The following is a 55,572-nucleotide window of genomic DNA, read 5'->3' as shown; positions in this document are numbered from 1 at the left end:
CGCTGGACGACAGAAGCCAGCGAGGTCGACGCCGGAGACTTTGGGACAAGTCTGCGGAAAGAGGCGCTCCTGAACCTCACGGGCGATCTCGAGCTCGCGGGAGATGCGTTCGCGATGAGTGACCTCTGTGGTGAGGTTTTCAAATAGCTCGGCGTTTTCAAGAGCGAGGCCGGTTTGGGAGGCGATGGTCTGGAGGAGCTGGCGGTCGGTTTTGCTGTACGGCTCCTGGGAGCTCTTGGGGCCGAGAGCGATGACTCCGGCGAGACGGGTGCGGCCGGGCAGAGGGACGAGAAGTTCGGTGGAGAGATCGTTGAGGGCGTTACGTTCGGCGTCGGTGGCGTCGATGAGCCAGCTGGAGGGATCGTCGCGATAGACATTGGCAGGGGCTTTGGCGCGGCTGAGTGTGGTGATGGTGGTTGAGGCCGCCGGAAGTGAGAAGATCTGGGCTGCGCCGGCGACCATGGGCATTCCGGTGGCTAGCTCGAGATGATAGGTATCACCGGAGCGAAGGAAGACGGCGATGCGGTCGATGTGGAGGGTGGAGCCGAGGCGGCGTGTGATGGTTTCGAGGAGCGGGGTGACTTCAGTGAAGTTGCGGGCTTCGTCGGAGAGCTCGGAGAGGAGCTGCTCGGTGGAGTAGGCCTCGCGGAAGAAGCGCTGGTCAATCATCTTTTGCAGGCGATTCGAGAGGAGAAAGCGGAAGGCGAAGAAGACTCCGATGATGAGGAAGATGCGGATGATGTCGTTGCGCTGATGATCCGGGTGTCTGAAGAAGTCGTTGAGGGAGAAGGCCATCCAGATAGCAAGCGCAACTCTTATCATCGTGAGAGATTCGCGGGCGAAGGCGTAGCGGGTTCCCTGGCGGATGATGATGCGAAGGTCCATTGCACGCTGTACGACGACAACGTAAGCAAGAGAGAGCGGGAACAGAAGAAGAATGAAGAATACAGCGATATTGACCCACTCAGGTATGCCCTGACCGAAGTCGGTTCGTTTGTAGAGGGAGTACAGGAGAACGAGAAAGAACGGCGTGAGACCGATAGAAGCCCCAAAGTAGAGGATGCGGAGGCGGCGGCGGGCATCTCCGGTGGCCTGCCCGATCTTTGGACCCAGATTAAAGAAGAACCAACTGATTGCCAGGGCGCTGAGGATATTTTCAGCTACGTTGATGTCGAAGATATAAGGCGCTATCCACGAGATCGAAGCAAAGCTCCACATGTCGCCGTAGTTGGCGATGAAATCCGTGGAGGTCAGGAGCATGAGCGGAATCGCTATGAACCATTTGACCCAGGGCAGTTTGATATCGAGTTGTGAACGCTCGGGAAAGTAGACCCCGAAGAACATGAGGCAGATTGGCATGGCAGATTGAGCCACGATGTTCCAGATCAAAGCGACGACCAAAAGATAGGGTCCGGTGATCAGGGTCGGGTTGATGATGAGAGCGTTGAAGTAGCCGAGAACGCCCAGAATCAGCCAAGCGTTTAGATTTCTCGGACGAGCAAAGACCACCCACATACCCAGGAGAAGACAGAAGAAGGGCAGTACGGGGACCACCACGTTGATTGCGTTTTCGAGGGGCGACCGCTTCCTGTACTGGACCGCAGCCAGCCGAATGCTCGTCGATCTGATTGCTGCGTCGGCGCCGCGGCGATAGGTAATGGACATTGTGTCGCCCGGCGAAGTGCTACGAATTTGACCGAGAAGCATACTGCGGCTGGTGTACGGCTGGCCGTTGATTGTGAGCACGGTATCGAAGGGTTTGAGGCCGGCGGCAAGAGCCTCTTCGCGGAGGTTGGTCGTTGTGGCCAAACGCATGCCACTTTCGAATGGGGCTTGCACAATGGACTGGCCATGTACCAGGACGTCGAAATCGCGAATTCCAGCACCGTAGGCATGAAGGAGCGCGAACGCGGCTACCAGGGCGAGAAAGAAGTATTGGAGGCGTGCGGATCTCTGGGGCATAGGCCAGTTGGAGAGATGGTAGCAGCGATGTCAAGGGTTGAAGAGGGTTAAAAGAGACAGGCATCCTTGCCTGGATGCCCGTCCGTGTAGCGTTCTACGTGCGCCTATTTCTTGGGGTGGCTGGCGATGATCTGGTCCTTGATCTTGTTGTAGGTGGCCTGCGGGAGGACGCCCTTGGTGACGAGCTGATTCTTTGCGGTGTAGGGGCGGCCGTCGATGATGCGCTTGGAGTAGGCATCGCCAATACCCGGGAAGGCCTTGAGTTGGTCGGCGGTGGCGGTGTTGATGTCCAGCGGTGCCGTGGCTGCGGCTGCGGCGGGTGTGCCTGCTTTGGATCCCTGGGCGACCGAGAAAATCGGGGCGACGGAGAGCAATAGTGCTGCGGCGAGAAGTTTGTGGCGCAGATTGAGCATCTTGGAATCTCCTACTTTGGGCTGAATGCTTTACAGCGGAAGAGTACGAGAGTGTACGGGCTGCGTCAACGGACAAGTTTCGGGAGCTGACTTTAAAGCTACGGTCGGGCTGGTGCGGTTTGACTTCTCCAAGGTTTGACTTCTCTGGGCTTGAACGCTACCCTGAATGGGAGATGAGCAGGTTGCACCTCCATCACGGCCATTCGCATCATCACGCAGAGAGCGTGTTGGCGGCTATGTCCGGAGTGGCGAAGTAACGAACGCTTACTAAGGATTTCGAAAGGCCCGCTGACGCGCATATCGCGAGCGGGCTTTTTTGTTGCGTGGCGCGGCCAGGGAATGCATCAAGGAAGACAGAAAGGATCGATACCGTGAGGATAGATTTTGCAAAGATGGATGGGCTGGTTCCGGGGATTGTTCAGGATGCGAAGACCGGGGAGATGCTAATGCTCGGTTTTTTGAATGAGATGAGCTACGTGAAGACGCTTGAGAGCGGGTTTGTCACATTCTGGAGCCGGACTCGGCAGAAGCTTTGGATGAAGGGCGAGACGAGCGGCAATCGGCTGCGGGTGATTGAAGCCTCGACCGACTGTGACAACGATGCGCTGCTATTCAAGGTGCAAGTGGAAGGGGATGGGCTGGTTTGTCACGAGGGTACGGTGAGCTGCTTTACGAAGAATATTGCAATGGAGGCGAAGTGAGCGAGACGAAGCGACTGAAGCTGGGAATTCCGAAGGGCAGTTTGCAGGATGCGACGATTGCCCTGTTTGAGCGGGCTGGTTGGCGGATCTTCGCGAACGGGAGGAGCTACTTCCCTTCTATCGACGACGCGGAGATTGAGTGCATGCTGGTGCGGGCACAGGAGATGGCGCGGTACGTGGAGCATGGGGCGCTCGATGCTGGACTGACGGGCAACGACTGGGTGCTTGAGAATGAGACCGACGTGAAGTATGTCACGAGTCTGACGTACTCGAAGCAAAGCCGGCAGAAGGTGAAGTGGGTGCTGGCGGTGCCAGAGGATTCGCCGTTCCAGAAGCCGGAGGATCTGGCGGGCAAGATTATTGCTACGGAGCTGGTTGAGTTTACGAAGCGCTACTTTGCCGAAAAGAAGATACCGGTGACGGTGGAGTTTAGCTGGGGGGCGACGGAAGTGAAGCCTCCTACGCTGGCGGATGCAATTGTGGAGGTGACAGAGACGGGTTCGTCGCTGCGGGCGAACCGGCTGAGGATTATCGAGACGCTGATGGAGAGCGAGACGCAGTTGATTGCGAATAAGACGGCGTACAAAGATGCGTGGAAGCGGGAGAAGATTGAGAATATCTCGCTGATGCTGAATGCAGCGATTGCTGCGCAGGGACGGGTCGGTTTGATGCTGAATGCGCGAAAGGCTGATCTGGAGAAGATCGTAGGTGAATTACCTGCGTTGAATTCGCCGACAGTGTCGCAGCTGAGCGATCAGGAGTGGGTTGCGCTGAATACGATTTTGGATGAAGCGTTGGTTCGCGAGGTGATTCCGAAGCTGAAGGCTGCGGGAGCTACTGGAATTGTTGAGTATCCGCTGAGTAAGGTTGTGTTGTAAGAAGATCGTTCCTGGTTTCGGTAGTGATTTGTCTCTGGAGTTGCGTGATGAAGCTGGTAAGGACCTTTGGCCGTGGCAAAGCTGCGGCGGATGCGTTAATTGAGTCGCTGGAACGACGAGGCGCTGTGAATACGGCGCGGGTGGAGCCGGTGGTGCGACGCATTCTCGCAGCGGTGCGTAGGGGGGGCGATCGAGCTTTACTGAAGTACGCTGCGGAGTTTGATGGGCTTGCAAAGGGTCAGTCGCTGCTGGTGTCTCGTGATGAGATGAAGGCTGCATGGGATTCGACTGCGCCAGCGCTGCAAGCGGCGATGATGGTGGCGCGGGGAAATATTCTGGCGTTCGCCGAGGCGCAGTTGCCCCGGGAGTGGACGATCTCTCCAGTAGATGGAGTCAGGACGGGACAGATTGTGCGGCCGCTGGGCAGCGTTGGTTGCTACGTGCCAGGGGGACGCTATCCGCTGCCTTCGACGTTGTTGATGACGGTGATCCCCTCACAGGTCGCGGGGGTGGAACGGATTGTGGTGTGCTCGCCGAAGCCTGCAAAAGAGACGATGGCTGCGGCTTGGCTGGCTGGGGTGACGGAGCTTTATCGAGTTGGCGGGGCGCAGGCGATTGCGGCGATGGCTTATGGCACGGCTGCGATTGAGCGCGTCGACAAGATCGTTGGACCGGGAAATCTGTATGTGACGGCGGCGAAGGTGTTGGTTTCGGATGAGTGCGGGATCGATATGCCGGCGGGCCCAACGGAGATTGTAGTGACGAGTGAATCTGGGGACGCAGAGGGGATCGCGGCAGATCTAGTTGCTCAGGCAGAGCACGACACGGAGACGCTGGCGGTCCTGATCACGAGTAAAGAAGCTTTGGCCAAGAGGGTTGCAGTTGAGGTGAAGCTGCGAGCGCGCAGCAATTCCATCGCAAAGCAGTCCTTGGCGGCGCGGGGATGCATATTTGTAACATCTTCGGTTCGCGATGCGCAAGAGCTGACAAATCGGCTCGCACCGGAACATCTGAGTGTTGACTCGGAGACTGATCTGAAGTGGGTTCGCAACGCTGGGTCCATCTTTGTTGGCGAGTACACGCCGCAATCGATGGGAGATTATGTCTCTGGCCCTAATCATGTGTTACCTACAGGACGCTACGGACGAATCCGGGGAGGCTTGAGTGTGATGGATCTTGTAAAAGTGATTACGGTTCAGCAGTACACGAAAGCGGGGTTAAAGAAGATGGGACCCCATGCAGTTGCGCTAGCTGAAGCTGAGGGACTGAAAGGGCATGCAGAGAGCGTGCTGGTGAGGATGAGATGAGTCTTGCTACCGATATGGTTACAGATAAAAATATTGTTCAGCCGCGTAAAGCAGTATTAGAGATGCCGGAGTATCACCCGCCACTCGCTGGACGGGATGCTTTACGCCTGGACTTTAACGAGAACACATTCGCTCCCTCGCCGCGTGTGATGGAGACGTTGTTGGCGCTGACGGCGGAGGGACTGACGAAATATCCCGAAAGGGAGCCGGTGGAAAGAATTGTCGCGACGCACTTCGGATTGAAAACGGAAGAGGTGCTACTGACGAACGGCGTCGATGAGGCGATTCACCTGATGTGTGTGGCGTTTCTCGAGGCGGATGACGAAGCGCTGATTGCCACTCCAACGTTTTTTATGTATGACGTGAGCATCAAAATGATGACGCCTCATCTGCGAAAGGTGCAGGCAGATGCGACGATGGAGTTTCCATTCCAGCGATTTATATCCGCCATTACGGAGAAGACAAAGCTGATTATCGTTGCTTCTCCGAACAACCCGACGGGTGCTGCAGTGAGCAGGGGGAACCTACTGGCGATCGCCGCTGCGGCGCCTCAGGCTGTAGTGATGGTTGATGAAGCTTACTATCACTTTCACGGCGAATCGACGATGGAAGATCTGGTGACGGTGCCGAATCTGATCGTGGCCAGGACGTTTTCAAAGGCTTATGGACTGGCGAATCTGCGCGTTGGCATGTTGGCTGGGAATGCAGAGCTTCTAAAGAGTGTGCGGAAGGTGTCTTCTCCGTACAACGTGAATGGAGTAGCGCTGGCTTGTCTGCCGGCTGCGATTGCCGACGAGGGATACCTTTCCTGGTATGCCGAGCAAGTTCGTGCCGGCCGAGAGCGCATGATGGAAGGGCTGCGAGAGCTGGGGGTTCCCTTCTTTCCCAGTCATGCGAACTTTGTCTTGATGAATATTGGGCCAAGGCATGCGGTGCTGGTGGACGCGATGAGAAGGCACGGTGTTCTATTGCGCGATCGATCTACTGATCCTGGATGTGTGGGTTTTGTGCGTATCACTATCGGGGTCGAAGACCACGTAACGCTTGGACTGGCGGCGCTGAAGGCCTCGCTGCAGGAGATTGGATGGAAGAAGGAGCAGGCGAGCGAGTCGGCGAGTCAGCAAGTCGGCAGTGAAGATAGGGAGTTTGAGTGATGGCGGAGCGCATTCGGACGGCGACGGTAAAACGAGATACGAACGAGACGCAGATTGCGTTGGAGCTCGTCGTCGATGGACAGGGCGTGTACAAGGTGTCGACAGGGATTCGTTTTTTTGACCACATGCTGGAGTTATTTACACGCCATGGGGGGTTCGACCTGACGCTAAAGTGCACAGGCGATCTCGATGTCGACCAGCATCATACTGTGGAAGATGTGGGGATTGCTTTGGGGGAGGCTTTTGGCAAAGCACTGGGCGATAAGAAAGGCATCATGCGCGCCGGATACTTTGTGATGGCTATGGATGAGACGCTAGCTGTCGCGGCGGTGGATCTTAGTGGACGAGTTGCTTATGTTGTCGACGATAAAGTGAAAGTTCGTTTAGTCGGAGATTTCCAGAGCGAGTTGCTGGCCGATTTCTTTGATGGATTCGCTCGTGGGGCGAAGGCAAACGTTCATGTGAAGACGATGTATGGACGCAGCAATCATCACAAGATCGAGGCGATCTTTAAAGCGTTCGCACGGGCGTTGCGCGGAGCTTGTTCGCGAGATGAGCGGATGAGAGAGATGTTACCGAGTACCAAGGGACTGCTTTGATTTTGTGTTTACCCATGAGAAATGGGCAAGTAAGGCTCTGTCATGATTGCGATTATCGATTACAAAGCGGGAAACCTGGCCAGCGTGGTGAAGACGCTGAACTACCTTGGCGCGCGCGACATGGTGGTGACTCAGGATCCTGCAGTGGTGCGCGGAGCGGCAAAGGTGATACTGCCAGGGGTCGGACACTTTCAGGCTACTTCCCTGTTGCGCGAACTTGGATTGAAAGACGCGGTGCGGGACAGGATTGCTAAAGGTGCGTGGTTCCTGGGGATATGTGTTGGGTTGCAGTGGCTGTTTGAGGGATCAACCGAGGCTCCGGGGGCGGCTGGGTTGGGACACTTTGCGGGGATGTGTGAGCGGTTCCCTCCTCAGTTTGAGGGTGTTGAGTTGAAGTCGCCGCATGTTGGGTGGAACTCGCTGGAGAGGTTGAGCGCTGGTTCAAGATTGCTGCGCGGGGTTGAGCGTGGTGGTTTTGTTTACTACACTCACTCGTGGCGTGCTCCAGTGATTCATGCAACTGCTGCAGTTACAGAATATGGCGGGACGTTTACGGCGGTGGTCGAAAAAGACAATGTGATGGGCGTGCAGTTTCATCCCGAGAAGTCTAGCGCAGTGGGATTACAGGTTTTGAAGAACTTTGTGGAGTTGTGAATTATGCCTTTTTTGTATGAGTTGAAGATTGCGGCGGAAGAACCTTCTTATACGTTTGTGCAGCAGCTGGTGCCGGCGGGATCGCTTGTCGGGACGGGACAGGCGGTTTGTACTCTGACGGATGGGGGTATGGAGTTCCATGTGCCCGCGCCGCGGCAGGGTTTGCTGGTGGAGTGGTTTGTGGAGCATGGTGCGGTGATCGAGAATGGGGACTCATTGGCCAGGATCGTTTGTGAGGGCGAGTTGGTGGCGGTGCCAGCGGCTGCGCCGATGAGGTTGGGATAGACGATGCTGACGAAGCGGATTATTGCTTGTCTCGATGTGCGCGACGGACGCGTAGTGAAGGGTGTGCAGTTTGTGGACATCGTCGATGCGGGGGACCCAGCGGAGCTGGCGCATCGTCATGCTGCGGCGGGAGCGGATGAGATTGTGCTGCTGGATATTACGGCGACGCATGAGGGGCGAGGGACACTGCTCGATACGGTAAAGCGGACGGCTGCGGCGCTGTTTGTGCCGTTTACGGTCGGTGGCGGGATTCGAAGTGCGGAGGATGCTGCGGCGGTGTTCGATGCGGGTGCGGACAAGGTGAGTATCAATTCCAGCGCTATCGCGCGGCCGGAGTTGATTGGGGAGATTGGCGGGAGCTTTGGAGCGCAGGCGGTGATTGTGGCTGTTGACGCTCGTCGCATCGAAGGCGCTGGCATTGAGCAGGCAGAAGTTTTTGTGAGTGGCGGGCGGAAGGCGACGGGGCGGCGGGTCTTGGATTGGGTTCGTGAGGCTGAGTCGCGGGGTGCGGGGGAGATTTTGCTAACTTCGATGAATACCGATGGGATGCGGGGTGGGTTCGATTGTGAGTTGACCGCGATGGTGAGTGGGGCGGTGCAGATTCCGGTGATTGCGAGTGGTGGGGCGGGGACTGCGGGGCACTTTGTTGAGGTGTTCGGGCGAGGGCGGGCAGATGCGGCGCTTGCCGCTAGTATCTTTCATTTCGGGGTGACCGATTCGCGGGAGTTGAAGGCGGAGTTGCAGCGGGCTGGGGTTCCGGTTCGGCTCCCTTGCTAGGGAATACCTCTTCTGTCCTGCCGGACGGCCCACTACGCTCAGTCACCCCACAAACGAAGACCTGTTTGTGGGGACCCCGATTCGGCGCCCACTTCGTGGGATGTGTACCTTGCGTTGCCCGGGTGGTCGCTTGGTCCTCCCGTTGGTCGGATGATGATTGCTATGCTTCCATCGCGCCGGAGTAGACGGCCATTCCGGCTACTGCGTCTACTCCCATGGCGTCTAAGGCTTCGATTTCGCTCTGTTCTTTGATGCCTCCGGCTACGATTAACTGTTTGGCGGTGCACGCTCTGAGGATCGCGGCTACGTCCAGGGGGAAGCCCTGCATGGTGCCTTCGGTGTCTACGTGGGTGTAGAGAAAGGCGGCGCAGTAGTCTTCGAGCCAGGTGATGGCTTCTTCGGGGGTGAGGTCTACCGAGTCTTTCCAGCCTTTGACGGCGACTCTTCCGGCCTTGGTGTCTACGCTGAAGACAAGGGCTTCTTCGCCGAGGGCGGACTTGAGGCCTTCGGCAAACTCGAGATAGATGAGCTTGTGGCGGCGGATGTGGTCGGGTTCAGCCGGGCGGAAGAGGCTGGAGCCGTAGATGACTCGTTTGGCTCCGGCTTCGAGGAGGAGCTTGCCGTCTTCGGCGGTTTTGAGGCCGCCTCCTACCTGACAGGGCAGGCGCTTGGCGATCATCTCGATTAGGGCGCGGTTGTTGCCCAGACGCATGGCGGCGTCTAGGTCGATGAGTTGGACCAGAGGGTACTTTCGGAAGCGCTCGATCCAGTACTCGAAGTCGTCGAAGGCTAGTTTGAGCTTTTCGCCTTGGACTAGCTGGACGATGCGGCCGCCCATGAGGTCGATTGAAGGTATCAGCATTCTTTCTTCTTTCTTTTTCTCTACATGTTCTGCCCGGACGGGCGTACTACTATGTCCTGCCGGACGGGCCCACTGCGCGTGGGGCGGTCACTTCGTGACGTGTGTACCCCTCCCGTTGGTCGGGAGTTTCATGACTAACTGAAGCCTACGACTGGGTGGGGGATGTAGGGTTCTTCGAGGGAGGTAATCTCTTCCGGCGTGAGTTTGACTTCGAGGGCGGCTGCGGCGTCAGTGAGGTGGTTCGGCTTGGTGGCTCCTACGATGGGCGAGGTGATGTAGGGCTTGCTGAGCATCCAGGCGAGGGCCAGGGTGGCGCGGGAGATGCCTCGTTTCTCGGCGAGTTCTCCCAGGCGGTCGATCACCTTTTTGTCGGCTTCTTCGGTTGGGGTGTAGATGGCTTTGGCGAACTGGTCGGTGTCGTTCCGTTTAGTGGTCTCGGCGTTCCAGGCTCGGGCTAGACGGCCTCGTGCCAGCGGGCTCCAGGGGATGACGCCGATGCCTTCGGCCTGGCAGAGGCTCATCATCTCGCGCTCCTCTTCGCGGTAGAGCAGGTTGTAGTGGTTCTGCATGGAGACAAAGCGGGTCCAGCCGTGGAGGTCGGCGATGTAGAGGGCCTTGGCGAACTGCCAGGAGTACATGGAGGAGGCTCCGATGTAGCGGACCTTGCCGGACTTGACGCAATCATGGAGGGCTTCCATGGTCTCTTCGATGGGGGTGTCGTAGTCCCAGCGGTGGATCTGGTAGAGGTCGATGTAGTCGGTGCCGAGGCGCTGGAGACTCTGATCGAGTTCGTAGAAGATCTGCTTGCGGGAGAGGCCGCGGGCGTTGGGGTCGTCGCGCATGGCGTTGAAGAGCTTGGTGGCGATGACGGTGTCTTCGCGTTTGGTGTTGGCCTTGAGGAAGCGGCCGAGAAGCTCTTCGGAGGAGCCTACGGTGTAGATGTTGGCGGTGTCGAAGAAGTTGATGCCGAGGTCTAGGGCCTGCTTGAAGAAGGGCTGGCTTTCGGCTTCATTGAGGGCCCAGGCGTGGCTTCCGGGGCGCAACGGTCCGGCGGGAGGAACTCCGTAGGACATGCAACCGAGGGTGATGCGGGAGACTTTGAGGCCGGTCTTGCCGAGATTTACGTATTCCAAGTTGGCTCCTTGGTTGGGAGGGGTACCCCCTCCCCCTTGTGGGTATTTTGGGCGGAAAATACTTGTATTCAATGATTTACAGAGGGGTGGCGTCTGCAAAGTATTCAATACAAAACGGTTATGCACAAAATACTTGTTATCAATAAGTTAGGAGTTGGCTGTCGCGCTTTGCCTGCTGCTCTTTCTCTCTGTATTCAGTATAGCGGTTGGGAGCCAACGAAATGCCATGCGGATGTCGTTGGTTTGTAAAGAGTTGCGTGGTTATGGGGCTTGACATGCGATTTTTGGGCGGAAAATCGCTAAAAAAAGCAGCGCAAATTAGTTTCGGGTTTTGAGGGGCACCCGAAGTACTTCTATGTGCTCTCCGTTGCGGATGCGTTTGAGTTGGCGGTTGAGCTGGGCGGCGGGGTCGTCTGGGTCGCCGTCCTCGTCATCGGCCTCGGCTTCGGTCTGGCGTTGATCTAAAGCGGTTCACCCACAGCGCGACCGATGTGAAACTGGTCCGGCTTCATCCAAGTTCAGCGACAACGCCGATCCCCTTCGGGGATGACAACCAAAAGGACAGGCAACGACAACAGCAACGACGAAATACGGGGATCCTTCGACTGCGTGGCTCACATGGTGCCGTGAGCCACTTCGCTCAGGATGACGGCGGTGGTGAGGGGTAGGGAGCGTTCAGTAGAAAGCGGAGGGCAAAAAGCAGATCCCTGCGGGATGACAAACAAGATGACAAACAAAAAGGACAACCAAGGGAGCAGCAACGGCAAGGACACAAGAACAAAGATGGGCCGGGAACTTAGTCGTCTTTGCCCAGGGCGTCGGCTATGGCGTAGTAGCCTTTGCGGGCCTGAATCTTTTGGCCGGGCTGGCAGGTGATGTTGAGGGTGCGGAAGGTGCCGTCGATCTTGGTGTTGGTGGGGGTGAAGCTGGCGAGGTACTGGGTACGAAGCTCGTCCTGAATCTGGTCGAAGGCCTCTTCGAGCTTCTTGCCGTTGTTGCCTACGTTGATGACGCGGCCTCCGGTCTCGGTGGCGAGGCGCTCCATGTCGCGTGCGCCGGTGTCGCCGAGGTTGATGCCGAAGCCTCCGCCGTAGAAGCCGCGGTCGGCGATAAGGATGACGTAGATGATGGCGTTGGCCTTCTGGGCAGCCTCGGTTGCGGTCTTTAGAGTCTCCTGCGAGCCCTGGTCGCCTCCGTCGGTGAGAAGGACGAGGATCTTGCGGCCGGCCTCCTGGCGGAGCTTGTCGTGGGCGGCTAGGTAGACCGCATCGAATAGCAACGTTCCGCGGGCGGTGCCGTTGCCTGTAACAGAGCCGGTGCCGGCGCCGGTGTTGATCTCGGCGGAGTCGATCGAGTGTTTAATCTCACGGGGGCTGTTGGTGTAGTCGGAGAGGAGGTTGACGTTAATGTCGAAGGAGATGAGGAAGGCTTCGTCCTTGGGGGTGAGGACGTCTTTGAGGAACTCGGCTCCGGACTGCTGTTCTAGAGGGAGTACGTTCTTCTGGCTGCCGCTGGTGTCGAGCAGGATGCCGATGGTGAGGGGGAGGTTTTTTTCCTGGGTGAAGTTTTTTGTCTTCTGGAGGCCCTTGTCCTCGTAGATGCTGCAGTCGTCTTTGTGGAGGTTGGTGATGAAGCCGCTCTTGTCGCGGACGGAGAAGTAGACGTTGACGAGGTTGACGTTGACTTTGAGGGTCTGGGTGTCGCCGATGTCGACGGGCTGGGCGGCGGCGTCGCTGGCGGGGGGTGGGCCGCCGGGGGAGGGTGCCTCCTGCGCGCGGAGGGCGGGGGTGAGACTGAGAGCGAGGGCGACGGCGGCGAGGCTGAGGGGGCGCATACCGTATTAGACGACGAAGTTGGGGGTGAGTTTGAGGAAAATGTGAGGGCTGACTGACGGATTGGCGCGGATGGTGCGGATTTTTTGATGATTTTAAGAGCGGCGGCGGATAAGGACAAGCAACGGCGAAAAGCAAATGCGGGGGTTCTTCGCTGCGCTCAGAATGACCAGCTTTGTTCGTGGTCGTTTTGACAAGCAATCAGTTCGGTCAAAGCAATCGCTTCAGTCAAGATGATGCTTCTTTAGGCGTTTGGGGAGGGATGGCGACCTGGGCGCAACGTTGTGAGGGGATGAGGCGTCCAAAGGCATGGCGGTGCGACTGGGGTCCTGCGGGATGGGGATGGCGGCGGGGATGTTGCGCTGATAGTCTGTTAGTTCGTGAAGCTTTGGGTTATGAAGGCCCGGCTGGAAGAGATGGGGGATTTTCGCTTGGTTAGGAACGGTATATTGGCGGGAGCTTTGGCGTGCATGATGGCTGGACAGCCGGCACTGACGCAGGCGCAGCAGGATGCAGCACAGCAACAGCCGATCTCACAGGCGATTCCTGATGGGCCGAAGCCACAGGCGATTCCGGATGCTCCGAGGCCGCAGGGGCTGCCGGTTGGGCCGGTGACGCCCGGTGCTGGGACGACGCCAGAGTCGGCTGGAGATAACTCGGCTCCCACGCAGGATGGCGGTGTGCCTAGCAGGCTGCCGGAGACCGCAGCGCAGAAGCAGGATGATGGACCGCCGCCTGAGATTCCTGCTGCGGGGCAGGGGCCGGGGGAGTTTACGCTGCGGGTGCAGACCAACTTTGTGGAAGTGCCGTTTACGGTGAAGGACAACAAGCAGCGGCTGGTGCCGGGGCTGACGTGGCGGGATGTGCGGGTGTATGAGAACAACCTGCGGCAGAAGCTGGATCTGTTTACGGTCGATCCGTTTCCTCTGTCGGTAGCACTGGTGATCGACCAGAGTATGACCTACGACAATATGGCGAAGGTGAATAACTCGCTGTCTGCGCTGCAGGGGGCGTTTACGCCGTATGACGAGGTCTCGGTGTTTACGTATAACAACGGGCCGAAGATGCAGACGGACTTTACCGGGGCGCAGAGTGCGCGTCTGGAGGCGGTGCTGGAGCGGTCGAAGGTGACGGGGCGCGAGCCGATCTACTACGACACGACGGGGCCGCTGGGGCAGAACATCAGCATCAACGGCGGGCAGGATAGCCATACCGATCCGAACACGAATGCAACTCATGGAACGAGCATCCTGGGAATTCAGAACGTTCCGCGGGATGTACATACGCTGAACGATGCGATTCTGGCGGCGGCGACGGCGTTGTCGAAGACCAAGACCGGTCGGCGGCGGATTATTTATGTAATCAGCGATGGACGGGAGTATGGAAGCACGGCGAAGTTTTCGCAGGTGGTGAAGTATCTGAACACGAACAAGATTGCGGTGTATGGAACGCTGGTTGGCGATTCGTCGCTGCCGGTGATTGGATTCCTGGATCGGATCCATCTGCCGTTGACGATGCGGGATAATATTCTGCCGGCGTATGCGAATGCTACGGGCGGAAACTTTGATGGCGAGTTCCGGCAGAAGGGTATCGAGACGAGCTTTGCGAAGATCGCGGAAGAGGTGCGGACGCAATACACGGTCGGCTACTACACGCATGAGCCGTTTATCGATGGCAAGTACCGGACGCTTGAGGTGAAGGTGATGCGGCCGAACCTGACGGTGATCGCGAAGAAGGGCTACTACCCGACGGCGGGCGACTCGCGGCCTGCGGGGATTGTGTCGGTCAAGTAAGACGCGTGGCCTGATCGGAATCTGATGGAGATGATGGTGCATGGAAATGCGCTGCTGGCGCTGGCTGCCGCAGTGCTGTGGGGTGGTGGGGATTTTGCGGGCGGCATGGGCGTGAAGCGGGCCGGCGGCTCGATGGGTGCGGCGTTGCGGGTGATTTTGCTGAGTCACTGCGCGAGCATCAGCTTGCTGGTGCTGGCGGCGTGGGCGCGGGGAGATGCGTTTCCGCATGGAGCTGCGCTGCTGTGGGGAGTGGTGGCAGGCGTGACTGCTGGGGTTGCGTTGGCTTGCTTTTACATTGCGCTGTCGCGCGGGGCGATGGGGGCTTCGGCGGCGTTGAGCGGGTTGCTGGCGGCGACGATTCCGGCGGCGTTTTCTGCGGCGTGGGAGGGGTCGCCGGGGATGTTGCAGCTGGCTGGATTTCTGGTGGCTGGGGTTTCGATCTGGCTGATTGCTGCGGGGGAGAATGCTGAGGCGAAGCCGGCAGACCGGAGTACCTTCTGGCTGGCGGTGATCGGCGGCGTGGGGTTTGGGATTTACTTCACGGCGCTGAAGGTGGCGGCGGCGAAGACGGGTGTGATCTGGCCGCTGGCTACCTCCAGGATGGGGAGTATTGGGGTTTGTGCGCTGATGCTGGCGGGGATGTCGCTTCGGTCGAAGAAAGGCGAGGGGCAGGTGCGGGTGACGCGGCCGGTGGTGTTGTGGGCGATGGCTACGGCGCTGCTGGATACTTCGGGGAATCTGTTTTATGTTGCGGCGACGCGGGCGGGACGGCTGGATGTGGCGGCGGTGTTGGCTTCGCTTTATCCGGCTTCGACGATTTTGCTGGCGGCTTGGACGTTGAGGGAGCGGCCCACGCGGAGGCAGGCTTGGGGGATGGCTGTGGCGGCGGCGGCGGTGGTGATGGTTACGGTTTAGTAGATTTAGCTGGGTGGGGTTAATTAGGCTGATAGGGAGATAAGAACAAGCAACGGCAAAGGCAATATTTTGTCGCTTCGCCCCTTCGGGCTTCGCTCCGGCCTTCGGCAGAGAGGAGGCCGCTTCGCGGCGGGATTAGACGCAGGGCTGAAGCCCTGCTCTACCTCAGAAGCAACAGCAAGTGCAACGGTAACAGCAAGAACAACGGTAACAGCAAGAACATCGGCAACAGCAAGAACATCGGCAACAGCAAGAACAACAGAAAGTGCAGCGGCAACTGCAACTGCAAAAACGAACAGCAGATCCCTACGGGATGACAAACAAGAGGACAGACAACAGCAATAACACCAGCAACAGCAACAACAGCAATGAAAGCCGCGACAGCGACAGCGGTTAGAGCTTGATGGTGGAGGCGTCTATGGTGGGCTCAGGGAATTTGAGTTTCAGGCTTTGCATGACGTCTACGAGGATGGTAGAGATGGCGATGTTGCGATACCACTTGTTATCGGCGGGGATGACGAACCAGGGGGCGTGTTTGGGGCTGGTGGTGGAGAGGATGTGGTCGTAGGCGTCGATGTACTGGGGCCAGAACTTGCGTTCGTGGAGGTCGGCCTCGGAGAGCTTCCACCGCTTTTTTGAGGCGTCGATGCGGGATTGGAGGCGCGCGGTCTGCTCGTCTCGTGAGATGTGGAGATAAAACTTGAGGATGAGGACGTCACTGTCGACGAGCATGCTCTCGAAGGTGTTGATGTTGTCGAGGCGGCGACGAACGGTCTTTTCGGAGATGAGCTTGTGAACCCGTGGGGAGAGGACGTCTTCGTAGTGGGAGCGATTGAAGATGCCGATCATGCCGCGCGGCGGAACCTGGGCGTGGACTCGCCATAGAAAGTCGTGACGGGCTTCAAGCGGGGTGGGGACTTTGAAGGAGGCGACGTCGCAGCCTTGGGGATTGATGCCGGAGAAGATGTGGTTGATGGTGCCGTCTTTGCCGGCGGTGTCCATGCCTTGCAGGACGATGAGGAGGGCTTTGGTCTGGCTGGCGTAGAAGACGTCCTGCAGGGCGGCGAGCTGGGTGCGGTGCTTGACCAGGACGGCTGCAGCGGCTTCCTCGGACTTGTAGTTGCCGGTGTCTAAGGTGGATTTTTTGGTGAGCCGGATGTGCGCGTTTGGCTTGATGAGGTAGGGGGATTTGATCTTCATTCGGATGGTTCCCTCGTTTTGTCCTGCCGGACGGGCGCCCTGCGCGGACGGCGGTCACTTCGTGACTTGTTTACCGCTTCGCTTGGCGCTTCCGTTGGTCGCAAGCTGAATTCTACGCCGACCAACGGGAGGACCTGTGCCGCTCATTCCGCCAAGACCGGTATACAAGTCACGAAGTGACCGCCGTCCGCGCAGGACGCTCGTCCGGCAGGACACAGGACTTAGCTTTTAGCAAGAGGAGTTGTATCGCGGGAGGAGGTTGCGTTATTTGACCGATTCTTCAGGCTTGGGAGTGACGGCGTGGGTTGTCTCGGTCGGCTTGTTGACCTCGTCGTTGACGCCCTTCATCCCGTCCTTGAAGCCGCGGAGACCTTCGCCGAGGCCTTTGCCGAGCTCAGGCAGCTTCTTGCCACCGAAGAGGACCAGGACAACTACGGCGATAACGATGAGATGTGTTGGTGTAAATAGTTCGCCCATACTGTTTCTCCCTGCAGCCTGGCACATGCACCGACTGCCACCCACTATTGTCGCACAGGTGCGCGCTATGGATAGATACGCCGCAGCGGCCGAAGCAGATGTTGGCTGAACGTTATATCTTGGTATGTGTACACAGGGTAAGTGCACGAAGAAAACTGAAAGAAGTGCAGTTGCAGATGCTGGAAGAGATGCGGAGACGGATGTTGCGATTGAAGACGAGTGGTGCATGGAAGTTGACCGGGGCGCGGAGGACAGGGCAACGCGCCTTCTTTGGAGTGTTGGCGGCGGGTTTACTGATGACGGGCGGGACGCAGAGCCGGGCGCAGGCTACTTCGTCTTCGGCGACACAGCCGACGCAGAACACGGTGCCGATCACGAATACGAAGATCGCTCTTGCGGCGCCGGCGACCTACGACAACAAGTATGAGATCTACGGCGGCCTGAACTTTATGAACTTCCAGGCTGGGCAGTCTTTGCCCAACCGTATGAACCTGGGCGGCGGCGAGGTGCTGGGCACGTACTGGCTGCCGGGAGATCACTGGTTTACGCGGGCTATCGGAGTAGGGGTTGACTACCGGATCGATGCGGGAACGACACCTGTATTCGCGAACTCGGGAATTACCCGGCCGACGAGTACGACGGGCGGTACCGGCATCAACAACCGGCCACTGGTTTACCTGAATACGATCATGGCAGGCGCGCAGTATCGCACCAAGTACAGGAACCATTATGCCGCGTTGAACTTCCATGGCTACGGCGGCGTGTCTCACGGAACCTTTGACTACAGCTTTAAGGATCTGGTGGTGTCGAAGGCCGAGGCGTACGCGGCTACGGGCCTCTACTCCAACCGTACGAAGCCGATTGCGGCGCTGGGAGCGAGCATCGACTTCAATCGCTCGAAGAACTGGGCGATCCGGATTTCGCCGGATCTGATCCTGGAGCACTTCGGGACCGAGACGCGGGAGTTCTTTTCGGTCTCCGGCGGCGTGGTGTATCGGATTGGCAAGCAGTAGGTTGTCGCTAAGTTGAGCGTAAGAGAAGCGGGTCGCCTTATTGGGCGGCCTGTTTTTTGCTTCTTTGAGTGCGCCAAATAGCAGCCACCTGTCCTGCCGGACGGGCCCACTTCGCGTGGGGCGGTCACTTCGTGACTTGTATACCTTGTCTTGATTGATTGGCGTAGGTTGTCCTCCCGTTGGTCGGGAATGAGACTGCCTCTTATTCTGCTAGGCCTACGTTTACGGGCTTGCCTGGGACGTCGCGGTTGAGGAACTCCGGGGAGACTGGGTTTTCGTAGACGGAATAATCGCGAGTGACGACGGTAAGGCCGCTCTGGGAGACGAAGTAGTTTTTCTTGTCCTCGTTGGGGTCGTAGCCAATGACGGTGCCGTCGGGGATGTGGACGTCGCGGTCGATGATGGCGTGGCGAATGCGGCAGTGGCGGCCGATGTTGACGTGGGAGAAGACGATTGAGGAGTCGACGTCGGCGTAGGAGTTGACGCGAACGTCTTGCGAGACGACGGAGTTGCGGACAACTGCGCCCGAGACGATGGAGCCGGCAGCGACGATGGAGTTGATGGCCATGCCGGTGCGGCCAGGCTCGCCGAAGACGAACTTGGCGGGCGGGTACTGGTAGGGCCGGGTGCGCATGGGCCAGGACTTGTCGTAGAGGTTGAAGGTAGGGGTGACGCCGGCGACGTCCATGTTGGCCTCGTAGTAGGCCTCGAGGGTACCGACGTCGCGCCAGTAGAGGGCCTTCTGCTTGTTCTCGTCGACGAAGTTGTAGGCGTGCATTTTGACGCGGCCGAGGATGTTGGGCAGGATGTTGTGGCCGAAGTCGTGCTTGGAGTCTGGGTCTTCGGCGTCTCTGATGAGTTCGGGGAGAAGGATGTCGGTGTTGAAGATGTAGATGCCCATGGAGGCGTCGACCATGTCGGGGTTAAAGGGCGAGCGAAGCTTGGTTTCTTTTGGCTTCTCTTCAAAGCCGGTGACCTCTCCGTTGCGCGCGACTTCGACGACGCCGAAGGAAGATACCTCTTCCGGCTTGATGGGAAGGGTTGCGATGGTGACGTCGGCGCCTGAGTCGGCGTGCTGCTGCATCATAAGGGCGTAGTTCATCTTGTAGATGTGGTCGCCGGAGAGGATGAGGACGTATTTGGGCTCTTCGGAGCCGATGGAGTAGATGTTCTGGTAGACGGCGTCGGCGGTGCCCTGGTACCAGGACTTGGAGACGCGCTGCATGGGAGGGAGAATCTCGATGAACTCGCCTAGCTCGTTGGCTACGACGGTGCCCCAGCCCTCGCGGATGTGGCGGTTGAGGGAGAGCGCCTTGTACTGGGTGAGGATATAGACGTGGCGGAGGTCGGAGTTGATGCAGTTGGAGAGGGTGATGTCGATGATGCGGTACTGGCCGGCGAAGGGGACAGCAGGCTTTGCGCGATCGCGGGTGAGGGGAAAGAGCCGTTCGCCTGCACCACCAGCGAGTAGAACACCAAGGGTATCTCTCATAATCTTACGGACTCCGAGTTCTGCGTTAGGCGGCTGAGCTTCGTACCACGTCAGTCAGATGCACAAAGCGACCCACGTGTTACAGGGAAACGCGAGTCTACCATGCAGAGATTGACTTTGGAATGTGGGTGGGCCGGAGGCTTCGGGAAGGGATGTTTTGGTGGCTGGGGTCTCGGGCGAACGCGGGTGTGCGCTGTCTCGAATCTGAGACAGCGGCTTTCGTGAGTTATCGCCACTCTACTCGACGAGGAGGTTGCTCTAAGTTCTAGTCACCGTCTTCAGGTGCAGTTCGCGCATCTGCTGATCGCTGACCGGCGTGGGCGCGTCCACCATCAGGTCGATCGCCTTGGCCGTCTTGGGGAAGGCAATGACCTCGCGCAGGCTGGTTGCGCCTGCGAGGATCATCACGATGCGGTCGAGGCCAAGCGCGATGCCGCCATGCGGGGGGGTGCCGTACTCGAGTGCATCGAGGAAGAAGCCAAAGCGCTGCTTCGCCTCGGCGTCCGACATGCCGAGCGAGCGGAAGATCTCGGCCTGCACATCCTGGCGGTGAATACGGATCGAGCCTGAGCCAAGTTCGGTGCCGTTCAGAACGATGTCGTAGGCGAGGGCTCGCACTGCGCCCTTATCGTTGGTGAGGCGGCCGGCTTTGATGTCCTCTTCATGGGGTGAGGTGAAGGGATGATGTGCGGCGTTCCATACTTTGGTCTCCTCATCCCACTCGTACATGGGGAAGTCGGTGACCCAGAGAAATTTGTAGTCAGCTTCGGTGCCGGTCTTTTCGAAGAGCTTGTGTTTGTCGGCGAATTTGGCCGCAAGCTGCAGGCGCAATGCGCCTACGCGCTTGTAGATCCACTGCGGATCGTGGTTCCACTTTGCGGGCGTGCCGAGTTTGGGGGTGATTACGATGACCAGATCGGCAGCGTCCACCTGCTTCGTGGCTGCTTCAAAGCGAGTCTGTTCGTCTGAGAGCTTCGCTTCGATGGACGCAGCCAGCGAAGCGAAGGCCTCGTTGGTCTTCAGCCGCGCCACGTCGAGAAGGTCGAGACCACTGTCGCCGAAGGTTGCGCGGATCTCCTCCACCAGCGCGCGCTTCTGCGTTCCACTGAGCGTGCCCGCCTTGGGAATCACGAATCCAAGTACCGGCAGGTCCTTCTCGATCTTCAGCGAATCGCGCAGCTCTGGCGTCAGCACGTCGGTCAGAGAAACCATCGCGGGCAGTCGCATGTCCGGCTTGTCGATGCCGTAGTTGCGAATCGCGTCGTCGTAGGTCATCTGCACAAAAGGTGTCGTCAGAGAGATGGAAGCTGTCTTGAACGCGGCGGTGAGAAATCCTTCGACTACGCGAAAGACCTTCTCCTGCTGGGGGAAGCTCATCTCGAGGTCGATCTGGGTGAACTCGGGCTGGCGGTCGGCGCGAAGATCTTCATCGCGGAAGCAGCGCGCGATCTGGAAGTACTTGTCGAAGCCGGAGATCATCAGAATCTGCTTGAAGATCTGCGGCGACTGCGGCAATGCGTAGAAGCTTCCCGCATGCACGCGGCTGGGGACGAGGTAGTCGCGTGCGCCTTCGGGAGTCGATCGTGTCATGAAGGGCGTCTCAATTTCGAGAAAGCCCTGGTCGACTAGGTAGTTGCGGATCGCCATTGCGACTTTGCTGCGCAGCTCGAAGTTGTGCTGCATCTGTGGCCGCCGCAGGTCGAGATAGCGATACTTCAACCGGACCTCTTCGTTCGCAATCGCATCTTCGGCGGGCGAGAACGGAGGAGTTTTGGCCTCGTTGAGCAGCAGCAGTTCGCTGGCGACGACCTCGATCGCGCCGGTCGGCATGTTGGGATTCTTGAGCCCTGCACCGCGCCGGCGAACCTTGCCCTTGACCGCGACCACGTACTCGGATCGCGCAGCCTCGGCCTTGGCGTGCGCCTCGGTGGAGACCTCTTTATCGAGCACGACCTGGGTGATACCGCTGCGGTCACGTACGTCGAGAAAGATGAGGTTGCCGTGGTCGCGGCGGCGGTTGACCCACCCCATGAGGACGATCTCCTGACCGTCCTGTTCGATACGAAGTTCACCGCACATAAGTGTGCGCTGCAGAGTGCCTAAAAAGTCGAGTGTCACGATGTTCCTATTGTACGGAGTTCTTGCGATCTAAATAACGAAGAAGTCTTTGCCATGGCCGATCTGATAAGCCTCAAATCGCGGGTTGTCGTCCAGGACCCTCAACTTTCCGTGCGTCGGGAAAGTGAGTGTCAGGGTTCCATCTACAACCCATTCGACATGCTCTACAGTGCCACCAATAAATTTAGTCAACTGATTGGCGAATTGATGAATGTTCCGTTCACCGGACTCAGGACCAACGACATATTTTTCAAAGACTCCGTCAGCCTGCTCGAACTCGAAGGACGACTCGACGGAGATATAAGTACTCTCTTCATGAAAATGAAGTTGAACCTGAAATTCTCCGAAACAGATCTGGGTCAGCAACTTTCCCTTTAGAAAGCTGAGATCTGCATCTGCTGCCAATCCGTGCATGACCTATCCTCGCAACACTTCGGCCAAATCTGCTCTAGGAACCTTTGTCTGTTCGCCGGCGCTGAAGTCTTTGACCGTCAGGATACCCGAGGAAACCTCGTCTTCGCCGACAATCACCATCCGCCGTGCGAGCTTGTCGGCGGCTTCGAAGGACTTCTTCAATCGAAAGGTTCCGTCTCCCACCTCAACGGCGAGTCCAGATCGACGAAGCTCCTGCGCCAGCGCGAGTGCGGCGGCGTTCTGCGCGACTCCCATTGGAGCGAGAAACGCATCGAGCTTCTGCGCAACAGCAGCCGATTCCTGGGCCTGCAACGTTAGGATCAGCCGGTCTTCTCCGATGGCGAAGCCTATTCCAGGGGCCTTTGGTCCGCCGAGCATCTCGGAGAGTCCATCGTAGCGACCGCCTCCTAACAGAGCGTTCTGTGTCCCGAGTCCACTTCCATCAGGGACGGTGAACTCGAAGGTGGTTCGGGTGTAGTAGTCCAGGCCGCGAACCAGGCGCGGGTTGATGGTATAGGCAACGCCGCAGGCATCGAGTGCGGCAAGCACCTGGGCGAAGTGCTCCTTGCTGGCGTCATCGAGGAAGTCCGCGATCTTCGGGAGGCTGTTGATGATCTCCTGATCGCCAGCATCCTTCGAGTCGAGCACGCGCAGCGGATTGGTCTCGGCTCTGCGCTGATTGTCCGCGCTCATTCGATCCTTCACGGGAGCCAACGCCTTTCGCAGAGCCGCGATGTACCTGGGCCGGTCGGTCGAGGAACCCACCGAGTTGACTTCGAGCTTCCAGCCCTTTACGCCGAGCTCGTTCAGGAAGGTCGAGAGCATCTCGAGAACTTCTGCGTCGCGCAGTGCGCTGTCAGCGCCTGACCATGCTGGTCCGAGGACCTCTGCGCCGATCTGCCAGAACTGCCGATAGCGTCCGCGCTGTGGGCGCTCGCGCCGGAACTGGGGGCCAATGTAGAAGAGCTTCTGCAGCATGCCTGTGTCTGCGAGCTTGTGCTCGATGTAGGCACGTACTACGCCGGCGGTGTTTTCGGGTCGGAGCGTCAGGCTCTGCGCGCTGTCGCTGTCGGCTCGCGTGCGATCCTCCCAGGTGTACATCTCTTTGGAGACGATGTCGGTCTCCTCGCCTACCCCGCGCGCGAACAGCGCAGTATCCTCGAAGATCGGGGTGCGAATCTCCCCAAATCCGTAGCGTGCAAAGACGGCTCTCGCCGTAGCCTCCACATAGTTCCAAAGCGCCGTCTCGGGAGGCAACAAGTCCCGAGTCCCGCGTACTGCCTTCAAAGTAGCCATCTCTCTCAGTGTAGCGAAGATGGAGCCGCTAGTTACGTTCCGGAGGCTTCTGCCAGGTAGATCGCGGTGTAGTCGAGGTAGTTCTGCGCGTACTTGAGGATTAGCTCGCGGTCCATATCGCCGAGTGTTCGCCGCACCTTGCCGGGAACACCTGCAACGAGTGAGTTGGGTGGAACCACTGTTTGCTCTGGGATCACGGCACCTGCGGCGATGATCGATCCCTCGCCGATCTTTGCGTTGTTGAGGATGGTCGCGCCGATGCCAACTAGAACCATGTCTTCCAAGACGCATCCGTGCACGGTGGCATTGTGTCCGATGGTCACCAGTTCGCCTACGATTACCGGATAGAGATAGCGCATGCCGTGAAGGACGGCGCAGTCCTGCACGTTGCTTTTCGCGCCGATGCGGATCGAATTTACGTCGCCACGGACGACTGCGTTCATCCAGATACTGGCTTGTTCGCCGAGGGTAACGTCACCGATGACTTGAGCCGACTGGTCGACATAGCAGCTGGCAGGAATTTCCGGTGTGTGTGCCTGATAAGTGCGAATCATGTAACAAATTCTACCTTTGGAATGCAAAAGATTTCAGAGTGGTATCCGGCCTCGAATTACCAACGATTTATGTGATTTTCTTGACGAAACGGCGTATTCTTAATGTATCCCCATTGGGAGTGGTTGGAGGTGTATTTTTCTTGGCAGAGGTTCGAGTACAAGAAGGCGAACCCCTTGAGAATGCCCTGCGGCGCTTTAAGCGCAAGGTGCAGACAGAAGACATTATCAAGGAAGTCAAGCGTCACTCTTTTTATCTGAAACCAGGTGAGAAGAAGCGTGTGAAAGAAGCGCTTGCACGTAAGCGCAATCGCAAGAAGGTCCGTAAGGAGCAGGATTAGTCAGCTCCACAACCAGGATGTGCCGCCTCTTCCTCGATCAGAGAGTTTGAAGAGGCGGCCATTTGAACCGCTAGAGGTGGACTCCCGCCATCGACTAGCCCCGGCAGATAGAACCTGTTTCCTGGGTTCGCATTGACCGGCAAATCGTAGCAAATTCCACGAACTCGCAGTTTCGGGCCCCCTTCAAAATCCAAAGCGTAATGGTCATCAGTAAAGGTAAACCCCTTGCGGTGTTGCCACGATCAGGCCCCTCGGGTGTTCTTCCTTTCCGTAGGACGGGAGAAGCGGCATGGAATTTCTGGATCGGCTATTAACCTGCGCAGATTGCGGTGGCGAGTTCATCTTCACCGCCGGGGAACAACTCTTTTTCTTCGACAAACAATTCAAGAATGACCCGAAGCGGTGTAAGCCTTGCAAGTCCAAACGGTCCGGGGTGGGACTGAAGGCAGGGGCGGGGCCGGCGGCGGCGGGTCTGTCGCGCACGGAGACGCGTACGGAATGCTCGGAGTGCGGGGTGGAGACCACGGTGCCGTTCAAGCCGACACAGGGGCGACCGGTGCTCTGCCGGCAGTGCTTCCAGAGCAAGCGTGCTCCTACGACGGGGGCGCTGGTGACTGCGGCCGAGACAGCGGGGATGGTTGCGGGTGCTCCTGGGGAGCACGTTGCGGCCAGCGTCGAGCTGCTGGCGGCTTCGCGGGTCTAACTCTTACCCTTTGCCTGTCTCCCTCACAGTAGGATGTGGGTGAGGGATCTATGGGCGTTGGTGACGGGATTGGGCTGCGCGATGCGGCTGAGGAGCTGGTTCGGGCGCGGACTGAGGTTGGGGAGTTCGAGCTCATCGTATGCACGGATGGGACCTATAAGCTCGATGGCGGCGCCATGTTCGGTGTGGTGCCGAAGCCGTTGTGGGAGAAGCGGGCCCCGGCGGATGAGCAGAACCGTATTCTGCTGGGGCTGAATACAGTGGTGGTGCGGACTGGTAAGCATACGGTGGTGATTGAGACCGGAGTCGGCAATAAGCAGCCGGCGAAGATGCGGGAGATCCAGTGCAACCAGGAGCTTCTGCCGCAGTCTCTTGCCGCGGCTGGGGTGAGGGTTGAGGAGGTGGATGTGGTGGTGAACACTCACCTCCACTTCGACCACTGCGGGTGGAATACTACGCTGCATCCGGATGGCTCGGTGACTCCGACGTTCCCGAATGCGCGGTACTTTGCGCATCGTGGCGAGGTGGAACATGGACATCTGCAGCTGGATCGGGATCGGGTCAGTTATCTCTCACCGAACTATGATCCGCTGGTGGAGTCGGGACAGATGACGCTGCTGGACGAGGCTGGAATCAGGGTGAATCCGGAGATCTGTCCGGGCGTGAGCGTGGAGGTTTTTCCCGGTCATACGGCGCAGTTGATGGCGGTTCACGTGGAGTCGAAGGGACAACAAGCCTGCTATATCTCGGATTTAATTCCGACCAGCGCGCACCTGGATCCGACGTGGGTGATGGGGTATGACCTGGACCCGGTGGAGACAATTGCGCAGCGGAAGCGGTTCTACTCGCGGGCGATTCCGGAGAAGTGGCTGGTGCTGTTTACGCATGACCATGAGACGCCGATGGGGCGGATCGGGTTTAATGAGAAGGGCAAGCCTGTTCTGGTGGCGGGCGTTCACACGCCTTTTTGAAGCTTCGCGTGATCCTCCCGTTGGTCGGAATCAACTTCGTTTGCGACCATCGGGAGCGCCAACCAAAGGGGTATACACGTCACGAAGTGACCGCCGCCCGCGCAGGGAGCCCGTCCGGCAGGACAGTTTCTGAAATAGAAAACCCTGCACTTGGGCAGGGTTCTCAGGTGCAGATTGTGGTGACTTGCTGGTGACTTGTGGCCAGTAGCTGGTGACTTGTGGCGACTAGACAGGAACGGAGGTAAGCTCGGCTGGGTCGACGTTGACGAAGCGACCCTGCTGTCCCTTGTCCTGGAAGCGGACTATGCCGTTGACCTTGGCGAAGAGGGTGTCGTCTTTGCCGCGACCGACGTTGGCGCCGGGCTTGAGCGGGGTGCCACGCTGACGGACAATGATGCCGCCGCCGAGGATGGTCTGGCCGCCGAATACTTTGACTCCGAGCCGCTGGGCGTTTGAGTCGCGGCCGTTTTTGGAAGAACCTAATCCTTTTTTATGTGCCATTCGATTGCCTCTTTCGCGCTGCCCTCTGGGCTCTGGCGCTTATTAAAATTTGCCGGGAAGCTTTACTTTGCTGCTTCTTCCTTGAAGCTCTTGCCGTTGACGAGGATCTCATTGATCTTGACCTCGACGAAGTTCTGGCGGTGGCCCTGCATCTTCTTGTACTGCTTCTTGCGCTTGAGCTTGAAGACGAGGATCTTTTCGCCGCGGCCTTCGCCGACGACGGAGGCAAGCACCTTGGCGCCGGTGAGGTCGGACTCGAACTTGCCAGCTTCGCCACTGACGGCAAGGATGTCGGAGAACTCGATGTTGCCGTTCTCGTGGGCGGTGGTTTCAATCTTCAACTTCTCGCCAGGGGAGACCAGATACTGTTTGCCGCCGGTGCGGATGACTGCGTACATGACTAGAACCTCAAGCGAGTCGCGTGATGCTGACCGCTTTCTTCAGAAAATAGATTGTGCTGCATGGGCGCATACAGGAGCACTACAGTAAGCCAACCGGTCAAGCCATCGCAGTCTCGGGTTTCCAGTGACCGCCGGGCCTAAGCCTGTCGTCCCTGCAACCCTCGAGATCATCTTGAGATGAAGACAGACGGGCTGCAGCGCCAAACTTAATGAGTGTATCGCGTTCCTAGATGGGGGTCAACGATGTTCCCTTCTGACTCCTGGCTCCTTGCTTGCCGTGTATGACCCCCTCCCCCCTGGTAGTTGGGTATTTTGGGAGTAAGTCTAATGCTTGCATAGGTTTACGGTGAGGGTATGGCTGCAAGCTGTTGATTGTAGGAGGCTTGTGCGCAAAATATTTATTTTGTTGCAGTTGCCTTTGCCTCCTGCCTGATTGGGTTTTGCCTCTTCTTTAATTGTACTGGTTTGAGCTGGGGAATACGCCACGCGAAAAGCCGCGGCTGGAGCGGGTTTTGTAGTGGTTGGGGGTTGACATGGGTTTTCACGGGCAAAAAGGCAAATGCAACAGCAACAGCAACAGCAAAGACAAATACGGGGATCCTTCGACTGCGTTGCTCACAAAGTGCCGTGAGCAACTTCGCTCAGGATGACGTGGCTTTTCATGGGGCTGATAGGAAAGGTGACGGCAACGGCGACGGCAACAGCGACAGCGATGGCACAGACACCGGCGACGGCAACAACAATATAGGCAGCAACGATGGCGGTCCGACTGCATCTGGCAGAGTTCAAGGATGCGAAGGGGTAAGCGCGGTTTGCGGCTTTGCTATGTGAAGTGAATCATGCGGCGGAGTTCTGCTTTGATCTCTTTGCGGAGATTGGGCGGTGCAATAGCTGCAGCGCGAGAGCCGAGGCCCAGAATGACGAAGCGGGCTTGCTGGTAGCTTTCAAACTCGACGTGAAAGAGATGCCAGCCCTTAGGCAGGGTGCGTGATGCGCGATGGTTGAGTGCGGGAACCATAGGACACCAACGCTCGATGGAGGCGACGCCTTCGTCTGAGAGTGCGAGGATCGTGGCGACGGTCTGTTGGCGGTCTTTGAGTGCTGCGGTGCTTTGTTTCCAGTAGGCGGCGAGATCGAAGCCGGACGGTCTGAGGAATGGGAGTGCGAGGACTACGACCTCGCGCATACGAGAGATGCGGTAGGTGCGAGTGCCCGCCGAGGATTGCGCGATGAGATACCAGACGGTTTGTTTGCAGACGATGCCGAGTGGATCGACGGTGCGGGAGCTGGATTCGCCGTCGGCGCGGGTGTAGAGGAAGGTGAGCTTGCAGTCGCGGGCGAGGGCATCCTGCACAAGGGGGAGCATGGAGAGGTCTTCGGGGGTGGGTCTCCAGCCGGTAGGGTCGATGTGCAGGCGAGCCTGAATGGAGTGGGCCTGAAGGCGCATGGCGGTGGGCATGGAGGCCATGAGTTTGTCGAAGGCGCGCTGGGCGGCGGCGGTGAGTTTGCGGTCGCCGAGAGCGCTGGGCTGGGCCATGAGGAGGGCCTGGAGTTCGGCGTCGTCGAGGCCGGGGACCTTGGTGCGCCAGCCTCTTTGCAGCTCCCAGCCGCCGGTTGCGCCGCGATGGGCGATGAGGGGAATGCCCGCTGTACATAAGGCTTCCATATCGCGATGGGCGGTGCGCTGGGAGATCTCGAGCCGCTCGGCTACCTCGCGGGTGGAGAGACGGCCGTGGGCCTGAAGGAGCATGAGGGTGGAGAGGAGGCGATCGGACTTCATGGATTTGTCTGCCCTCCTTTCCTTTCAAATAAAGTTATTTCTTTAATATGACACTAGATGTCATATATAGGAGACTAACTTTCGAAGTGAAAGCCCGAGGCTTTCCAAGGAGGAAGTGCGATGGAGTTCAGGAGATATTTTCTGGAGCAGTTGGAGAGCGAAGCTGAGGCGTCAAGAAAGGCGATTGAGCGGGTGCCTGAGGGGCAGAACTCGTGGAAGCCGCATGAGAAGTCGATGGAGTTGGGAAAGCTGGCGGCGCTGGTGGCGACGATGCCTGGCTGGGTGGCGCTGATGATCGATCACGATGAGCTGGATTTGAATGGGAATGGAAGGAATTTTCAGACAAAGGCGGTGGAGACGCGGACGGAGTTGGCTTCGCTGCTTGAGGAGGGACTCAAAACTTCGCGAAGGGCGCTGGAGAATACGACCGAAGAGCATCTGATGAAGACCTGGAAGCTGAAGATGGGGGATCAGGTGCTTTCTGAGGGGCCGAGGTATGTCACGATTTCGAATGGCGCGCTGAGCCACCTGGCACATCATCGCGGACAGCTTACAGTTTATCTGCGGCTGAATGATGCGAAGGTGCCGGCGATCTATGGGCCGAGCGCGGATGAGTTTCACTAAAGAATGGGGCAGATAGCAGGTCGAACTCCTGCTATCTGTCTTCAGGCGGCTTCTCTGTTCGGTGTGACGATTGGTTCGGCACGAGGAGATTCCTTGGGATCAAGCTTCAAGCTTGAATGGCCAGACTTATGGACCGTGGATGGAAGCTGGCAGAGTTGCGGATGAGGAAGAGATAGCGGTCAAGTTTATCCTTACCCCTCTGGCCATAAAGATCTACAGATCCCATGACTACTTTGTGCGAGTCTGAAATTTGACGCGTTGGCGGTCTTGTTGCATAAAGGAGAGCAAAAGGAGGAGTCCATGGACGTCAAAGAGAAGATGACCTCGATTGGCCCACCAGTGCCGGAGTTGCCGGTCGCTGATGTTGAACGCGCACAACAGCATTACAGAGATGTACTGGGCTTTGAGATTGGATGGCTTGAACCGGATAAAGGGATTGGAGCCGTGTCCCGCGGTAAGGCGGCAATCTTCTTTCGGAAGAGGAAGCTGCCGTTCGACCCTGCGGTGCACTGGATGTTCGCTAACGATATCGATGCGACATACCAGGAGTTGAAGTCGTCAGGTGCGAAGATCGTCGATCCTCTGGAAAAAAAGCCGTGGGGATTGCGACAGTTCACTGTCATGGATCTGGACGGGAACCTCTTCTACTTCCACCATGACTAACGTCGCATGACTTCGGCTGGACCGACCAAGCCAAGACACGACAGAAGCCGTGGACCACGGTCGCATGAGAGGGCTACCTGGACTTCTGTGATCAGCCGTTCGTGGTCAAGTCTTCTGTGTGTCAGCCTTCGGTACAACTGCGGTGCTTAGGCTTCGGTGGTGTCGGTGGAATCGGTATCGTCTGTCGACTCGTCTTCAGTGAGGCTGATGCGCAAGGACTTCAGAAAGGATACGTCGTTTGAGGTGAATGGGCCCGTGGTGCCTTCTTCGGCGCCTTCAGTGGCCTCGTCGGCTTCTGCCTCAACCTCGTTGAGACCGATGGTGGCCTCAAGCATGAGGAGGACATCAAAACCCTGTTCGCGGATGTTTTTGACGACGCCTGCTATATCCTCCGACTCCGAGACGGACTCGTGGATCGCTTCGCCAAGTTTCTGTATCAGGTTTTTGACCTTCTGATTCAATGCCACCTCCGGGCTGCCCTATCGTTCGAACTACTCCACGCATCGGGTATTCCCAGCGAAGGTGACCGGCGGGAACGGCATTGCGGGTATGTCGGCGTCACTGGCTTCTGGTTAAAGAATACGCCCATGGCGGTGGCCGCCGCAACGGCATTTCTTCAGGGACCGGGTGATGACTCTAAGTGGTTTCAACAACAGTGTGATGGTCGGCCCAGGCGTCTTCTAAGCGGTGAGCGAGAAGCTCTACGGCTGGGGTGCGGCGGCATCCCAGGACCAGAAAGCCAGCGGCGGCGGCACAGAACCCGCCGATCATCCAGAGCGTGCTCTTCATTATGGGGCTCCTCTGTTTGCTCTGATTCCAATGCCGGGAAAAACGATGCGTTGTGGGAGTCGAAATTCTAGGGAAAGTGGCGGATGCGGTGATCGTGGGAATGATTTCGCCGAGTGATGAGGAACGGCTACACTCTTGGGTATGGATTCGGTTCGGTTCGGTCGCACGCTTGGGATTGGGGCTCGGCTGGCGGCTAAGACGCTGGTGACGGCGGTGGATGCGGCTACGGCGCCGAATCCTTCTGTCGCGGGGAAGGCTCCGAGTGCTTCGGCTGCGGGGGCTGAGACTTCTGCGGCGAACGCTGCCCGGAGTAAGGCGGAAGTGTCGGGCGCTCGGCTGGGGGGAAAGACAGCGCGAACGACGGCTCAGGTGGTCGAGACGGGCAAGGGGCTAAAGCGCGGCGGGAAGCGGTTTGGCGAGGCGGTGTGGGGGCCGTTTGTGAAGGCTTCGAGTCAGCTCTGGCTGGAGTTTACCGGGGTCTTCTTTGGGATCTTTGCGGCGTTTGCGCTAAGCAATGCGTGGAAGATGCGCGGGGAGCTGCATGAGACGGCGGGGAACCATGAGGCGCATGGACATCTGCTGCTGGCGGTGGCGATGGCGGTGGTGTTTGGATACTTTTGCGTGAGCAGCTTTGTGAAGGCGAACCGCAGGGGTAAGCGGAGCTAACGCTTCTTCGGTGTTGATGTGATGCGAACAATGTCGCTTCCCACTCTTCGCAAAGAGCGCGAAGGATAGGGCACCCGGTCATCACAGTCTCTTTGAAACTGCGCTGGCTGCAGCAGCAGTGTGCGGACGGGTACACTTGTTCGGCATGTCTGACGAGAAGAAAAACAACTTGAAACAAGCGGACTCGAAGCAGCCGGAGACGAGCTCCGGGATTCCGGTGGAGCTGGTGTATCGGGCGGAGGATCTTGCGGGCGTCGACGCGGCTTATGCGGTGGGGGAGCCGGGGGAGTATCCGTTTACGCGGGGGATTCAGCCGACGATGTATCGCGGGCGGCTGTGGACGATGCGGCAGTATGCGGGGATGGGGGATGCGGAGGAGTCGAACAAACGGTACAAGTTTTTGCTGGCGCATGGGACGAAGGGGTTGAGTGTGGCGTTCGATCTGCCGACGCAGATTGGGTACGACTCGGACTCGCCGCTGGCGCTGGGCGAGGTGGGGAAGGTTGGGGTGGCGATCGATTCGATCGAGGATATGCAGCGGTTGTTCGATGGGATTCGGCTGGATACGATCTCGACGTCGATGACGATCAATGCGACGGCCTCGATTCTGCTGGCGCTGTATGTTGCGGTGGCGAAGCGGACGGGGGCGAAGGTCAAAGGGCTTAACGGGACGATTCAGAACGATATTTTGAAGGAGTACATTGCGCGGGGGACGTATATCTATCCGGTGACGCATGCGATGCGGCTGGTGACGGACATCTTTGCGTGGGCGGCCGACGAGGTGCCGGAGTGGAATACGATCTCGATCTCGGGGTACCACATGCGCGAGGCTGGATGTACGGCGGTGCAGGAGGTGGCGTTTACGCTGGCCGATGGGATGACCTATGTGCAAGCCGCGATTGACGCGGGGCTGGATGTGGATGCGTTTGCGCCCCGGCTGAGTTTTTTCTTCAACTCGCATAACAATCTGTTGGAGGAGGTGGCGAAGTTTCGCGCGGCGCGCAGGATGTGGGCGCAGATTATGCGGGAGCACTTCGGCGCGAAGAAGGAGCGGAGCTGGATGCTGCGGTTTCATACGCAGACGGCGGGGTCGACGCTGACGGCGCAACAGCCGGAGAATAATATCGCTCGCACGACGCTGCAGGCGCTGGCGGCGGTGCTGGGTGGGACGCAGAGTCTGCATACGAATGGGTTCGATGAGGCGTTGTCGCTGCCGACGGAGAATGCGGCGAGGATTGCTTTGCGGACACAGCAGATTCTGGCGCATGAGAGCGGTGTGGCGCAGACGGTTGATCCGCTGGCGGGATCGTTCTATGTGGAGTCGCTGACGAATGAGATTGAGCGGCGGGCGGAGGAGTATCTGGCTACGATTGCGCGGTTTGATCTGGGCGGGAGATATGGGATGCTGCGAGCTATCGATCAGGGGTATGTGCAGCGGGAGATACAAAATGCGGCTTATGGGTATCAGCAGGCGGTGGATGCGAAGGAAGCGATTGTCGTTGGGGTGAATGAGTTCGCGAGTGAGCAGGAGGTTGCGGTGCCGATTCAAAGGATCGATGAGGCGCTGGAGGGGCGGCAGGTGGAACGGGTTCGGGCGATGCGTCTGCGGAGAGATGCAGGGGGACATGCTGCTGCGCTGCGGCGGGTGGAGGATGCGGCGCGGGGTGGAAGCAATCTGATGCCGCAGATACTTAGCGCAGTAGAGAGCTATGCGACGGTGGGCGAGATTGCGGATGTGATGCGGAGGGTGTTTGGCGAGTATCGCGAGTCGGTGACGGTCTAAGGCGTGTTGGTCGTGACGAGGCTGCTTGGCTATGCGAAACATTTGTAACTTGTCGTGCGTCTGATGGAGTGCGTGGACGGACTGTGCTTTCGCGACGCGGCACTCTCGGTTCGCAGGGAGAGGACACTACGATGATCCGGATTCGGTTGGTTGTGGGTTTTCGTGTTGCTTTTGTTCTGTTTTCGTTTGGGGTTTTTGCGTCCGGTCAGGAGCCTGTGACTCCGGATGCGGCTCCGGTGCCGGCTTTGCTGGTGAATGCGAAGAAGGTGTTTATCTCGAATGCGGGGGCCGATAGCGGGCTATTCCCTCACCCGTTCAGTGGCGATCCGGATCGGGCTTATAACCAGTTTTATGCGGATATGTCGAGCTGGGGCCGGTATCAGTTGGTGAGCACGCCGAGTGAGGCAGACCTGGTCTTCGAGCTGCAATTGACGGCACCCAATGGTCCACAGAACGCGAACAAGCAGAATGGAGCCTCCGATCCGCTGCCAATGTTCCGGCTGGTGATCTACGACAGGGCGACGCACTTTGTGCTTTGGGCGCTGACCGAGTCGGTGGCTCCTGCGGCGCTGCAGAAGACGCATGATCACAACTTCGACGAGGCGCTGGCTGAGATTGTGCTGGATGCGGGAAGACTTACGAAGTCGCTGCCGAGCGGAATGCACTGAGAAGCTGCACGATAAAGCTGGTGGATGAAGTTTCATCGGATCGTATCGATTTGAGGGCCAAAAAGAGGTTGAGAGGCGGGTGACTCTAGACTGAGTCTATGGGTTGGAGAGCGAAGCGTCCTAACAGCCGCAATCTGTCGTTGGCGCTGCTGGCGGTAACCGGACTGATGATCGTTCCTTGTGCTTCGGCGGAACGGATCCCGGAGGTTCGTGGCACCTCGTTTGCGAATCAGGCGGTGAATCTACCTGCGGCGTTGCAGGGGAAGACGGCTGGGATTCTGGTCATCGGATTCAGTCGCGGCTCCCGAGAGGAAGTGACGGGCTGGGCGCGAAGGATTGCGGCGGACTATCGGACCTCGCCTGTCGTGGCGTACTACGAGTTGCCGGTGGTGGCTGCAGTGCCGGGATTTGTCCGGGGGGTTGTGCTGCGGTCGATCAAGTCGTCGACGCCGGAGCGGGCGCAGCCTCGAGTTGTGCCGGTTGCTAACAATGAGGCCGGATGGAAGGCTATAACGCACTACAGTCAACCGGACGATGCTTATCTTTTGGTCGTTGATAATCAAGGGAACGTGATGTGGCAGACGCAGGGGCAGCCTACCGATACAGCCTATGCTGCTCTGAAGCAACAGGTTGAATCTTTGAAGACGCGCATGATGCCCTGAATTAACAGCAGTTGCGATTACGTCTGCCTACGTTTGTTAAGACGTGGGTGCAGAGAGAGCGTCCGACGCGTCTGGGGCTTTGGAGTCGATGGTGAAATCAAAGACGACAGTGGAGAAGGTGTTTGCAGCCTTCGGCACGGGCTGGAGCGCATATTCGCCGGGAGCTAATGGCTCTTTGGGAACGATCTTGAACCAACCGTCATCAAGCTTCTCGATACTCGCATCTACCTGGAAGGCATTTCTCTTAGCGTTTCCCGTAAGTTGCGTGAAGTTGACTTGGGAAAGGATGCGGCGATCTTTATCGATGATGGCGCGAACGATGGCCCAGTTGGCGGCAGACGCGGACGAGTCGCCGCCGGAATCATCCATGACGTGGACATAAAAGACAGGTTTATCGGTATGAAGAGCGACCCGGGCGTGTGCGCCGTTTACCTCTGTCGTCATCTTGGGTTTATAGAAGACGCTTCCAGCGAGCGAGCCGGCGACGTTTGCCCCTTTGTGATTGTTGACCTCGACGCTCGTGTGATGGATCGGCACGATCTGTTGTCTGCCTTCGTAAAGATCAAGGGCCCATGGGATGCTGCCATTAGGTATCCGAACGCCCGGAATAGGCTCAGGTGAGCTTTGAGCATGCACGAACGGTGTTACGGACAGGAGAGAAGCAAATATGGCAAGGACACGAAGAGATTGCAACGAAGCCTCCAAATGGTGACGAGTCAATGAAGGATGGCACAGTCTTATTATCCTGACAATCCCCCGCGTTGACCTTGAGGTGTCCGCACTCTACGATAACGATTGGAGACGATTATCTTGTCAGAACTGCAAATACCACTTCGTAAGACGGCATTGAACGCGGTGCACCGGGCGGCTAAGTCCAAGATGGTCGACTTCGGCGGATGGGATATGCCGGTGGATTGCTGCGGTTTGATTGCTGAACATATGGCGGTGCGGACGGCGGTGGGCGTGTTCGACGTGTCGCACATGGGAGACATTCAGCTGCGCGGGCCGGGATCGCTGGCGGCGGTGCAGCAGCTTTGCATGAACGATGCTTCGAAGCTGGCGGTGGGACAGGCGCACTATTCGGCGATGCTGTATCCGAATGGCACATTTGTGGATGACGTCATTGTGCATAAGCTTTCCGACAACGACTACCTGATCGTGATCAATGCCGGCACGCGTGAGAAGGATGTCGAGTGGGTGCGGAAGACGATCGGGCATATGCCGGGCGTGCATGTGAACGACTTCAGCGACTACTACACGCAGCTTGCGATCCAGGGGCCGAGAGCCGCGGAGACGCTGCAGAAGCTGACCTCGACGGATTTGAGCACGATCAAGAACTACTGGTTTACGTGGGGGCAGGTGTGTGGTCTGCATAACGTGATGATCGCGCGGACGGGTTATACCGGCGAGGATGGGTTTGAGATTTACATTCCGTCGGATGAGCCGACGAGCGCACGGGTGTGGGGCGAGGTGCTGGCAGCAGGCGCTGAGTTCGGGATTCTGGCGTGTGGGCTGGGCGCGCGAAACACGCTGCGACTCGAGGCGGGGATGGCGCTGTATGGACACGAGATCTCGGACACGATCAACGTGCTGGAGGCGGGGCTGGGGCGTTATGCGAAGCTCGACAAGCCGGAGTTTGTAGGGCGCGAGGCTTTGCTGAAGGTTCAGGCTGAGGGTGGGCCGGGTCGCAAACTGGTGGGGCTGGAGATGACGGAGCGCGGTATCGGCCGTGATGGATATACGGTGTTTTCGGTTGAAGGAAAGCGGCTCGGCGAGATTACCAGCGGTTCGCCATCGCCGTTTTTGAAGAAGAATATTGCGATGGCTTATGTGCCTGTAGACTACGCCGTGATTGACACCGAGGTTGCCGTGGAGATTCGCGGCCAGATGGTGAAGGCGAAGTTTGTGCCGCTTCCTTTCTATAAACGGGCGAAGAAATCCGCATAGCCCCAGCATCTACAATTGAGTTACACACACTTTCTCTGGAGAACGACGAATGGCTTACCCTGCGGATTACCGCTACACGAAGGAACATGAGTGGATCAAGCTCGACGGCAATATTGGAACCGTCGGCATCACGGACTATGCGCAGAACTCTCTGGGCGACATTGTGTTTGTCGATCTGCCGAAGGTGGGCGATACGGTTGAGGCTTCGAAGAGCTTCGGTTCGGTGGAGTCGGTGAAGGCGGTGTCGGATCTGTTTGCACCGGTGACGGGCAAGGTGACGGCGATCAACGAAGAGTTGAAGGATGCGCCGGAGAAGATCAACACGGATGCGAATACGACCTGGCTGCTGAAGGTTGAGCTTGCGGACGCGAAGCAGGTCGATGGACTCTTGAGCGCCGCCGACTACGAGAAATTTACCAGCGAAGAGACCGGACACTAAAAGATGCGTTATCTACCGAAGTCCCCCGTGGATCGCGAGGAGATGCTTGCCGAGATTGGCGTGGCGTCGATCGACGATCTGTTTTCTACGATTCCAGCCGAGTTTCAACTGAAGCGCGATCTGAAGATTCCACGACAGCATGGGGAGTCGGAGATTCTGGATCGCTTTCGCGAGTTTGCGGAGAATAATGCGGTTGGTTATTCGAGCTTTCTGGGCGCGGGAGTTTATCGGCACTATCGGCCGGTGATTATCGACTCGCTGGTGCAGCGTGGTGAGTTTCTGACCAGCTATACGCCGTATCAGCCGGAGATCTCGCAGGGCACGCTGCAGGCGATGTTCGAGTTCCAGACGATGATCTGCGAGCTGACGGGGATGGAGATTGCGAACGCGTCGATGTATGACGGTTCGACCGGCGCTGCTGAGGCGATCATGATGGCGGTGCGCGTGACGGGGCGTGATGGCGCGGTGATTGCGCGGACGGTGCATCCGGAGTATCGCGAGGTGATTGCGACGTATGCGCAGCACCAGGAGATTCCGACGGTCGAGGTTGGATACTCGGCGAATGGGCGGGTTGATCTGGCGGCGCTCGATGCGGCGATCACGAAGGATACGGCTTGCGTGTTGATTCAGTCGCCGAACTTCTTTGGCACGATTGAGGATGTTGAGGCGATCGCCGAGGTTGCTCATGCGAAGGGCGCGCTGCTGATTGTTTCGATCGCGGAGGCGGTGTCGCTGGGGATCGTGCGGCCGCCGGCTGAGGCAGATATTGTTTCGTTGGAGGCGCAGTCGTATGGCGTGGCTGTGGGTTACGGCGGCCCTTACTGTGGCGTGATTGCGTGCAAAGAGAAGTTTTTGCGGCAGATGCCAGGCAGGCTGATCGGCGAGACGAAGGACAAGGATGGCAAGCGCGGATTTGTACTGACGCTGTCGACGCGTGAACAGCATATTCGGCGGGAGAAGGCGACTTCGAACATCTGCACCAATCAGGCTTTGGTTGCGATGATGACGACGATCTTCCTGAGTGTGTACGGCAAGCAAGGGATGAAGGAGTTGGCGGAGCAGAATCTTGCGAAGGCGGCTTATCTTAAGGGCGTGCTGAATGGCTCTTCCTCGACGGGCGCGAAGGTTTTGTTTGATGGAGCGCCGCGGTTTCATGAGTTTGTGCTGGAGCTGCCGAAGAGTGCCGAGGCGACGAACGCTGCTCTGCTTGGCGATAAAATCATCGGTGGGTTGCCACTGGCGAAGTGGTATCCGGAGCTCGGGCCGAATGCGAGCCTATGGTGCGCGACAGAGCTGACGACGCGGAAGCAAATGGATGCTGTCGCGGCGGCGCTTGCAGGCAAGAAGGCTTAGCGATGGATGTGTCGGCGATTGTTGGGGAGGAGTTGAAGGCGGTTGAGTTTGTTGAGGACTTTCTACAGCTTCGGTTTGAGGCTCCTCTACTGACGTTTTATGCGTGGCCGCATGTGTTGTTTCCGGAGTTTTCGGTGGCGTACGGAGAGCCGGAGTATCGGAATGCACTGTGCGCGCAGATCAACGACAAGGTCGTGCAGGCTTCGCTTGAAGAGGGCGATGCGATGACGATTGAGTTTGAGAATGGAACGGTGTTTGGGCTTTCTTTGCGGGAAGAAGATTTGGATGGGCCGGAGTCCGGAAGCTACTCGGAGACCGGAGGCGCAGCGGATGCGCAGGAGTTCTAACTATGGCAGTTGAAAAGTTTGTAGGTACGCCGAAGAAGGCTACGACGCACACGAATCAGAATGAAGATCTGATGTTCGAGAAGTCTTCGCCGGGGAAGAAGGCTTATCGGCTGGCGGAGCTGGATGTGCCGGCGGTGGATTCGGTGGCGCTGCTCGGGGATTCCGTGCGGACGGATCTCGGCGTGATGCCGGAGTTGAGCGAGATCGAGATCATTCGGCACTTCACACGGCTTTCGACGTGGAACTATGCGATCGATCTGGGGATGTATCCGCTGGGAAGCTGCACGATGAAGTACAACCCGCGCGTGAATGAGGCCGTGGCGCGGCTGGAGGGGATTGCGGAGGCGCATCCCTATCAGCCGGAGTCGCTGTCGCAGGGCTGCCTGGGGATTATGAAGACGCTGTCCGATGCGCTGATTGAGATTACCGGCATGGACACGATTACGCTGCAGCCGGCGGCTGGCGCACATGGTGAGTTTACGGGCATCCTGCTGGTGCGGGCATATCACGAGTCGAAGGGAAATCCGCGGAAGAAGATTCTGATTCCAGACTCGGCGCATGGGACAAATCCGGCTACTGCTGCCGTATGCGGATACGAGGTTGCCAATCTGAAGTCGAATGCTCAAGGCATGGTGGATGTGGCTGAGTTGGAGCGGATGGTCGATGAAGATACCGCTGCGCTGATGCTGACGAATCCTTCGACGATTGGTGTGTTCGAGAGCGACATTCATAAGATTGCGGACATTCTGCATGCGAAGGGCGCGCTGCTGTATATGGACGGCGCGAATATGAACGCGCTGGTGGGCAAGACGCGGCCGGGAGATTTTGGCGTCGATGTGATGCATCTGAATCTGCACAAGACGTTTTCTACGCCGCATGGTGGCGGTGGTCCGGGGTCGGGGCCGGTCGCTTGCAAAAAGATTCTGGAGCCGTTTCTGCCTACGCCGATTGTGGTGACGAAGGCTGATGGAAAGCTGGGGCTGGAGTACAACCGGCCGCAGAGTGTGGGGCGCGTGCGGATGTTCTACGGCAACTTCGGGATGTTTGTGCGGGCGCTGGCGTACATTCTGGCCAATGGGCCGGATGGGCTGCGGCAGACGACTGAGGATGCCGTGCTGAATGCGAACTACATTCGTGCGAAGCTGGAGGGCACGTTTGAGCTGCCGTACAAAACGCGGTCGCTGCATGAGGTTGTGTTCTCGGACAAGCTGCAGGCGAAGAACGGCGTGAAGACGGGCGATATGGGCAAGCGCCTGATCGACTACGGCTTCCATGCGTATACGGTTTCGTTCCCGCTGGTGGTCAACGGCGCGATGATGATTGAGCCGACCGAGAGCGAGAGCCGCGAGGAGCTGGATCTGCTGATCGATGCGCTGAAGCAGATTGCGCGGGAGGCGGAAGAGAATCCTGAGCTGGTGCAGACGGCGCCGCATACGACGCGGCTGCAGCGGCTGGATGAGACGACGGCGGCGAGGAAGCCGATTCTGCGCTGGAAGGCTCCTGTGGCTGCGGAGCCGGTGCTGGTCGATACGGCCGCGAAGGAGTGGTAGCGTGTCTGTCTTCTATGATCGGCAGGATGAGCTGGAGAAGTATGAGTTCATGATGGGAGAGGCGCGCGGACGGCTGGCGGTGACGCTGGATGTGCTGACCGATGCGCTGGTCCTGATTGGGCAGCATGGGGTTTACTGCGCGAGCACGCGGAATCCTGCGGTTCCGGCGCTGGATCTGCAGGCAGTGTTGATGAATTTGAATGGAGCGAAGGAGCTGGTCGCTTCGGTGATGGAGCGGTTACGGCTGGATCGGCTCGAACTGGAGAAGGAAGCGGCGAAGTAGGTTTTCTGTTTCGCGCTTCGACTTCTCCGGCCGGCCTTGCTTGGCTGAGCTGACTTACTCGGCTGGCTTACTGGGCTTTAACAGTTACATATTCGTCGGTGGTGGCCCATTTGACGTGGAGTTCCGTGGTGGCTCCTTTGGTGTGTTCGAAGGAGATGGACATGTTCTCCTGCGATGCTGGAAGGGTTTTGCTCGTCATGGGGGTGCGGCCGAGGTCCTGGGCTTCGGAGTATTCGGTGCCCCACTGGCCGGTCTGCTTGTTGACGATGAGGAGCCACTGGCTGGCGCTGGGCAGGGTGTAGAGGGTGTAGGTGCCGGCCGGGACGTCGAGGGTGCCGATCTTCAGGTTTGTCGCGGTGATGAAGGTGGTGGCGGGGTTGGCTCCGGTGCGCCAGACCTGACCGTAGGGGACGATGGTGGTGCCGATGGTGCGGCCTTTGAGGCGGGGGGAGTTGTACTTGATGGTGAGTTGCTTGCCGTTGAGGCTGGCCTCGGCGGTGGCGGCTGGGCTGGCGAGGGGCTTGGCATCTTGAGCGGTGATCTGGAGCGTGGTTGCGGTGGTCATGAGAGTGCAACAGGCGGCTAAGGCTAGGGAGCGGAGGTGCATACTTGTTCTCTCTTTCGTGATGCGCTGGGCTGCGGTTGGGAAGGCTTTTCAGTGCTGGAGATGATGCTCCACCGAAGGGCCGCGGGCTGTCAACCGGAAGCGATCGTGCTAGGCTAGAGGTATGCGCCCGTAGCTCAGCTGGATAGAGCGGCAGCCTCCGAAGCTGTAGGTCAGAAGTTCGAATCTTCTCGGGCGCACCATTCCCCCCACATCAAAAGAGATGGTCTGTAGTTTCGGAAAAACGAACACTGGAAGCACTACGGATTACTAATGGGTTGCGCTTTACTGGGCCGCGATATTCTTGAGAGCAGAATTACTTCTTGTATCCGGCCATCGGACATCGGTCAATTCTTCTGAGACATCCCAAAGTCGTGTGGCAGTGGCAGGATCCTTCGCTTTGCCGGAGACAATCGCTGGCCCGACTGCTCCCTTGAGCTCGAACAGTCCTTTCGGGCCGTAATAGCTCATCGGTTTCGCGTCGGGTGAGGTTGCCGCATAAAGGGTTGGCAGTGCGCCCGCAGCGGCGGAGTGACCTATCAAAGACACAAATTTCATGTTGAGCGGCTTGTCCATTCCGGCGCCATTTGAAATGAGGTCGGTGGTCGCCGCGCCGGGATGTGCTGCGTTGGAGATTAAACCCCACCCATTCGCGTTACTTCGCCGCTGCAGTTCGAAGGTGAATAGAAGATTGGCCAGCTTCGATTGCGCATAAGCCGCATTTGGCTTGTACCGGCTCGTCCACTGCAGGTCGTCGAAATGGATGTCACCGCCCATCCGGTGCATGAGGCTGCTTACTGTGACGACGCGGGGTTGATCGCAACGGAGCATCAGCAGCAGCAGGCGTCCAGTGAGAGCGAAGTGGCCCAGGTGATTGGTGCCAAACTGCAACTCAAATCCATCGATGGTGGACCCCCGCTTTGGGGGCGCCATCACTCCAGCGTTATTGATCAGAATATCTATGGGTCGGCCCTGATTGAGCATCCGGCTTGCAAACGCCTTGATCGATTCGAGACTGCCCAGGTCTGCATCTTCAAAATGCACCTTTGCCGAGGCTACCTGCTGCCGTATACGTTGTGTCGCAACGCTGCCCTTCTCCTTGTTGCGACCTGCAAGGATGACCTCTGCGCCCGCCCGCGCAAGTTCCAACGCGGTCTCGAATCCCAATCCCCCCATCGCTCCAGTCACGATAACTAATTTGCCGGTCTGTGATGCAATGTCCGCCGCCGTCCATGTTTGCATAGAAGATCCTCGGTGTATTTTCTCGAAATACGTGCTTTTTAGTATTCACAGCCCATTTAGTAGATGGGTCTACCACTAAGATAGTAGACCCATCTACTATTGTCAACGGTCTACACGCCTCGACTTATCCGCAAGGATCTGCCGGAGAATGCTACTGAACCGGCGCGAGCAGCTTTCCTGCAATACGGCGGAAGTCGTCGACGTCTCGACTATCGAGCGTGCGGGCGAGACGCTCGATGACCTGATTACGCATCTTCCCTAACTCCTTCACCAGCTTGCGGCCAGCCGGAGCGAGGGAGAGGACATACGCTCGTGCGTCTTCGCTACTGCGTTCTCTAAGGAGCCAACCTCGATCGATCAGTGTTTGCAGCGCCCTGCCCGTCAACGCTTTGTCCGTGTCAGTCGCCTTCGCGAGCTGCGATTGTGACACTCCATTGTGTTCGGCGAGATATTCAAGCAGGCGAACCTGGGTAGGGCCCAGTTCCCAGGGCGCATACATCTGCGTCTCGGCCCAGCCTTTTGCTCGCTTGACGGACGAAAAGAGGTCGAGCATCTCGGATGCCTTGGCGCGACTGATCATAACTTGTATCCAGTCTATCGAAGGATGTTATTGGCAAATAGGCTCGTTGTCATCGACACGCTGTAAAACAGCACCGAGAGTCCCGGGTCGTCGGCGATCCGGAAACGAACCTAGCTGTGGTTGCTTGTTTATTCTTAAACTTCCCGCAAAAACTGCTAAGCAGGCTGGTAACGTTAGAAAAATATTACGTCGATCGGCCTTAGGAGGAGATTGAGTTTATTCGGCGCAGCTTTGCATGGAAAGAACGTAGCTAGTGGAGTTGGCTGGGGATGACGGCGTATTGGATGAGGAGTTCGAAGGGGACGATCTTCAGGGTGTTCTCGTGGGTGGCTTCGAGGATGATGGGGCAGGCTGCTCCGGCTTGCTGGACTTGCAGCCAGCGAGCGGCACAGACGCACCAGCGGTCGCCGGGTTTCAGGCCCTCAAAGCCAAACTGCGGCATGGGCGTGCTGAGGTCGTTGCCAAGGGCCTTGGAGGCTTCGAGGAAGAGTGCGTCGACGACGCAGCAGATGGTGTGGACGCCGTGGTCGTCAGGGCCGGTCTCGCAACAGCCGGTGCGGTAGAAGCCGGTCATGGGCTCGCAGCCGCAGAGGTCGAGGGGTTGGCCGAGGACGTTTTTGCCGCGATTTTTGATGGGTTCTACGGTGGGCATGAGACTTCTAGTATCCCACTTTTTGGGAAGGATATGTCCTGCCGGATGGGCGCCCTGCGCGGGCGGCGGTCACTTCGTGACTTGTATACCCCTTCGGCTGGTCCTCCCGTTGGTCGGGGGAGAGATTGATCTTCGACCAACGGGAGGACCGTGGAGGTTCATCTTGCCGGGACCGGTATACGCGTCACGAAGTGACCGCTCGGATCGGGGCCCCCGCGAACAGGTCTTCGTTCGAGGGGTGGCAAGCGTAGCGGGCCCGTCCGGCAGGACCTTATTTTGCGACGATGGCGAGCTGCTGCTGATACTCCTCGTAAGGGCCTTTGTGGTCGGTGATGTGGAAGTCGGTGGGGCCGCCCTCGAAGTGCCAGATGCGCGTACCGGCCTCTTCGATGAGATCCTGGTCGTGAGTGACGAGGAAGACTGTGCCTTCGTACTTCTGGATCGCCTGATTGAGCGCGTTGATAGCTTCGAGATCTAAGTGGTTCGTAGGCTCGTCGAGGACGAGGACGTTGGGCTTCTGCAGCATGATCTTGCAGAAGAGCAGACGAGCAGCTTCGCCACCGGAGAGAGCGTCGGTCTTCTTGAGGCCCTCTTCTCCCTTGAAGAGCATCTGGCCGAGGATGCCGCGAATGTCTTCCTTGGTGGCCTGGGGATCGAACTGGTGGAGCCAGTCGCTGGCTGTCATGCCGAGTTGAATCGAGCCTTTGTGGTCCTGCGCGAAGTAGCCGATGGAGACCTCGTGGCCCCATTTGACGGAGCCGGAGTCGATTGAGACAGATTTGTCTTCGAAGCCTAGCTCGTCGATGCCGGGGCCGTTGGCCAACAGAGCTTTGAGGAGAGTGGTTTTGCCCTGGCCGTTGCGGCCCATCAGGATGACCTTGTCGCCGCGAGTGACGGAGCCGGTGAAATTCTTGATAACGTGCTCGGTCTTGCCGTCTTTCTGGACGTAGCTCTTGTTGACCTGCTCGAACTCGAGGACGTTTTTGCCGGAGGGGCGCTCCATCTTGAAGCTGATGAAGGGGCGGGCGATGTTGGAGCGGGCTAGCTCGCTGGTGGCGAGGCGCTCGACTTCCTTCTTGCGGGAGTTTACTTGCGAGGAGCGAGTGCCGGCGGAGAAGCGGGCGATGAAGTCGTTGAGTTGCGCGATCTTCTTTTCGCGCTGCTCGTTCTGGCTCTCGATGCGGGTGCGGACGCTGGTCTTCTGGAAGACCATGTCGTCGTAGCCGCCGTTGTAGGTGATGATGGTCTCGTAGTCGATGTCGGCGATGTGGGTGCAGACGTTGTTGAGGAAGTGCCGGTCGTGCGAGATGGTGATGACGGTGCCGTTGTAGCGGATGAGGAAGTCCTGGAGCCAGTGGATGGACTCGAGGTCGAGATAGTTGGTGGGCTCGTCGAGGAGCAGGGCCTGGGGGTTGCCGAAGAGGGCTTGCGCGAGGAGCACGCGAACCTTCTGGCCACCCTGAAGCTCGGACATCTTGCGCTCGTGGAGCTCGTCGGGGATATCGAGGCCTTGCAGGAGGACGGCGGCGTTGGACTCGGCTTCGTAGCCGTCTTCGTCGCCGACGATGCCTTCAAGCTCGCCGAGGCGGGAGCCGTCTTCGTCGGTCATCTCGGGCTTGGCGTAGATGATCTCGCGCTCTTCAAGCGCAGCCCACAGGCCCTTGTTGCCCATGATGACGGTGTCGATGACGCGGTAGGCGTCGAAGGCGTACTGGTCCTGGGAGAGGACGCCGATTTTTTTCGGCTTCACGACGGTTCCCTTTTGGGGGTCGATCTCGCCGGTGAGGCACTTCATGAAGGTGGATTTGCCGGCGCCGTTGGGTCCGGTGAGGCCGTAGCGTCGGCCGGTAGTGAAGGTGACTGAAACATCCTCGAAGAGGAGCTTCGAGCCATAGCGCATAGTGACGTTGGATACTGAGATCATGGTATTACTTTCATTTTAGCTGGGGTGTACATCAATTTTCTCGTTTTGGGTGTGAATATTCGCCGCTTTTGGTGTTCCCTTTGCGGAGGTGCTGGGTCAGGACTGGCCGATGAGAACGCCGGCGGCGAAGACCAGACCACCGCCTACGATGACCTGGAGGCAGGAGAGCGCGAAGCTGGTCTTGAAGTAGCGATGGCGGATGAGAGCGATGACGACGAGCTCAACGCCGACAACTCCGTACGCCCACGTAAGAGCCGTGTGAACGTTGGGGATGAGAAACGGTAGCGTGTGAAGAAAGCCGCCGATGAAGGTCATCAGGCCGGTGACGATACCGCGGAAGATGGGATTGCCGCGCCCGGTGAGTTCGCCGTCGTCGGAGAGGCCTTCGGAGAAAGCCATGGAGATGCCAGCACCGACTGCTGAAGCTGCTCCGATGAGGAAGACGGTGCGCGAGTTATGCGTGGCAAACGCGGTGGCAAAGATGGGCGCGAGGGTAGAGACGGAGCCGTCCATAAGCCCGGCCAGACCAGGTTGAACGATGCGCAGGACAAAGTTCTTGTCGTTGGCGACGATTTCGCTGAACTCGGTCAGGTTAGGGAGGTTTTCCGACATGATTTTGATCTCAATGAAGTTTGATGAATCTAACCGACGGCCGGCGTCGGCTTTTACGATGCTGTTTCACGCAGTCATAAAGAGACCGCTAGAGTTTGCCAGTTCTCTGATAGCGGGCCTCAATAAAGCGCCGTGTGCGGAAAGACGGACGCTCCGCTCTGCGGCTGGTTGGCTGGCAGAGCGGAGCGTCTTTATGTCTGAGTGCCCTGAGTGCCGAGAGTTACTGACCGCGGCGGGCTGGGCCGGAGCGGCTGCTGCCGGGGCGGCTGTTGCTGTTGGGACGGCCACCGGGGCCACGGCCACCGGAGTTACGTCCGCCAGAGAAGCCGCCGCCACCGTTGCGGCTGCGGAAGCCACTCTTGTTGCCGCCATAGTTGGCGTTGGGCGTCGTCATCGGTGTGACGGGATCGTTGCCCTTCCAGGAGCGGGTTTCAAGCTGCATGAGGTCCTGTCCCTGAGCTGTTGTGTCGAGGGGTGCGTTGCGGACTTCCTTCTCAAGGTTCTTATCGGCTTCGCGCCACTCAAACTTTATCTTTAGTTCGCGCTCGAGCTTGCGGGCGTCGTGACGCTCCTGGGGCATGACAAAGGTGGTGGCGACGCCCTTCTTGCCGGCGCGGCCAGTGCGGCCGATGCGGTGGACGAAGTCGTCCGAGGCGTTGGGCAGGTCGTAGTTGACGACGTGTGCGATGTCCTGCACGTCGATGCCGCGAGCGGCTACGTCGGTTGCAACCAGGACGCGGTGACGGCCGGTGGCAAAGCCCTTCAGAGCGGCGGTGCGCTGGGACTGGCTGCGGTCGCCGTGGATGACGTCGGCATCGTGGCCCAGCTTCTCGAGCTTCTTCGAGATGCGGTCAGCACCATGCTTGGTGCGCGAGAAGACGAGGAAGGTTCCCTCTTCCTGGCGCAGCATCTGGTCGAGCAGGCCGAGCTTCTGGTCCTGCATGACGGTGTAGACGCGGAGTTCGACACGGTCGGACGGCTTTGAGGTCTGGCCGATCTCGATGCGGACGGGCTTGTTGACATAGTCGCGGACGATCTCGCGGATGTTGGCGTCGAGGGTCGCGGAGTAGCACATGGTCTGACGGGTCTTCGGCAGCGCGCCGACGATGCGGCGGATGGCGGGAAGGAAGCCCATGTCGAGCATGCGATCGACTTCATCAAGCACGAGCATCTCGACGGAGTTGATGTTGATCTCGCGACGGCGGAGGAAGTCTTCGAGGCGGCCAGGGGTGGCGACGACGAGACGGGGGCCGCGGTCGAGCTGGTCGAGCTGGTTGTTCTCGGAGAGACCGCCACAGACGAGCACAGCGTCGCTCTTCGAGCCGGGAACGAGCTTCCAATAGGCCTCGAGGACCTGCATGGCGAGTTCGCGCGTCGGCAGCAGGATGAGGGAACGGATGGGACCGCGCTTGCCCTTGGTGCTGGGGACGGAGTTTGCGTCCATGCGCTGGATCATCGGGATGAGGAAGCTGAGGGTCTTGCCGGTGCCGGTGGAGGCAGTGGCGAGGATGTCGTTGCCTTCGAGCGCGGGCGGGATGGCCTTGGCCTGCACCGGGGTCGGCATGGTGAAGCCGGCGTTGGTGAGGCGGGTCTTAAGCGAATCCGAGATGTTGAAGTCGGTGAAGCGAACATCCTCAACGAGAGGGAGGCCTGCGGGATTCGCGACGGCGGTGTTGGCTTCGGGAGCGGAGTGCTGGTGTTTCGAAGTGATCTCATTATTCTGTTCTGTTGCGTCTAGAGTTGCGGAGTTCAAAGTTTTTCCTGTCTGGTGGCCCGAATAGAGGGCGTTATAGAGCGGCATAGGGGTGCAGGGATGCCAGCGTGGCATCATGGATTTCAATTAGTCAGCATTGCTGTCGGGAATCGAAGCGCTGCTGCTGCACGGCGAGACTCGTCCGTTGACGAGCCTTCCAGCCAGAGCAACCAGCGCGGCTTCCAACGTTCGGGAAGGTATGCGGTGGGAAGAGGCGAATCGCAGTCTCTGGCCAAACTCCGAAGTCCATGAAGAGTCTTTGCCTGCGATGCCCGTACTCCTTTTAGTCAGAGTACAAGATGAGTATACCACAGTGGCCGTGCGATTGACGATTGAGGCTGTGCCGGACGCAACTGAACAGTTTTGGAGTGAATGACTGAGTCTGCCGACAACCCAACTTTCTGGGGGACTGCGAATCAGAGATATAGGCGGCACCGGTAAACGAAAGCGCGCTTATCAGGACTTCCTCATAATGCAGTCGGCATGCGAGAAACATTCGGTTACTTCGTAGCGTCTGGCTCCAGCGGGAACAGGAATGTAACCGCGGGACCGAAGCGTTCTCCCCAGTATCTGGGCTGATGCTGCCCACCCGGCTCGACCGTCAACTTTACCTTCGGATGGTTCATCAAGCTCTTCTTCACGTTCTCGGCGAGCGTCCGGCTCATCGCGACGAAGGCAACATCGAAATCAGGAAATCCATGCGCAGCAGCTTCCGCTGGTGGCACCTCCGTCGTACCCACTCCGATGGAGACGCGAGACGGTCCTTGCACGATCGTCGAGGTATCTTGCAGCATTCTGCCATTCCCAACTTGCAGTGAAGTGCTCTCAAGCAAGCCCAGGCCGAACGTATCTGGCTGGTCCAGCAGAAGACTCAACGCGGCGACTGAACCCAGCGATGAACCACCCACACCCCGGTGAGTCCGGTCCGCAATCGTCCTGTAACGCCCATCGATCAGCGGCAGGACTTCTCGCGTCATAAACGCCGACAGCTTTTGCGGTGCGTCTGCCATCGCGCCATACCTAGAGTATTCTTCCTCACGGCGGCCCGGGCCAGCGTTGTCGATTCCGACCACAATCAATGGCATCACAGTTCTGTTCGCGATCAAATCCGTCAGGGCTTCGTCGACGTGCCACTCATCTGGAAACGGCTGAGAGGTGCAGCGGTCAAAAAGGAACTGCCCGTCAAAGAGGTAAAGCACTGGGTACCGCTTCGCGGGAGCCGTAGAGCCGGAATAGCCGCTGGGCAGCCACACCCGCAGAAGACGTTTATCCCCATACACCTTGCTCTCTAACGGAACCACTTCAAGTGTCCCGGTGACAGTGCTCTTACAAGGCGGCGGCGGTGACTGCGCCGTCAACTCGGGTGCGCTCGTTAGAACCAGAACCAGTAGGCTGATGGAAGCTATAAGACGAAAAATCATGGTGCCCTCCCACAAGCTGGACCTAATTAGGCAGGCTGCTCCCGAGAAATATAGAACACAACATAGGATGCCGGGATAAAGACCTCGGTCATGCGACACTCCGATGACGAGAGGAAGGCCCATGCTCCACCGGTTCGCTGGGCCACGCTGATTCGCTCTGTCTTCTCTATGAACCGTCGAACAGAAAGCGATGCTCTGCGCATTCGTAACGAGAAGTCGGCTTCCCATCTGTGATCCCGAACTGACTCGACATTCGGTGAAAACAGGTTTTCGGTAACCTGTTGTCGTGAATCTCAAACTAACCCATGCCGGCCTATGAATTCGTTGAGGTCGCGTCCGCAAATGAACAGGCGGCTCCATGGATGAACAGCTCTTGAAGTAGGTGAAGTCAGACGCTCCTTTATTTGTAATGGGTTGGGCGTGCACAGGATTGGTAGTTTAACTGCTGTGTGCTTAACTGCAAGCTCACCGAAGCAGCGTGTCACTCGTTTTTCGGGGAAAGGCAGAGATGAACTCCTTCTTGCAGGACCTTCGCTTTTCGCTTCGCCAGATCCGCCGGTCGCCGGGATTTATGGTGACCGCTGTACTGACCCTTGCGCTGGGCGTGGGTGCGAATACGGCGATCTTTTCGCTGCTGGACCAGGCGTTGCTGCGCTCGCTACCTGTGCGCGCGCCGGAGCAACTGGTGGTTCTCGAGGGAACTGGAAAGGTTTGGGAGGGTCATTTCAGTAATCACGGAGGAGACGAGGAGGCCTATTTCTCCTATCCGATGTACAAGGACTTGCGGGATCAGAATCAGGTGTTCGACGGAATGCTGGCTACAGCTCCGGCAGACATTGGATTCGTCTACAACGGCGACCCACAACATGGCAGAGCGGAGCTTGTCAGTGGAAACTACTTCACTCTGCTCGGCGTCAGGCCGGCGGTGGGTCGACTCCTGACGCAAAGCGACGATATGAAGCCTGATGCGAATCCTGTTGCAGTCGTTAGCTTCGATCTCTGGAAGAACCGTTTTGGGGCAGACCCTGCAATCGTCGGCGCCACTGCGTTGATCAATGATCATCCTTTTCAGATCGTGGGAGTTTCGGCGCCGGGCTTCCGAAGCGCTATCTGGGGGGAGACGCCAGACGTCTTTGTGCCTATGTCGATGCTCGACCAGGTGATGCCAGGCAAAGGGACGCGACTGGCCAATCACAAAGATCGATGGATCAACATTCTTGGCAGGCTCAAGACAGGAGTATCGCGCACTCACGCCGAATCTTCGATGAACCCGCTATGGCACTCCCTTCGCGCGGAGGAGTTGAAGGCACTGGGCACACAGTCGCAGCACTTCACCGATGAGTTTCTGACAAACAGTCGCATGAAGTTGTTGCTGGGATCTAGAGGCTTTTCCTACCAACGGGATTACTATCGAAGACCGCTCTTCGCAGTGATGGGAATGGCGTTGCTGGTTCTGTTGATGGCTGCGGCCAATGTTGCAAGTCTGCTTCTAGTCCGCTCGGCGGTGCGCGCCCGGGAGTTTTCTGTGCGGAAGGCTCTCGGTGCTGGATCGTTTCGAATTCTGAGGCAGCTTCTCCTCGAAGGACTTCTGATTGGACTTCCCGGAGGCCTGCTTGGAATGCTGGCCGCCCCCTTTGCCATGCGCGCGCTCATCCATCAACTCGCCGGGGATACTGCATATATTGCCTTTGCCTCCTCGGTAGACACGCGTTTGCTTGGCTTCAATCTCGCCATCGCAGTTACGGCAAGCATCTTCTTCAGTCTTGCTCCCGCGCTTCAACTTCGCCGCTCTAACTTGACCAGCGAGCTGCGGCAACAGAGCGCTACAGGCATTGGAGGCAGGCTCGGCTTTCGGCGCTCGGTGGTATGTCTCCAGGTTGGCCTCAGCGTTATTCTGCTGGTCGGCGCTGGCCTCTTCGTACGCACCATGCAAAACCTTCGGCATGTCGATGTCGGTTTCACTACCGGGCACCTGGTCACATTCGGTATAAACCCGGTGCTTGCAGGCTATGCCCCATCGTCGGTTGCAGCTTTACATCAGCGTGTCATGGATAAGTTGTCGACATTGCCCGGCGTTCGGTCTGTTGCGGCAACAACTGACGCCGAGCTTGCAGGCGACGATACGATGGCCAACGTTTCGGTCTCTGGATACACAGCGCCACCTGATGATGACTTTCAAGTAGAGAGTTCATTTGTCACTCCATCGTACTTCTCAACGCTGGAGATTCCTGTAATCGAAGGACGATCCTTTACTGAAGAGGATGACCTCGCTCATCCATCGGTGGCGATCGTAAACGAGTCCTTCGCAAAGCACTTCTGCGGCAACACCAAAAGCTGCCTCGGACGACAGATGGCTGGCGGCGGTGGAAATAAGGCAAAGCTGGATACCGAGATCGTCGGAGTCGTTCGGGATGCAAAGCACGAAGGCATTCGCGATGCAGTGGCCCCAACCCGTTTTCGCCCATTGAAACAGAACCCCACTCCTGCAATTCTCTTCCTCTACTTGAGGATGTTCGGCGATCCGGCGCAGGAACTCCCAACAATCCGACGCTCCATTCAGCAGCTCGATCCGAAACTCGCGATCGTATCGCTACGTACGATGGACGCGCAGATCGACGACGATCTCTCCGACGAGAGAATGATCTCTTTGCTGGCAGTATCCTTTGGAGCTCTGGCGACATTACTGGCAGCGGTTGGTTTGTACGGGGTACTGGCGTACTCAACGGCACAGCGCACACGGGAGATCGGCATTCGCATCGCGCTTGGGTCAACGCGGTTGGGAGTATCGCGTCTGGTGCTGGCCGATGTGCTGCGTCTGGCGGGAATTGGGATCGTGTTGGCGATTCCCTGCTCAGTGCTGCTGGCTTGGCTGCTGCGGAGTCAGCTCTACGGCGTGTCATCCGCAGATCCGCTTACGCTGGCCGGTGTGACTTTACTGATTGCCGTAGTCGCGATGATTGCGGCGATTGTGCCTGCGCGACGTGCGTCCTCGGTTGATCCAACGACTGCGCTGCGTGCGGAATAAGTTTCTCTGGCATGCCGGAGATAGAAAACGGCGGCAACGAATACATGGAATCGTTGCCGCCGTTTTTGATTGTGTTGAGACGAGGTTAGATGTGGCAGCTCACCATGCCACGCTTTTCGAGATATCTCTGGTGATACTCTTCCGCCTTCCAAAAATTGGTGGAAGGAACAACCTGGGTTGCGATTGGTTTGCGATAAGAGCCAGCGGCGCTGAGCTCGGCGATCTTGGCTCGGGCCTGGGCGAAGTGCTCGTTGGTGTGGGTAAAGATGACGCTGCGATACTGTGTGCCCCAGTCCGGACCCTGGCGATTCACCTGGGTGGGATCGTGCAGGGCGAAGAAGGCGTCCAACAACGTTTCGTATGAGACGCGGGATGGATCGTAGGTGACTTGAACGACCTCCGCATGGCCGGTGCGGTCGGTACAAACTTCTTTATAGGTTGGGTGTTCGAGGTCGCCGCCTTCGTATCCTACGACCGTGTCGATAACACCTGTGATCTCGCCAAAACGGGCTTCAACTCCCCAAAAACATCCTGCTCCAAATACTGCTTTTTCGATTGCCACTCTGCTGCTCCTTGACTACATCCTTGTTGCACCTATTGGATGCTCCCGGGTTGCGATTGTCATCACCCGAAAGGTTAATAGCGCGAGTATTCTGAGCGTGTCGAGAGAGGTGTGTCAAGCGATCAAATGTCGTAGAAAAACAGGGGTACCAACCAGGTACTTCGTTAGACAAACGTTCTCTGAATGTGGTTACGAAGGGGTGAATGTCGGATGGACAACAGGCTAATTTGGACGACGCGGACGACTTGCGGACTTGCTGCCGGTGGGCTGTCGGCGCGGCTTGGTAAACTTTTTCTTGGCAGGAGATTTAAGCTGCGCAAACTCGGGCGTCTTCTTTTTCGGGACAACCTTCTTGCCCTTCGCCGCGCGGTCGAGTGCCATCACTTCGCCGAGTGTGAGCTCGCGGAACTCGCCTGGCGGGACGTCGAGGCGTAGCGCACCGTAGCCGATGCGGCGGATCTTTTCGACGTGGTGGCCGATCTCTTCAAACATCTTTCTGATCTGGCGATTGCGACCTTCGATGAGAGTAAGCTCATACCAGGGGTTGTCGCCGCCGCGAACGAGTTCGACTTTTGCAGGCGAGGTGATGATGCGGTCGCGACGGCCGCTGCGGACCTCGTCGAGACGACCGCGGTCGATCATGATGCCGCTGCGGATCTGCTGGAGGCCGGACGCAGGTGGCGTGCCACTGATCTTTACGAGGTAAGTCTTCTCTACTCCGGCTGCGGCCTTTGAGAGCGCGTTGGCCAGGTTGCCATCGTTGGTCATCAGGATGAGGCCCTCGCTGAGATAGTCGAGACGGCCTACGGGGTAGAGGCGAACGTTGTCGCCATGGGGGCCGGACTTCTGCTTGGCCATCAACTGCATGACGGTCGGGCGCTTCTCAGGATCGTCGAGCGTGGTGACGTAGCCACGAGGCTTGTTGAGCATATAGTAGCGCTGCTGCTCGGGACCGTGGAGAAGCTTGCCATCTACGCGGATGTGATCTTTGAGTGCGTCGTGGCGGGTGCCAAGAGTGTTGACGATGACACCGTTGACCTGCACCCGGCCTTCAAGGATGATCTCCTCGGCTTTGCGTCGGCTGGCGATTCCCGCCTGCGCGAGGATCTTCTGAAGGCGGTCGCCTTTGGGTTCTTCGTTGGATTTGGAGTTGGCGTCGGGCTTTGCAGCGGAGGGGGACTTCGTCATGATGTTTCCGGCTTTCTGACTGCGGGGCTGCTCATCGCGGTCGGGTACTGCTGATCCGATTGTACCGCGCGGAGTTCGCAGTGGGTCTCGATCGGCCTTCTACTCTGTAGCATAGAGGCGGATGATGTAGGAGATCTGATAGAGGATCGACAAGGCAAGAAGCGTGAGCTGCGTGCGCCGATTTTTGGTGATCATCGCTATGACACAGAGGACGAGGTAGACACCGATTCGGATGGGATACTCGAGGCCGAAGGAGTGCAGGTAGGCTGCGCCTTTCAGGCTGGTGTCGATGATATCGGCGAGGAAGGTGGCAGCGAGAAAGCCGAAGAACCAGCGGCGCCGGGAGAGGAAGTAGTCTTCGTAGCCGGTGTAGTCCGCGAGGTCCGAGGGAAAGAGCAGAGTGCTGAGGAAGTAGAAGAGGATCGCGTAGAGGATGACGAAGAAGTAGATCGCGAAGGTCCACTGCTGCACCATGGCGAGACGAAACTCCCACCACCAGAAGTGAATGATCCAGAGCAGAAGCGATGCCGCCCAGCCGAGATGCAGGAGCGAGGCCCTGGCGCGTTTAGGATGCTGGACAAACTGCGCGAAGCCTTTGAGCAGGGTCGTGATCCCAAGGCCGACGATGATCGAGATGACGACTTTGACGTGCGAGTAGAGCTCGGGATTGGGTTGCGGAACGGCCGCGGTGGTCAGAGCGATCATGAAGTACCCGTGGGCGGGATTTGGATCGTGCGACAGACGAAGCGAGTCAGCGAGGAAGTAGCATCGCGCGAAGTTGGACTGGCAAGACAGCAACAGCGTAGCAGAGGCGTTTCGCGTCCAGCACTTTAGGCCGGGTTACTGCTTTGTTCACTAGAGTTTGTTGGTGTTGATGAAGCGTGTCCTCTGCATGCCTTCGGGCGCTGGCTTGAGGGGAGCGTCGGGGAGGCCTTCTGCATCACCCTCGGGGGTGGCAACGGTGTCAGGCTCGTTATCTTCCGGGCTGTCGGGAGAGTCGCGCGGATCGGGTTCGGGGTCAAGGTTGAAAGGGGTCATCGGTTTATCAGCCCTCCTCTGAGTGGTGGCGTTGTTCGCTCTGGATCTCGGCGTCGAGGGCGGGAGAGTCTTCGCCGTCGACGGTCTGGTCGGTGTCGTAGTTCGGCGGCAGACCGGAGAGCCGGCCGTCGACGATGGCCTCTTCGCCTGCGGTCTCGCTGTTCTCACCGCCGTCATTGCTTCCGTTGTTTCCATTGCTGTCGTTGCCTCGTCCGCTGTCGCCATCGGCCTGGGGTTCGGTCTGGTTCTTCTCGGGTTCGAGGTCGCCTGCGGACTCGGGTGCGTGGTGTTCCATGGGAATCTCCTCCTGTTCGGCCAGCTCGCCGGCCATCTTCTCAAACTCTTCGATGCTGGGAAGCTCGTTGATGTCTTTGAGGCCGAAACGGAGGAGGAAGTCGCGGGTGGTCTTGTAGAGGATGGGGCGGCCGATGACCTGTTTGCGGCCGGCGGTGGCAACCAGTTTGCGGGTCATCAGGGAGCCGAGGACGCCTCCGGAGTCCACACCGCGAATCTCAGAGACCTCGGGGGCGGTGACGGGCTGCTTATAGGCGACGACGGCAAGGGTTTCGAGGGCCTGGAGAGAGAGCTTCAGGGGTGGCTTGAGGGATTTGACGAAGCCGCGGACGGCGTCGTGGTACTCGGGCTTGGTGGCAAGGCGGTAGCCACCGGCGACC

58 protein-coding genes and 1 tRNA gene (2 of these 59 cut by a window edge) are annotated in these 55,572 nt (G+C 58.3%); 28 read left to right on the top strand and 31 right to left on the bottom strand.

All coding sequences use genetic code 11. From position 1 onward, the window contains the following. Positions 1-1,815: the 5' portion of a PP2C family protein-serine/threonine phosphatase gene (locus tag RBB75_RS11135; protein ID WP_353068125.1), read on the bottom strand. 660 nt of this gene lie to the left of the window's left edge; 1,815 of the gene's 2,475 nt are visible here — the first part of the coding sequence; its start codon is at positions 1,813-1,815; its stop codon lies beyond the left edge, outside the window. Between the two features lie 251 nt (positions 1,816-2,066). Further along, positions 2,067-2,375, bottom strand: a complete 309-nt coding sequence (locus RBB75_RS11130; protein WP_179636653.1) for a ComEA family DNA-binding protein — start codon at positions 2,373-2,375, stop codon at positions 2,067-2,069. Between the two features lie 362 nt (positions 2,376-2,737). On the opposite strand from RBB75_RS11130, the gene hisI reads away from it, so the two are divergent. Genes hisI through hisF form a run of 8 tightly spaced genes read left to right on the top strand, consistent with a single transcriptional unit; the run spans position 2,738 to position 8,730 of the window. After that, the gene (hisI, locus tag RBB75_RS11125; RefSeq protein ID WP_353070382.1) at positions 2,738-3,076 is read left to right on the top strand and encodes a phosphoribosyl-AMP cyclohydrolase; all 339 of its coding nucleotides are present in this window, start codon (positions 2,738-2,740) and stop codon (positions 3,074-3,076) included. Next, complete coding sequence (gene hisG, locus RBB75_RS11120; protein ID WP_353068124.1) at positions 3,073-3,954, top strand: ATP phosphoribosyltransferase; 882 nt, start codon at positions 3,073-3,075, stop codon at positions 3,952-3,954. Before hisI ends, hisG begins: the two co-directional genes overlap by 4 nt. A gap of 47 nt (positions 3,955-4,001) precedes the next feature. After that, positions 4,002-5,261 (top strand): histidinol dehydrogenase, encoded by a 1,260-nt coding sequence (gene hisD, locus RBB75_RS11115; RefSeq protein WP_353068123.1) that lies wholly within the window; start codon positions 4,002-4,004, stop codon positions 5,259-5,261. Further along, positions 5,258-6,415 (top strand): histidinol-phosphate transaminase, encoded by a 1,158-nt coding sequence (gene hisC / locus RBB75_RS11110; protein ID WP_353068122.1) that lies wholly within the window; start codon positions 5,258-5,260, stop codon positions 6,413-6,415. Before hisD ends, hisC begins: the two co-directional genes overlap by 4 nt. Next, on the top strand, positions 6,415-7,014 hold the full coding sequence (hisB, locus tag RBB75_RS11105) for an imidazoleglycerol-phosphate dehydratase HisB (RefSeq protein WP_179636649.1): 600 nt from the start codon (positions 6,415-6,417) through the stop codon (positions 7,012-7,014). The genes hisC and hisB overlap by 1 nt, the downstream gene beginning before the upstream one ends. A 42-nt stretch (positions 7,015-7,056) precedes the next feature. Beyond that, the gene (hisH, locus tag RBB75_RS11100; RefSeq protein WP_179636648.1) at positions 7,057-7,668 is read left to right on the top strand and encodes an imidazole glycerol phosphate synthase subunit HisH; all 612 of its coding nucleotides are present in this window, start codon (positions 7,057-7,059) and stop codon (positions 7,666-7,668) included. 3 nt (positions 7,669-7,671) lie between these two features. Then, complete coding sequence (locus RBB75_RS11095; protein WP_179636647.1) at positions 7,672-7,953, top strand: biotin/lipoyl-containing protein; 282 nt, start codon at positions 7,672-7,674, stop codon at positions 7,951-7,953. 3 nt (positions 7,954-7,956) lie between these two features. Next, positions 7,957-8,730, top strand: coding sequence for an imidazole glycerol phosphate synthase subunit HisF (gene hisF, locus RBB75_RS11090; RefSeq protein ID WP_353068121.1), 774 nt, complete (start codon positions 7,957-7,959; stop codon positions 8,728-8,730). Positions 8,731-8,890: 160 nt separating this feature from the next. Here hisF and RBB75_RS11085 read toward each other — a convergent pair whose 3' ends face one another. The 3 genes from RBB75_RS11085 to RBB75_RS11075 form a co-directional block, all read right to left on the bottom strand. Beyond that, complete coding sequence (locus RBB75_RS11085; RefSeq protein WP_179636645.1) at positions 8,891-9,592, bottom strand: HisA/HisF-related TIM barrel protein; 702 nt, start codon at positions 9,590-9,592, stop codon at positions 8,891-8,893. A 134-nt stretch (positions 9,593-9,726) separates the two neighbouring features. Then, on the bottom strand, positions 9,727-10,725 hold the full coding sequence (locus RBB75_RS11080) for an aldo/keto reductase (protein WP_353068120.1): 999 nt from the start codon (positions 10,723-10,725) through the stop codon (positions 9,727-9,729). Between the two features lie 796 nt (positions 10,726-11,521). Further along, entirely contained in the window at positions 11,522-12,559 is a 1,038-nt protein-coding gene (locus tag RBB75_RS11075; protein ID WP_353068119.1) for a VWA domain-containing protein, read from the bottom strand. A gap of 468 nt (positions 12,560-13,027) precedes the next feature. On the opposite strand from RBB75_RS11075, the gene RBB75_RS11070 reads away from it, so the two are divergent. Continuing rightward, positions 13,028-14,350, top strand: coding sequence for a VWA domain-containing protein (locus tag RBB75_RS11070; protein WP_179636641.1), 1,323 nt, complete (start codon positions 13,028-13,030; stop codon positions 14,348-14,350). Positions 14,351-14,374: 24 nt separating this feature from the next. Beyond that, the gene (locus RBB75_RS11065) at positions 14,375-15,265 is read left to right on the top strand and encodes an EamA family transporter (RefSeq protein ID WP_179636640.1); all 891 of its coding nucleotides are present in this window, start codon (positions 14,375-14,377) and stop codon (positions 15,263-15,265) included. Positions 15,266-15,658: 393 nt separating this feature from the next. Here the strand turns inward: RBB75_RS11065 and RBB75_RS11060 are convergent, their stop codons facing one another. Beyond that, complete coding sequence (locus RBB75_RS11060; protein ID WP_179636639.1) at positions 15,659-16,465, bottom strand: PPK2 family polyphosphate kinase; 807 nt, start codon at positions 16,463-16,465, stop codon at positions 15,659-15,661. 264 nt (positions 16,466-16,729) lie between these two features. Then, on the bottom strand, positions 16,730-16,942 hold the full coding sequence (locus RBB75_RS11055; protein WP_179636638.1) for a Sec-independent protein translocase subunit TatA/TatB: 213 nt from the start codon (positions 16,940-16,942) through the stop codon (positions 16,730-16,732). Positions 16,943-17,118: 176 nt separating this feature from the next. On the opposite strand from RBB75_RS11055, the gene RBB75_RS11050 reads away from it, so the two are divergent. Continuing rightward, the gene (locus tag RBB75_RS11050; RefSeq protein ID WP_257031010.1) at positions 17,119-17,955 is read left to right on the top strand and encodes a hypothetical protein; all 837 of its coding nucleotides are present in this window, start codon (positions 17,119-17,121) and stop codon (positions 17,953-17,955) included. A 202-nt stretch (positions 17,956-18,157) separates the two neighbouring features. On the opposite strand, the gene glgC is transcribed toward RBB75_RS11050, so the two are convergent. The 5 genes from glgC to RBB75_RS11025 form a co-directional block, all read right to left on the bottom strand. Next, on the bottom strand, positions 18,158-19,450 hold the full coding sequence (gene glgC / locus RBB75_RS11045; RefSeq protein WP_353070381.1) for a glucose-1-phosphate adenylyltransferase: 1,293 nt from the start codon (positions 19,448-19,450) through the stop codon (positions 18,158-18,160). Positions 19,451-19,705: 255 nt separating this feature from the next. Then, positions 19,706-21,526, bottom strand: coding sequence for an aspartate--tRNA ligase (gene aspS / locus RBB75_RS11040; protein ID WP_434557156.1), 1,821 nt, complete (start codon positions 21,524-21,526; stop codon positions 19,706-19,708). Between the two features lie 69 nt (positions 21,527-21,595). Continuing rightward, a complete protein-coding gene (locus RBB75_RS11035) occupies positions 21,596-21,970 on the bottom strand; it encodes a DUF6188 family protein (protein WP_353068117.1) in 375 nt (124 codons plus the stop codon). Positions 21,971-21,982: 12 nt separating this feature from the next. Continuing rightward, positions 21,983-23,275 carry a histidine--tRNA ligase gene (gene hisS / locus RBB75_RS11030; RefSeq protein ID WP_179636634.1) on the bottom strand — a complete coding sequence of 431 codons (1,293 nt, stop codon included), beginning with the start codon at positions 23,273-23,275 and terminating at the stop codon, positions 21,983-21,985. 32 nt (positions 23,276-23,307) lie between these two features. Continuing rightward, complete coding sequence (locus RBB75_RS11025) at positions 23,308-23,829, bottom strand: gamma carbonic anhydrase family protein (protein WP_179636633.1); 522 nt, start codon at positions 23,827-23,829, stop codon at positions 23,308-23,310. A 140-nt stretch (positions 23,830-23,969) separates the two neighbouring features. On the opposite strand from RBB75_RS11025, the gene rpsU reads away from it, so the two are divergent. The 3 genes from rpsU to RBB75_RS11010 all read left to right on the top strand — a co-directional run bounded on the left by rpsU (position 23,970) and on the right by RBB75_RS11010 (position 25,841). Beyond that, entirely contained in the window at positions 23,970-24,167 is a 198-nt protein-coding gene (gene rpsU / locus RBB75_RS11020) for a 30S ribosomal protein S21 (protein ID WP_014267628.1), read from the top strand. 289 nt (positions 24,168-24,456) lie between these two features. After that, a complete protein-coding gene (locus RBB75_RS11015) occupies positions 24,457-24,870 on the top strand; it encodes a zinc-ribbon domain containing protein (RefSeq protein ID WP_179636632.1) in 414 nt (137 codons plus the stop codon). 50 nt (positions 24,871-24,920) lie between these two features. After that, positions 24,921-25,841 carry an MBL fold metallo-hydrolase gene (locus RBB75_RS11010; RefSeq protein WP_179636631.1) on the top strand — a complete coding sequence of 307 codons (921 nt, stop codon included), beginning with the start codon at positions 24,921-24,923 and terminating at the stop codon, positions 25,839-25,841. 225 nt (positions 25,842-26,066) lie between these two features. Here the strand turns inward: RBB75_RS11010 and rpmA are convergent, their stop codons facing one another. From rpmA to RBB75_RS10995, 3 genes are all read right to left on the bottom strand, one after another. Continuing rightward, on the bottom strand, positions 26,067-26,342 hold the full coding sequence (gene rpmA / locus RBB75_RS11005; RefSeq protein ID WP_158942398.1) for a 50S ribosomal protein L27: 276 nt from the start codon (positions 26,340-26,342) through the stop codon (positions 26,067-26,069). 62 nt (positions 26,343-26,404) lie between these two features. After that, positions 26,405-26,740 carry a 50S ribosomal protein L21 gene (gene rplU, locus RBB75_RS11000; protein ID WP_179636630.1) on the bottom strand — a complete coding sequence of 112 codons (336 nt, stop codon included), beginning with the start codon at positions 26,738-26,740 and terminating at the stop codon, positions 26,405-26,407. Between the two features lie 826 nt (positions 26,741-27,566). Then, a complete protein-coding gene (locus tag RBB75_RS10995; RefSeq protein WP_179636629.1) occupies positions 27,567-28,523 on the bottom strand; it encodes a helix-turn-helix transcriptional regulator in 957 nt (318 codons plus the stop codon). 120 nt (positions 28,524-28,643) lie between these two features. Between RBB75_RS10995 and RBB75_RS10990 the strand changes: the two genes are divergently transcribed. Together RBB75_RS10990 and RBB75_RS10985 are read left to right on the top strand one after the other, a co-directional pair. Then, positions 28,644-29,147: a DinB family protein gene (locus RBB75_RS10990; protein ID WP_179636628.1), complete on the top strand. Its 504-nt coding sequence runs from the start codon at positions 28,644-28,646 to the stop codon at positions 29,145-29,147. A gap of 300 nt (positions 29,148-29,447) precedes the next feature. Continuing rightward, positions 29,448-29,810 carry a VOC family protein gene (locus tag RBB75_RS10985; RefSeq protein WP_353068116.1) on the top strand — a complete coding sequence of 121 codons (363 nt, stop codon included), beginning with the start codon at positions 29,448-29,450 and terminating at the stop codon, positions 29,808-29,810. Between the two features lie 146 nt (positions 29,811-29,956). Here the strand turns inward: RBB75_RS10985 and RBB75_RS10980 are convergent, their stop codons facing one another. Together RBB75_RS10980 and RBB75_RS10975 are read right to left on the bottom strand one after the other, a co-directional pair. Further along, on the bottom strand, positions 29,957-30,277 hold the full coding sequence (locus RBB75_RS10980) for a hypothetical protein (protein WP_373563096.1): 321 nt from the start codon (positions 30,275-30,277) through the stop codon (positions 29,957-29,959). 169 nt (positions 30,278-30,446) lie between these two features. Next, positions 30,447-30,599, bottom strand: coding sequence for a hypothetical protein (locus tag RBB75_RS10975; RefSeq protein WP_179636415.1), 153 nt, complete (start codon positions 30,597-30,599; stop codon positions 30,447-30,449). 135 nt (positions 30,600-30,734) lie between these two features. Between RBB75_RS10975 and RBB75_RS10970 the strand changes: the two genes are divergently transcribed. From RBB75_RS10970 to RBB75_RS10955, 4 genes are all read left to right on the top strand, one after another. After that, positions 30,735-31,265, top strand: a complete 531-nt coding sequence (locus RBB75_RS10970; RefSeq protein WP_353068115.1) for a hypothetical protein — start codon at positions 30,735-30,737, stop codon at positions 31,263-31,265. Between the two features lie 169 nt (positions 31,266-31,434). Continuing rightward, positions 31,435-33,048 carry an acyl-CoA mutase large subunit family protein gene (locus tag RBB75_RS10965; protein ID WP_353068114.1) on the top strand — a complete coding sequence of 538 codons (1,614 nt, stop codon included), beginning with the start codon at positions 31,435-31,437 and terminating at the stop codon, positions 33,046-33,048. A 131-nt stretch (positions 33,049-33,179) separates the two neighbouring features. Then, positions 33,180-33,716 (top strand): hypothetical protein, encoded by a 537-nt coding sequence (locus RBB75_RS10960; RefSeq protein ID WP_353068113.1) that lies wholly within the window; start codon positions 33,180-33,182, stop codon positions 33,714-33,716. A 98-nt stretch (positions 33,717-33,814) separates the two neighbouring features. Continuing rightward, positions 33,815-34,378 (top strand): hypothetical protein, encoded by a 564-nt coding sequence (locus RBB75_RS10955; protein WP_353068112.1) that lies wholly within the window; start codon positions 33,815-33,817, stop codon positions 34,376-34,378. A gap of 36 nt (positions 34,379-34,414) precedes the next feature. Here RBB75_RS10955 and RBB75_RS10950 read toward each other — a convergent pair whose 3' ends face one another. Beyond that, positions 34,415-34,915: a hypothetical protein gene (locus tag RBB75_RS10950; protein ID WP_353068111.1), complete on the bottom strand. Its 501-nt coding sequence runs from the start codon at positions 34,913-34,915 to the stop codon at positions 34,415-34,417. Between the two features lie 273 nt (positions 34,916-35,188). Here RBB75_RS10950 and gcvT point away from each other — a divergent pair, with 273 nt between their 5' ends. Genes gcvT through RBB75_RS10920 form a run of 6 tightly spaced genes read left to right on the top strand, consistent with a single transcriptional unit; the run spans position 35,189 to position 40,297 of the window. After that, complete coding sequence (gene gcvT, locus RBB75_RS10945) at positions 35,189-36,325, top strand: glycine cleavage system aminomethyltransferase GcvT (protein WP_353068110.1); 1,137 nt, start codon at positions 35,189-35,191, stop codon at positions 36,323-36,325. A gap of 49 nt (positions 36,326-36,374) precedes the next feature. After that, entirely contained in the window at positions 36,375-36,764 is a 390-nt protein-coding gene (gene gcvH, locus RBB75_RS10940; protein ID WP_353068109.1) for a glycine cleavage system protein GcvH, read from the top strand. Positions 36,765-36,767: 3 nt separating this feature from the next. Next, positions 36,768-38,117: an aminomethyl-transferring glycine dehydrogenase subunit GcvPA gene (gcvPA, locus tag RBB75_RS10935; protein ID WP_353068108.1), complete on the top strand. Its 1,350-nt coding sequence runs from the start codon at positions 36,768-36,770 to the stop codon at positions 38,115-38,117. Between the two features lie 2 nt (positions 38,118-38,119). Continuing rightward, the gene (locus RBB75_RS10930; RefSeq protein ID WP_353068107.1) at positions 38,120-38,464 is read left to right on the top strand and encodes a hypothetical protein; all 345 of its coding nucleotides are present in this window, start codon (positions 38,120-38,122) and stop codon (positions 38,462-38,464) included. Positions 38,465-38,466: 2 nt separating this feature from the next. Next, entirely contained in the window at positions 38,467-40,014 is a 1,548-nt protein-coding gene (gene gcvPB / locus RBB75_RS10925; RefSeq protein WP_353068105.1) for an aminomethyl-transferring glycine dehydrogenase subunit GcvPB, read from the top strand. A 1-nt stretch (position 40,015) separates the two neighbouring features. After that, a complete protein-coding gene (locus RBB75_RS10920) occupies positions 40,016-40,297 on the top strand; it encodes a hypothetical protein (protein ID WP_179636615.1) in 282 nt (93 codons plus the stop codon). A gap of 67 nt (positions 40,298-40,364) precedes the next feature. Here the strand turns inward: RBB75_RS10920 and RBB75_RS10915 are convergent, their stop codons facing one another. After that, complete coding sequence (locus RBB75_RS10915) at positions 40,365-40,904, bottom strand: DUF2911 domain-containing protein (RefSeq protein WP_179636614.1); 540 nt, start codon at positions 40,902-40,904, stop codon at positions 40,365-40,367. Positions 40,905-41,027: 123 nt separating this feature from the next. Between RBB75_RS10915 and RBB75_RS10910 the strand changes: the two genes are divergently transcribed. Then, a tRNA-Arg gene (locus tag RBB75_RS10910) sits at positions 41,028-41,104 on the top strand. Positions 41,105-41,186: 82 nt separating this feature from the next. Here the strand turns inward: RBB75_RS10910 and RBB75_RS10905 are convergent. The 7 genes from RBB75_RS10905 to RBB75_RS10875 all read right to left on the bottom strand — a co-directional run bounded on the left by RBB75_RS10905 (position 41,187) and on the right by RBB75_RS10875 (position 49,085). Then, the gene (locus tag RBB75_RS10905; protein ID WP_353068104.1) at positions 41,187-42,143 is read right to left on the bottom strand and encodes an oxidoreductase; all 957 of its coding nucleotides are present in this window, start codon (positions 42,141-42,143) and stop codon (positions 41,187-41,189) included. A 151-nt stretch (positions 42,144-42,294) separates the two neighbouring features. Continuing rightward, complete coding sequence (locus RBB75_RS10900; RefSeq protein WP_179636612.1) at positions 42,295-42,723, bottom strand: MarR family winged helix-turn-helix transcriptional regulator; 429 nt, start codon at positions 42,721-42,723, stop codon at positions 42,295-42,297. A 250-nt stretch (positions 42,724-42,973) separates the two neighbouring features. Further along, a complete protein-coding gene (locus RBB75_RS10895; protein ID WP_179636611.1) occupies positions 42,974-43,375 on the bottom strand; it encodes a DUF2237 family protein in 402 nt (133 codons plus the stop codon). A 271-nt stretch (positions 43,376-43,646) separates the two neighbouring features. Beyond that, positions 43,647-45,299, bottom strand: a complete 1,653-nt coding sequence (locus RBB75_RS10890; protein ID WP_353068103.1) for an ABC-F family ATP-binding cassette domain-containing protein — start codon at positions 45,297-45,299, stop codon at positions 43,647-43,649. 96 nt (positions 45,300-45,395) lie between these two features. Further along, the gene (locus tag RBB75_RS10885) at positions 45,396-45,911 is read right to left on the bottom strand and encodes a VIT1/CCC1 transporter family protein (RefSeq protein WP_179636609.1); all 516 of its coding nucleotides are present in this window, start codon (positions 45,909-45,911) and stop codon (positions 45,396-45,398) included. Positions 45,912-46,131: 220 nt separating this feature from the next. Next, positions 46,132-47,664, bottom strand: coding sequence for a DEAD/DEAH box helicase (locus tag RBB75_RS10880; RefSeq protein ID WP_353068102.1), 1,533 nt, complete (start codon positions 47,662-47,664; stop codon positions 46,132-46,134). Between the two features lie 500 nt (positions 47,665-48,164). Further along, on the bottom strand, positions 48,165-49,085 hold the full coding sequence (locus RBB75_RS10875; protein ID WP_179636608.1) for an alpha/beta hydrolase: 921 nt from the start codon (positions 49,083-49,085) through the stop codon (positions 48,165-48,167). Between the two features lie 508 nt (positions 49,086-49,593). On the opposite strand from RBB75_RS10875, the gene RBB75_RS10870 reads away from it, so the two are divergent. Continuing rightward, a complete protein-coding gene (locus RBB75_RS10870; protein ID WP_353068100.1) occupies positions 49,594-52,110 on the top strand; it encodes an ABC transporter permease in 2,517 nt (838 codons plus the stop codon). Positions 52,111-52,195: 85 nt separating this feature from the next. Here the strand turns inward: RBB75_RS10870 and msrA are convergent, their stop codons facing one another. From msrA to scpB, 5 genes are all read right to left on the bottom strand, one after another. Beyond that, positions 52,196-52,672, bottom strand: a complete 477-nt coding sequence (msrA, locus tag RBB75_RS10865; RefSeq protein WP_179636606.1) for a peptide-methionine (S)-S-oxide reductase MsrA — start codon at positions 52,670-52,672, stop codon at positions 52,196-52,198. 222 nt (positions 52,673-52,894) lie between these two features. Beyond that, a complete protein-coding gene (locus RBB75_RS10860) occupies positions 52,895-53,860 on the bottom strand; it encodes a pseudouridine synthase (RefSeq protein WP_218884468.1) in 966 nt (321 codons plus the stop codon). A gap of 99 nt (positions 53,861-53,959) precedes the next feature. Next, entirely contained in the window at positions 53,960-54,565 is a 606-nt protein-coding gene (locus RBB75_RS10855; protein WP_179636605.1) for a hypothetical protein, read from the bottom strand. A gap of 150 nt (positions 54,566-54,715) precedes the next feature. After that, a complete protein-coding gene (locus RBB75_RS10850; protein WP_353068099.1) occupies positions 54,716-54,898 on the bottom strand; it encodes a hypothetical protein in 183 nt (60 codons plus the stop codon). Between the two features lie 7 nt (positions 54,899-54,905). After that, positions 54,906-55,572: the 3' end of an SMC-Scp complex subunit ScpB gene (gene scpB, locus RBB75_RS10845; protein WP_353068098.1), read on the bottom strand. It continues 689 nt past the right edge of the window; 667 of the gene's 1,356 nt are visible here — the last part of the coding sequence; the start codon falls outside the window, past its right edge; its stop codon occupies positions 54,906-54,908.

This window comes from Tunturibacter empetritectus (assembly GCF_040358985.1).
Classification (GTDB): domain Bacteria; phylum Acidobacteriota; class Terriglobia; order Terriglobales; family Acidobacteriaceae; genus Edaphobacter; species Edaphobacter empetritectus.
The sequence above is the reverse complement of the archived record's forward strand: the minus strand, read 5'-3'. Positions and strand labels throughout refer to the sequence as shown.

What these genes read in the sequence shown, in the direction of transcription:
- RBB75_RS11130 (WP_179636653.1), bottom strand. Translation starts at nt 2,375, where the DNA reads ATGCTCAATCTGCGCCACAAACTTCTCGCCGCAGCACTATTGCTCTCC.
- hisD (WP_353068123.1), top strand. Translation starts at nt 4,002, where the DNA reads ATGAAGCTGGTAAGGACCTTTGGCCGTGGCAAAGCTGCGGCGGATGCG.
- hisC (WP_353068122.1), top strand. Translation starts at nt 5,258, where the DNA reads ATGAGTCTTGCTACCGATATGGTTACAGATAAAAATATTGTTCAGCCG.
- hisB (WP_179636649.1), top strand. Translation starts at nt 6,415, where the DNA reads ATGGCGGAGCGCATTCGGACGGCGACGGTAAAACGAGATACGAACGAG.
- hisH (WP_179636648.1), top strand. Translation starts at nt 7,057, where the DNA reads ATGATTGCGATTATCGATTACAAAGCGGGAAACCTGGCCAGCGTGGTG.
- RBB75_RS11095 (WP_179636647.1), top strand. Translation starts at nt 7,672, where the DNA reads ATGCCTTTTTTGTATGAGTTGAAGATTGCGGCGGAAGAACCTTCTTAT.
- hisF (WP_353068121.1), top strand. Translation starts at nt 7,957, where the DNA reads ATGCTGACGAAGCGGATTATTGCTTGTCTCGATGTGCGCGACGGACGC.
- RBB75_RS11085 (WP_179636645.1), bottom strand. Translation starts at nt 9,592, where the DNA reads ATGCTGATACCTTCAATCGACCTCATGGGCGGCCGCATCGTCCAGCTA.
- RBB75_RS11075 (WP_353068119.1), bottom strand. Translation starts at nt 12,559, where the DNA reads ATGCGCCCCCTCAGCCTCGCCGCCGTCGCCCTCGCTCTCAGTCTCACC.
- RBB75_RS11070 (WP_179636641.1), top strand. Translation starts at nt 13,028, where the DNA reads ATGATGGCTGGACAGCCGGCACTGACGCAGGCGCAGCAGGATGCAGCA.
- RBB75_RS11065 (WP_179636640.1), top strand. Translation starts at nt 14,375, where the DNA reads ATGGAGATGATGGTGCATGGAAATGCGCTGCTGGCGCTGGCTGCCGCA.
- RBB75_RS11060 (WP_179636639.1), bottom strand. Translation starts at nt 16,465, where the DNA reads ATGAAGATCAAATCCCCCTACCTCATCAAGCCAAACGCGCACATCCGG.
- RBB75_RS11055 (WP_179636638.1), bottom strand. Translation starts at nt 16,942, where the DNA reads ATGGGCGAACTATTTACACCAACACATCTCATCGTTATCGCCGTAGTT.
- RBB75_RS11050 (WP_257031010.1), top strand. Translation starts at nt 17,119, where the DNA reads ATGCTGGAAGAGATGCGGAGACGGATGTTGCGATTGAAGACGAGTGGT.
- aspS (WP_434557156.1), bottom strand. Translation starts at nt 21,526, where the DNA reads ATGTGCGGTGAACTTCGTATCGAACAGGACGGTCAGGAGATCGTCCTC.
- hisS (WP_179636634.1), bottom strand. Translation starts at nt 23,275, where the DNA reads ATGGCTACTTTGAAGGCAGTACGCGGGACTCGGGACTTGTTGCCTCCC.
- RBB75_RS11025 (WP_179636633.1), bottom strand. Translation starts at nt 23,829, where the DNA reads ATGATTCGCACTTATCAGGCACACACACCGGAAATTCCTGCCAGCTGC.
- RBB75_RS11015 (WP_179636632.1), top strand. Translation starts at nt 24,457, where the DNA reads ATGGAATTTCTGGATCGGCTATTAACCTGCGCAGATTGCGGTGGCGAG.
- RBB75_RS11010 (WP_179636631.1), top strand. Translation starts at nt 24,921, where the DNA reads ATGGGCGTTGGTGACGGGATTGGGCTGCGCGATGCGGCTGAGGAGCTG.
- rpmA (WP_158942398.1), bottom strand. Translation starts at nt 26,342, where the DNA reads ATGGCACATAAAAAAGGATTAGGTTCTTCCAAAAACGGCCGCGACTCA.
- rplU (WP_179636630.1), bottom strand. Translation starts at nt 26,740, where the DNA reads ATGTACGCAGTCATCCGCACCGGCGGCAAACAGTATCTGGTCTCCCCT.
- RBB75_RS10995 (WP_179636629.1), bottom strand. Translation starts at nt 28,523, where the DNA reads ATGAAGTCCGATCGCCTCCTCTCCACCCTCATGCTCCTTCAGGCCCAC.
- RBB75_RS10990 (WP_179636628.1), top strand. Translation starts at nt 28,644, where the DNA reads ATGGAGTTCAGGAGATATTTTCTGGAGCAGTTGGAGAGCGAAGCTGAG.
- RBB75_RS10985 (WP_353068116.1), top strand. Translation starts at nt 29,448, where the DNA reads ATGGACGTCAAAGAGAAGATGACCTCGATTGGCCCACCAGTGCCGGAG.
- RBB75_RS10975 (WP_179636415.1), bottom strand. Translation starts at nt 30,599, where the DNA reads ATGAAGAGCACGCTCTGGATGATCGGCGGGTTCTGTGCCGCCGCCGCT.
- RBB75_RS10960 (WP_353068113.1), top strand. Translation starts at nt 33,180, where the DNA reads ATGATCCGGATTCGGTTGGTTGTGGGTTTTCGTGTTGCTTTTGTTCTG.
- RBB75_RS10955 (WP_353068112.1), top strand. Translation starts at nt 33,815, where the DNA reads ATGGGTTGGAGAGCGAAGCGTCCTAACAGCCGCAATCTGTCGTTGGCG.
- gcvH (WP_353068109.1), top strand. Translation starts at nt 36,375, where the DNA reads ATGGCTTACCCTGCGGATTACCGCTACACGAAGGAACATGAGTGGATC.
- gcvPA (WP_353068108.1), top strand. Translation starts at nt 36,768, where the DNA reads ATGCGTTATCTACCGAAGTCCCCCGTGGATCGCGAGGAGATGCTTGCC.
- RBB75_RS10930 (WP_353068107.1), top strand. Translation starts at nt 38,120, where the DNA reads ATGGATGTGTCGGCGATTGTTGGGGAGGAGTTGAAGGCGGTTGAGTTT.
- gcvPB (WP_353068105.1), top strand. Translation starts at nt 38,467, where the DNA reads ATGGCAGTTGAAAAGTTTGTAGGTACGCCGAAGAAGGCTACGACGCAC.
- RBB75_RS10915 (WP_179636614.1), bottom strand. Translation starts at nt 40,904, where the DNA reads ATGCACCTCCGCTCCCTAGCCTTAGCCGCCTGTTGCACTCTCATGACC.
- RBB75_RS10905 (WP_353068104.1), bottom strand. Translation starts at nt 42,143, where the DNA reads ATGCAAACATGGACGGCGGCGGACATTGCATCACAGACCGGCAAATTA.
- RBB75_RS10900 (WP_179636612.1), bottom strand. Translation starts at nt 42,723, where the DNA reads ATGATCAGTCGCGCCAAGGCATCCGAGATGCTCGACCTCTTTTCGTCC.
- RBB75_RS10895 (WP_179636611.1), bottom strand. Translation starts at nt 43,375, where the DNA reads ATGCCCACCGTAGAACCCATCAAAAATCGCGGCAAAAACGTCCTCGGC.
- RBB75_RS10890 (WP_353068103.1), bottom strand. Translation starts at nt 45,299, where the DNA reads ATGATCTCAGTATCCAACGTCACTATGCGCTATGGCTCGAAGCTCCTC.
- RBB75_RS10885 (WP_179636609.1), bottom strand. Translation starts at nt 45,911, where the DNA reads ATGTCGGAAAACCTCCCTAACCTGACCGAGTTCAGCGAAATCGTCGCC.
- RBB75_RS10875 (WP_179636608.1), bottom strand. Translation starts at nt 49,085, where the DNA reads ATGATTTTTCGTCTTATAGCTTCCATCAGCCTACTGGTTCTGGTTCTA.
- RBB75_RS10870 (WP_353068100.1), top strand. Translation starts at nt 49,594, where the DNA reads ATGAACTCCTTCTTGCAGGACCTTCGCTTTTCGCTTCGCCAGATCCGC.
- RBB75_RS10860 (WP_218884468.1), bottom strand. Translation starts at nt 53,860, where the DNA reads ATGACGAAGTCCCCCTCCGCTGCAAAGCCCGACGCCAACTCCAAATCC.
- RBB75_RS10855 (WP_179636605.1), bottom strand. Translation starts at nt 54,565, where the DNA reads ATGATCGCTCTGACCACCGCGGCCGTTCCGCAACCCAATCCCGAGCTC.
- RBB75_RS10850 (WP_353068099.1), bottom strand. Translation starts at nt 54,898, where the DNA reads ATGACCCCTTTCAACCTTGACCCCGAACCCGATCCGCGCGACTCTCCC.